Below are 57,671 nucleotides of genomic sequence, written 5' to 3' on the forward strand. Positions count from 1 at the left end.
TCCCTATCTGCTTCTTCCGCCCCCCCCCCCCACTCCCCACACCACACCGGCGGGGCCCCCCCCCCCCCGTCCGGGGGGTGCGGGCCACCGGCCTTTGCGCTGCGTGCTACTTGCTGCCGTACTTCTTGCTCATCATCGTGTAGATCTGCTCCGCGCCCTTGCCGAGCCGCGGCCCTGCCAGCCAGCCGTGCGTGACCGGGCCGATGGAGGTGTTGGACACCAGCGCCAGCTGCCCGCCCGGCTGCTTGGCGAACCAGCCACCGCCCGAGGAACCGCCGGTCATGGTGCAGCCGATCCGGTGCATCGTCGGCGTGGTCGGGCTGATGGACAGCCGGTTCGGGCGGTCGACGCACTTGTGCATGATGAAGCCGTCGTACGGCGGGCCCGCCGGGTAGCCCCAGGCGCCCATCGCACTGATCCGCCGGGTGTCCGGGGCGTTGAAGTTCACCGCGATCGAGGTGCCGACGGTCTCCTCCAGGGACTTGCCGCCGTTCTCCGGCTTCACGTGCAGGACCGCGTAGTCGTACGGTGCGCCGGTGCCGCCCGTCGGGCCTCCGTCGCGGATCCACTCGCCGGAGGTCGACGCCCAGTCCGCCCAGTAGGCGCCGTACGGGGCCTCCTCCTGCGGCGGAGCAGCCCTCAGGGCGGCAGGCGACTTCGCGTGGTTGTTGTACGCGGGGACGAAGACGATGTTGCGGTACCAGCCGCCCGCACCGCCCGCGTGCACACAATGCCCGGCCGTCCAGACGAGGTTGGACTTCCCGGGGTTGTTCACGTCCTTGATCACGGTGCCGGAGCAGACCATGTGGCCCTTGGGCGAGTCGAAGAAGAGCTTGCCGACCGGGGCACCGTGCTTGGTGTACGGGGTCTGCTCGCGCACCGCCTGGACCGGGCGGGGATCCGGGTCGGAGACTCCCTGGCCGCTGGAGAGGTCACCGGCCGTCATCGTCTTCGCGGGGTCCTTGGCGGTCTGCATCCGCTCCGGCTTCCACAGTCCGGCGATGACCGGGTTGACGAAGTCCTTCGCCTCCCGCAGCCACTTGTCCTTGTCCCAGTTCTTCCACTCGCCGTTCTTCCACTTGTCCGGGTCGACGCCGTGCTCCTTGAGCTTGTCGGCGAGGTCCTTGGGAAGCGCGACGTCGCCGCTGTCCTGGCCGTCGGCGGGAGTGGAGGCGGTCGCGGGCTTGTCGGCGGCGTTGCCGCCGGCCTTGTCCTCGGTGGGGCCACAGGCTGTGGCCGTCAGCGCGAGGGCCGCGGCGAGGCCGGTGGCGGCCAGCAGCGGACGTATGGATCGCATGGAAACGTTCCCCCTGTGTACTTCAGTCGATCTTTCAGCTGTGTCATGCGCGTGTCATAAAGAAGTGCAGTGCGGAACGTAGCAGAGGGCCCCCGGGGCGTGCTCCGGAGACCCTCTGCTCTCGTCGCTACTTCTTGCCGGCCTTGTCGTAGATGGCCTTCGCCTCGGGGCCGAGCCGCGGACCGGCCAGCCAGCCGGCCGTCACCGGGCCGATCGAGGTGTTGGACACCAGCGCGGGCTTGCCGTCCTGGCCCTGCGCGACCCAGCCGCCGCCGGACGAACCGCCGGTCATGGTGCAGCCGATGCGGTACATGGTCGGCTGCGCGGGCTTCACGGAGAGCCGGCCGGGCTTGTCGGTGCACTGGAACATGCGCTCGCCGTCGAACGGCGGAGCCGCCGGGTAGCCGGTCGCCTGCATGTTCGCGATCTTCGGCACGGCCGGTGCGTCGAACTCGACCGGGAGCGCGGAACCGACCGTCTCCTCCAGGGACTTGCCGGCGCCTCCCTCGGGCGTCACGCTCAGCACCGCGAAGTCGTACGGGGCGCCGTCGCCGCCGGTCGGGCCGCCCTGCGAGATCCACTGGTCGGAGGTGAGCGCGCTCTTGGCCCACCACACGCCGTAGGGCGCGACCTGCTCGCGCGGCGTGGACTTGCTCACCGGCTTCGCCTGGTCGTTGTACGACGGGACGAAGGCGATGTTGCGGTACCAGCCGCCCTTGGCCCCCGCGTGCACGCAGTGACCCGCGGTCCACACCAGGTTGGACTTGCCCGGGTGCGCCGGGTCCTTCACGACCGTGGCGGAACAGGCCATCGAGCCCTCGGGGCCGTCGAAGAGGAGCCGGCCGGACTCCGCGGCGCTGGAGTGGTACGGAGCCTTGACGGCCTTCGCCGGAAGCCGCGCGGGAGTCGGGTCCGTGACACCCTTGTCGCCCGAAATGTCATTGTCGACGGGCTGCTTGGGGGGCTTGTCCGCGTCCTTCATGCGGTCCGGGTCCCACAGGCCCGCGATGATCGGGTTGATGAAGTCCCCGGCCTCGCGCAGCCAGTCGTCCTTGTTCCAGTTCTTCCACTCGCCGTTCTTCCACTTGTCCAGGTCGACCCCGTGCTCCTTGAGCCGGTCCTTGAGGTCGTCCGGAATCGTGATCTTGCCGTCGGCGGAACCGCCGGACGTGCCGGCCGAGTTGGTGGTCCGGGCACCGGGCGTTCCGGAAGCGCCGTCCTCGGTGGGGCCGCAGGCGGTCGCGGTCAGGGCGAGTGCGGCGGTGAGCCCGACGACGGAGAGCAGGGGTGCGCTTCTGCGACGTGCGCTCCTCCTACGGGTTGCGGTGCAGGCTGGGCGGATGGGTCGCATGTCTTGTTCCCCCTGGGACTTCGAACGTGGCGGGCAGGGCGGGTGGAGCCGGTGCGGCAGATGGATCTGGTTCGGCCCCACTATGCCGGTGACGATGGGGACGGCGAACGGCAGGGGCGTGGTTCCGTCGCCGGAAGGATCTTCCGATTGCCCGTGATCCTGCGGGTTCACGGTCGTTGGTACGTACGAGGGACATCGGGTCGCCGTTCAGCCCTGCGGGGCAGTGCGTGCGCATCCGTATGTACGTACACCTGGGGGAGGACCATCAGTCGTGGCCGTGACCGAACCTGCTCCGGCGGTGGTGCCCGCCGCCCGGCCGACCGTCGCCCATGAAGGCATCCTGCGGCGGCAGTCGCTGCGCGAGTCCGCGGCCCGCACCTATGCGCGGTCGCTGCCCATCGTTCCCGTACGCGCGCGTGGGCTGACGATCGAGGGGGCTGACGGGCGGCGCTATCTGGACTGCCTCTCCGGGGCGGGCACGCTCGCACTCGGGCACAACCACCCGGTGGTCCTCGAAGCGATCAAGAAGGTCATCGACTCGGGGGCCCCGCTGCACGTCCTGGACCTGGCCACACCGGTCAAGGACGCCTTCACCACCGAACTGTTCGAGACGCTGCCGGGTCCGCTGGCCGACAACGCGCGGGTGCAGTTCTGCGGTCCGGCGGGGACGGACGCGGTCGAGGCCGCGCTGAAACTGGTCCGCACCGCCACCGGCCGCAGCGGACTGCTGGCCTTCACCGGGGCGTACCACGGGATGACCGCGGGAGCGCTCGACGTTTCGGGCGGGGCGCCGGACGTACGAGTGACCCGACTGCCCTATCCGTACGACTTCCGCTGCCCGTTCGGGACCGGCGGGGAGCGTGGCGCCGACCTGTCCGCCCGCTTGACCGCGAACCTGCTGGACGACCCCAAGAGCGGAGTGCCGCGGCCCGCCGGGATGATCCTCGAAGCGGTGCAGGGGGAGGGCGGCGTGATTCCCGCACCCGACAACTGGTTGCGGCGGATGCGGGAGATCACCGCGGCCCGGTCGATCCCGCTGATCGTCGACGAGGTGCAGACCGGAGTCGGCAGAACCGGGACCTTCTGGGCGGTCGAGCACAGCGGGACGGTGCCCGACGTCATGGTCATGTCCAAGGCCATCGGCGGCAGCCTGCCGCTGGCCGTGATCGTCTACCGGGCGGACCTGGACGCCTGGGAACCCGGGGCGCACGCCGGCACGTTCCGCGGCAACCAGCTCGCCATGGCGGCGGGCGCGGCCACCATGGCGTACGTACGGAAGAACGGGCTGGCGGAGCGCGCCGGGGAGCTCGGGGCACGCATGCTCGGGCAGCTGCGGCAACTGGCCGCCGAACACCCGGTCATCGGCGACGTCCGGGGCCGGGGCCTGATGATCGGCGTCGAACTGGTGGACCCGGAGGGGCCGGTGGGCACGGGGGGCGGCCTCGGCCCGGACGGCGGATCCGGCGCTGGTGGGTTTGGTGACGGCGGATCCGGTAGCAGTCCGGCACCCGCGTCGCCCGCGCTCGCCGCAGCCGTGCAGCGGGAGTGCCTGCGGCGCGGGCTCATCGTCGAAGTCGGCGGGCGGCACTCCGCGGTCGTGCGCCTGCTTCCTCCGCTCACCCTCACCGACGAGCAGGCCGTCGCGGTCCTGGACCGATTCGCCGACGCGCTCGCCGCCGCAGAACGGTCGCCGTACGGACAGGAGCAGCGCGGCCAGGAGCAGAACCGCCGGGAACCGATCAAGACGTCGTACTGACAGATCAAGACGTCGTACTGACACCGGCCGATCCGACACCGGCCGATGCCGGAACAACCTCACAAGGAAGCCCTCCGTGAACCCCACACCCGCACCCGACACGTACAAGGACACCGCAGCCGAGGCGACCACCGCATCGACGGCAGGGACAGCCGGCGTGACGAGCGATGTGACCGACGTGACGACTGACGTGACGACCGAGGTGACCGATCCGGCGGCGGTGCCCCGGCAGAAGTCCAAGGCACACGGCGCGCAGCACGTCCCGCCGCCGGGTGCGCTGCGTGCCCAGCCGGACCTCCTCAACCACCCCGACCCGCAGACTGCGGCGGACGCGGCGGCCGTCGAGAACCTGCTGCGCTGCTGGGTACGGGAGAACGGCCTGCCCCGGCCCCAGGGGCGCACCCTGCGGATCCCGCTCGACGGCAGCGGCACCTCCTTCCTCGTCCCCGTCCGCTACTGGTCCGCGGCCGGCTGGCACCGCTTCGGCAGGCCGGTGCTGGCCTGCGGGCCGCGGCACGCCCCGCCGGTGGACGCGGTCACCGTCGCGGCCCTGCTCGGCCGGGAATCCGGCGGAGGAACCACCCTCCCGGGCGGAGCGACCACCGCCGCAGGAACGGACGCTGCCGAAGCCGGTGGATCCGCTTTTGCAGCCGGCCCGGACGCCCCCGAAGCCGGTACGGGCACGGACCTGGTCGCCCGTGTCGCCGACTCGGTGCGCCGCACCGCCGAGTTCATCGCCGCGCGCCGCAGCAACCCCGAACCGGCCGACGGCGCCGATCTCTTCCTCACCGCCGAGCAGTCCCTCCTGCTCGGCCACCCCATGCACCCCACCCCCAAGAGCAGGGAAGGACTCTCCGAGGCCGAGGCCCGCCGGTACTCGCCCGAACTGCGAGGCTCCTTCCCCCTGCACTGGATGGCAGTCGACCGGTGCGTGCTGGCCGGGGACTCCGCCTGGACCGAGCGTGGACGCACGCTCCAGGCGGAGCAGGTCGTCTCCCGTCTGGCCGGTGGTCTGCGGCTTCCCGAGGGCACGGAGGCACTGCCCCTCCACCCCTGGCAGGCACGCGAGCTGACCCTCAGGCCCGCCGTCGCCGCCCTCATCGACGACGGACTCCTGCACGACCTCGGCCCGTACGGCGACCCGTGGTTCCCCACCTCGTCCGTGCGCACCGTCCACCGGCCGGGCGCCGCGGCGATGCTGAAGCTCTCCCTCGGCGTACGCATCACCAACTCCCGCCGCGAGAACCTCCGCAAGGAACTCCACCGGGGGGTCGAGGTCCAGCGCCTGCTGCGCGGCGGCCTCGCAGAGGAATGGCGCGCCGCCCACCCCGGCTTCGACATCGTCCGCGACCCGGCCTGGCTCGGCGTCGACGCCCCGGACGGAACACCGGTCCCCGGCCTCGACATCGTGCTGCGGCACAACCCCTTCGGTCCCGACGACGACGCCGTCTGCATCGCGGGCCTCACCGCGCCCCGCCCCTGGCCGGGACGGACCGGCATGTACTCCCGCCTCGCGGAGTGCGTGGCCCGGCTTGCCGCCCGCACGGGCCGGCCCGCCGGGGCCGTCGCCGCGGAGTGGTTCCTGCGCTACCTCGACCAGGTCGTACGGCCGGTGCTCTGGCTCGACGGGCAGGCAGGGATCGCGCTGGAGGCCCACCAGCAGAACACCCTGGTCCTCCTCGACCGCGACGGCTGGCCCGTCGGCGGCCGCTACCGCGACAACCAGGGCTACTACTTCCGCGAGTCGCACCGCGAAGCCCTCGAAGCCCGCCTCCCCGGCATCGGCGCCCGCAGCGACACCTTCGTCACCGACGCCGTCACCGACGAACGGTTCGCCTACTACCTCGGCATCAACAACATCCTCGGTCTCATCGGGGCGTTCGGCGCCCAGCGTCTCGCCGACGAACGTGTCCTGATCGCCGCCCTGCGCCAATTCCTCGGCAAGACCGCCGACCTGGGGTCCACGCTCCCCACCCAGCTCCTGGAAACCCCCACCCTCCGCTGCAAGGCCAATCTGCTGACCAGGCTGCACGGCCTGGACGAGCTGGTGGGCCCGGTCGACACCCAGTCCGTCTACGTCTCCATCGCCAACCCCCTCCTTCCCTGAACGCTCCGCTCCCGCCCGAAAGTTCCGCCCCCTGCACCCACCCCGTCCGACCTGCTGACAGGAGAGCACCGCGATGCCTCCCACCGACACGAGCCCCGACACCGGAGCCGGCCCGGCGCCCCGTACGAGTCAGGGCAACGAGGACACCCTGGACCTCCGGCTGCCCGACGAGTTCATCGCACTGTTCGCATCGCAGGAGGCCGCCCACGCGCCTCCCGCGCCGGGCACACCGCCGTTTCCGGCCGAACCGGACCTCCTCGACTCGGTCGCCCACTGGGGGCCTGCCGACACCCCGGCCGGCGAGTTCCGGCTCCTGCCGGTACGTCCCGCCCGCGACCTGGCCCTGCTCACCCGGTGGATGAACGACCCCGTCGTCGCCGAGTTCTGGGAGCTGGCCGGTGGCGACGACGTCACCGCCGGCCATCTGCGCACCCAACTCGACGGCGACGGACGCAGCGTCCCCTGCCTGGGCGTCCTCGACGGCACCCCCATGAGCTACTGGGAGATCTACCGCGCCGATCTCGACCCGCTGGCCCGTCACTACCCGGCCCGCCCCCACGACACCGGCATCCACCTCCTCATCGGCGGTGTCGCCGACCGGGGCTGCGGCCTCGGTACCACTCTTCTGAGGGCCGTCTCCGACCTCGTCCTCGACCACCGCCCCACCTGCTCCCGGGTCGTCGCCGAACCGGACCTGCGCAACACCCCCTCCGTCTCCGCCTTCCTCGGAGCGGGCTTCCGGCTCTCCGAGGAAATCGACCTGCCCCGCAAGCGGGCCGCGCTGATGATGCGCGACCGCGCCCATCGCCACCAGCTGTAACGGTGATCTGTCGCACCAGCTGCACACGACGGCCTGCTGCTTCACGTACACCGCTCGTCCCGCATTGGTTCCCTCCCGAGGAGTCACCGTGTCGAAGCCAGCCTCCACCCACACGCCCGTCCCCGCTCCCGCCCAGCCGCGGCCCGCGGCCCGGGACGAATGGCAGCCGCCGTCCGCAGACCTCGCCCCGCCGGTCCTGTTCGCTCCCCCCGAGCTGACCGCCGCCGGATGGGACCGGGTCTCCCGCCGGCTGCTCGCCAAGACGCTCGCCGAGTTCGCCTACGAAGAGATCATCGAACCGGTCCCGGCGACCGCCCCGGCGCCGACTGCCGACGAGGCGACGAGCGGGACCAGGAGCGGGGCGACGAGCGGGACCGGGAGCGGGGCCACGAGCGGGACGGGGAGCGGGGTCACGAGCGGCCGCAGGGGCACGCCCTGCGCCCCGTACACACTCCGCCTCGACAACGGCGAAATACTGTCCTTCCGCGCGCGCCGCAGCTCCTACGGCAGCTGGCAGGTCGACCCGGACACCATCGGAATGCGGCACCCCGACGACCACAGCGGCTTCCGTCCCTTCCACGACCCGGTGCAGTTCCTCGCCCTCGCCAGGCGCCTCCTCGCCCTGGACGGTGCGACCCTCGGCCATCTCGTCCGCGAGCTCACCGCCACCCTCGCCGCCGACGCCCGGCTCGACCACACCGCGCTGCCCGCCGCCCGCCTCGCCGACCTCGGGTACGCCGAGCTCGAAGGCCATCAGACAGGCCACCCCTGGCTCGTCCTCAACAAGGGCCGCGTCGGCTTCTCCGCCCAGGACGCCGCCACCTGGGCGCCCGAGGCCCGCAGGGCCACCCGACTCCCGTGGATCGCGGTCAGCACCGCCCTCGCCCGCTACCAGGGAGTCCCCTCGCTGGCCGACCCCGAGCAGCTGTACGCGCGCGAGCTCGACGCCACCGCGCGCGCGAGCTTCGACGCGATCCTGCAGGGGCGCGGGCTGAACCCGGCCTCGTACCTCTACCTGCCCGTGCACCCCTGGCAGTGGGACGAGTCGATCCTGCCGCTCTTCGCGCCCGTGATCGCCCGCGGCGACATCGTCCCGCTGCCCGCCGACGGCGACCTGCGGCTGCCCCAGCAGTCCATCCGTACGTTCCTCAATGTCAGCCGCCCCGACCGGCACACGGTCAAGCTCCCGCTGTCCGTGCTGAACACCCTCGTCTGGCGCGGCCTGCCCACCGAGCGCACCGTGGCAGCCCCCGCCGTCACCGCCTGGGTCCAGGGACTGCAGGCGGCAGACCCCTTCCTCAAAGAGGAGTGCCGCGTCGTGCTGCTCGGCGAGGTCGCCTCGGTGGCCGTCGAACACCCCGTCTACGACCACCTCCCCGAGGCCCCGTACCAGTACAAGGAACTCCTCGGCGCGATCTGGCGCGAACCTCTCGCCGATCGCCTGGACCCCGGCGAGCGCGCCCGTACCCTTGCCGCCCTGCTGCACACCGACCCGCAGGGGCGCGCCTTCGTGGCGGAGCTGGTCGACCGCTCCGGCACGGACCCGGCAGGCTGGCTGCGCCACCTCTTCGGTGCGTTACTGCCGCCGCTGCTGCACTTCCTGTACCGGTACGGAACGGTGTTCTCCCCGCACGGCGAGAACGCCATCGTCGTCTTCGACGAGCACGACGTACCCGCCCGCCTTGCGATCAAGGACTTCGTCGACGACGTCAACGTCAGTGCGGAGCCGCTGCCTGAGCATGCCGACATGCCCGAAGACGTGCGCAGGACTCTGCTCACCGAACCCTCCTCCTTCCTGCCCCAGTTCATCCAGTCCGGGCTGTTCATCGGGGTGTTCCGCTACCTCGCGCCGCTGTGCGAGGAGCAACTGGGCGTTGCGGAGGAAGAGTTCTGGTCACTCGTACGGGCAGAAATCCTCAGATACCACGCGCGCTTCCCGGAACTGAAGGACCGCTTCGAGACGTTCGACCTGTTGACGCCGCGTCTGGAACGCCTCTGCCTCAACCGCAACCGCCTGCACACCGACGGCTACCGCGACCGCCCGCACCGCCCGCACGCCGCGGTGCACGGCACCGTGCCCAACCCGCTGCACCGGTCATGACGCCGGCTCCGGCACCGGCAGCGAAACCGGCCGTGACCGTCGTTGTCAGTGGTGCACCGTAGGGTGGTCGGGCTATGACGAAGCCCTCACTCCCCGAGCTCCTCCACGCCGCCGTCGCCTCCGTCGGCGGCGTGGAACGGCCTGGCCAGGTCACCATGGCCCAGGCCGTCGCCGACGCGGTCGACGACAATTCCCACCTGCTCGTCCAGGCGGGCACCGGCACCGGAAAGTCCCTCGGCTATCTGGTCCCGGCTCTCGCGCACGGCGAGCGCGTCGTGGTCGCGACGGCGACGCTGGCCCTCCAGCGCCAGCTCGTCGAGCGCGACCTGCCGCGCACGGTGGAGGCACTGAAGCCGCTGCTGCGCCGCACCCCGCAGTTCGCCATGCTCAAGGGCCGGTCGAACTACCTCTGCCTGCACCGCCTCCACGAGGGCGCCCCGCAGGACGAGGAAGACGGCCTCTTCAACCCGATCGAGCAGTACGAGTCCAGCGGGCCCTCCAGCAAGCTCGGCAAGGACCTGCTGCGGATGCGCGACTGGGCCGACGAGACCGAGACCGGCGACCGCGACGACCTCACCCCCGGCGTCTCCGACAAGGCGTGGGGCCAGGTCTCCGTCTCCTCCCGCGAGTGCCTGGGCGCCAGCAAGTGTGCGTACGGCGCGGAGTGCTTCGCGGAGGCGGCGCGCGAGCGGGCCAAGCTCGCCGACGTCGTCGTCACCAACCACGCCCTCCTGGCCATCGACGCCATCGAGGGCGCCCCGGTGCTCCCGCAGCACGAGGTGCTGATCGTCGACGAGGCCCACGAGCTGGTCTCCCGGGTCACCGGCGTCGCCACCGGCGAACTCACCCCCGGCCAGGTCAACCGGGCCGTCCGCAGAGCCGCGAAGATCGTCAATGAGAAGGCGGCGGACGCCTTCCTGACCGCCTCGGACAGCTTCGAGCGGGTGATGGAGCTGTCCCTGCCCGGCCGCCTGGAGGAGATCCCCGAGGTCCTGGGGTACGCGCTGATGGCACTGCGCGACGCCTCGCGCACGGTGATCTCCGCGCTGGGTTCCACCCGCGACAAGTCGGTCACCGACGAGGACGCCGTCCGCAAGCAGGCCCTCGCCATGATCGAGAACATCCACGGTGTCGCCGAGCGCATCGCCAACGGCTCCGAGTACGACGTCGTCTGGTTCGAACGTAACGACCGCTACGGGACCGCCTCGCTGCGGGTCGCCCCGCTCTCCGTCTCCGGACTGCTGCGCGAGAAACTCTTCACGGAGCGCTCCGTCGTCCTCACCTCCGCCACCCTCAAGCTGGGCGGTGACTTCAACGGCGTCGGCGCCTCGCTCGGCCTCGCCCCGGAGGGCACGCACGGCGAGGACCTGCCGGAGTGGAAGGGCCTCGACGTCGGCTCGCCCTTCGACTACCCCAGGCAGGGGATTCTGTACGTCGCCAAGCACCTGGCCCGCCCCACCCGGGAGGCCGGACGCGAGGACATGCTCGACGAGCTCGCCGAGCTGATCGAGGCCGCAGGCGGGCGCACGCTGGGTCTCTTCTCGTCGATGAAGGCAGCCCAGACGGCAGCGGAATCGATGCGCGGCAGGCTCGACATGCCGGTCCTGCTGCAGGGCGAGGACACCCTCGGCGAACTGATCAAGAACTTCGCCGCCGACCCGCAGACCTGCCTCTTCGGCACGCTCTCGCTGTGGCAGGGCGTCGACGTGCCCGGCCCGAGCTGTCAGCTCGTCGTGATGGACAAGATTCCGTTCCCCCGCCCCGACGACCCGCTGATGAGCGCCCGCCAGAAGGCGGTCGAGGAGAACGGCGGCAACGGCTTCATGGCCGTCGCCGCGACACACGCCGCCCTGCTGATGGCGCAGGGCTCCGGCCGTCTCGTCCGCGCGACGGGCGACAAGGGCGTCGTGGCGGTCCTGGACCAGAGACTGGCCACCGCCCGCTACGGCAGCTATCTCAAGGCCTCGATGCCCGACTTCTGGTACACCACGGACCGCAATCAGGTGCGCCGCTCGCTCGCCGCGATCGACGCCGCGGCCAAGGCTGCGGAGGCCGCCGAGGCCGCCGAGCCCGCCGAGAAGTAGGGCTGCAGCCGACCGGCAGTGGCTCCGCAGTGGTCTCGTACCAGAAGAGCCGCTGCCCAGTGGTCTCGTACGTGTAGGGCCCTGGAACCCACCGCGGGTTCCAGGGCCCTACACGTACGGACGCCGGACGTCAGACACGCCGGAGCACCGCGACGACCTTGCCGAGAATGGTCGCGTCGTCACCGGGGATCGGCTGGTAGGCGGCGTTGTGCGGGAGCAGCCAGATGTGGTTGTCCTCGCGCTTGAAGCGCTTCACGGTGGCCTCGCCGTCCAGCATCGCGGCCACGATGTCGCCGTTCTCCGCGACCGGCTGACGGCGGACCGTCACCCAGTCGCCGTCACAGATCGCGGCCTCGATCATCGAGTCCCCGACGACCTTCAGGACGAACAGCTCGCCGTCGCCCACCAGCTGCCGGGGGAGCGGAAAGACGTCCTCGACGGACTCCTCGGCGAGGATCGGGCCGCCGGCCGCGATCCGGCCGACCAGCGGGACGTACGAAGCCGCCGGCTTGCCTGCCGTGTCCGTGGTCTGCGTGCTCGGCTGGTCGGAGCCGCGCACCTCGTACGCCCTGGGGCGGTGCGGGTCCCGGCGGAGGAAGCCCTTTCGTTCGAGCGCCATCAGCTGGTGGGCGACGGAGGAGGTGCTGGAGAGCCCCACCGCCTGCCCGATCTCGCGCATGGACGGCGGGTATCCCCGTCGCTGCACGGAGTCCCTGATGACCTCGATGACCCGCCGCTGCCGGTCCGTGAGGCCGGAGCTGTCCGCCCTGATCCCGGGAGGTCGGCCGGGCAGCGAGCGTGCGGGCTTGGCGCCCTCGGGGTTCGTGGCTGCGTCATTCATGGCATGCACCGGCTCAAGTCGGCCCTGGGAGCGGTCCTGGGCGGCGATCGTTGCGCTGTCCGCGGTGGTGGTCATGGTCGGCCCCTCTCGAATGGTCTCCCTGACCGGACAACGGTAGTAGCTTTCGAAAGGTTGCGCCAAACACACGTTCGAGTGAAAAACTGCAGATTGGCTGCCTCATTCGTACGGATGGGTGTATGGCTCGGTCCTGCGGGGGGAGCCGGGGGCCGATCTCCCGAACGGCAATTCGTCTTATTGCGGTAGCCTTCTCCGTCGGGTCGAACATCGCCCCGGAGCCGTCGCCCGAGTCGTCGGGAAGCCGCCCGGGATCTCATGATGCGCCGTCCGGGGGACCGGAATCCCGGTTCCCCTCCGGGGTCCCGTACTCTCGTGGGCGGTCACCGCAGCCCCTTTCCGTCGCGACACGCGCGTAGGGGCGATAGCCCGGCCAACCCCCAGATCTAGTGGTTGAATCTCTACAGCTGCCCACAAGTTGTGGTTCGCGGTCCATCGGACCTCGGGCATCGACTATGCTGGGAGCTGCTTCGAGGGCCCGTTCCGCGGCCTGCCGAAGCTCTTCAGCCGTGCCGCGAAGGAGGCCTTGGAACCATGCACTGCCCCTTCTGCAGGCACCCCGACAGCCGAGTGGTCGACAGTCGCACCACGGACGACGGGACGTCGATCCGCAGGCGCCGTCAGTGCCCCGACTGCTCCCGCCGTTTCACGACGGTGGAGACGGCCTCGCTGATGGTGATCAAGCGCAGCGGGGTGACCGAGCCGTTCAGTCGTACAAAGGTCATCTCCGGCGTGCGCAAGGCCTGTCAGGGCCGTCCGGTCACCGAGGACGCCCTCGCCAAGCTCGGCCAGCGGGTCGAGGAAGCGGTGCGCGCCACCGGCAGCGCCGAGCTGACCACCCACGACGTGGGTCTGGCCATCCTCGGTCCGCTGCAGGAGCTCGACGTCGTGGCGTACCTGCGTTTCGCGTCTGTGTACCGGGCGTTCGACTCGCTGGAGGACTTCGAGACCGCGATCACGGAACTCCGTGACCCGCGGCCCTCGGCCCAGGAGCGCGGGCCCGGCGGGAACCCTGTGGTTCCCGTGCCCGCTGCCGCCGCCGAATAGACCGACCCTCCTGTCGGCCGGCCGCACAGCGGCACATTCGGCAGCACATCAGGACCTGTCACGGACTCGACGCGTACGCGCGGCGACCGGGACTTCAGATACACATCGTGCTCAAGGAAGAACTGGGCACTTCTGGGCGTTTTAGCCCGATATGGGAGGCGGCATGACCGAGACGACGAGCGGCCCGGCACGAGGTTCCCGCAACAAGGGAGCCAAGGCCAGCAAGGGTCTGCGTATCGAGCGCATCCACACCACTCCTGGCGTGCACCCGTACGACGAGGTGGTCTGGGAGCATCGTGACGTCGTCATGACCAACTGGCGCGACGGCTCGATCAACTTCGAGCAGCGTGGCGTCGAGTTCCCCGACTTCTGGTCGGTGAACGCGGTCAACATCGTCACCAGCAAGTACTTCCGCGGCGCTGTCGGCACCCCGCAGCGCGAGACGGGTCTGCGCCAGCTGATCGACCGGATCGTCAAGACGTACCGGAAGGCCGGCGAGGACTACAACTACTTCGCCTCCCCGGCGGACGCCGAGATCTTCGAGCACGAGCTGGCCCACGCCCTCCTGCACCAGATCTTCAGCTTCAACTCCCCGGTCTGGTTCAACGTCGGCACGCCCCAGCCGCAGCAGGTCTCCGCCTGCTTCATCCTGGCCGTCGACGACTCCATGGAGTCGATCCTCGACTGGTACAAGGAAGAGGGAATGATCTTCAAGGGCGGCTCCGGCGCCGGCCTGAACCTCTCCCGCATCCGCTCCTCCAAGGAGCTCCTGTCCTCCGGCGGCAACGCCTCGGGCCCGGTCTCCTTCATGCGCGGTGCCGACGCCTCCGCCGGAACCATCAAGTCCGGCGGCGCCACCCGCCGCGCGGCCAAGATGGTCATCCTCGATGTCGACCACCCCGACATCGAGAACTTCATCGAGACCAAGGTGAAGGAAGAAGAGAAGATCCGCGCCCTGCGCGACGCGGGCTTCGACATGGACCTGGGCGGCGACGACATCACGTCCGTCCAGTACCAGAACGCCAACAACTCGGTCCGGGTGAACGACGAGTTCATGAAGGCCGTCGAGTCCGGCGGCAAGTTCGGCCTGCGCGCCCGCATGACCGGCGACGTCATCGAAGAGGTCGAGGCCAAGTCCCTCTTCCGCAAGATGGCCGAGGCCGCCTGGGCCTGCGCCGACCCGGGCATCCAGTACGACGACACCATCAACAAGTGGCACACCTGCCCGGAGTCCGGCCGCATCAACGGCTCGAACCCGTGCAGCGAGTACATGCACCTGGACAACACCTCGTGCAACCTCGCCTCGCTGAACCTGATGAAGTTCCTCAAGGACGACGGCCTGGGCAACCAGTCCTTCGAGGCGGAGCGTTTCGCCAAGGTCGTCGAGCTGGTCATCACCGCGATGGACATCTCCATCTGCTTCGCGGACTTCCCCACCGAGAAGATCGGTGAGAACACCCGCGCCTTCCGTCAGCTGGGCATCGGTTACGCCAACCTGGGCGCGCTCCTCATGGCGACCGGCCACGCGTACGACTCCGACGGCGGCCGTGCCCTCGCCGGCGCGATCACCTCTTTGATGACGGGTACCTCGTACAAGCGCAGCGCCGAGCTGGCCGCTGTCGTCGGTCCGTACGACGGCTACGCCCGCAACGCCGAGCCGCACCAGCGCGTCATGAAGCAGCACGCCGACGCCAACGCCGTCGCCGTGCACGTCGACGACCTTGACAACCCCATCTGGGCCGCCGCCACGGAGGCCTGGCAGGACGTCGTCCGCCTCGGCGCGAAGAACGGCTTCCGCAACGCGCAGGCCTCGGTCATCGCCCCCACCGGCACCATCGGTCTCGCGATGTCCTGCGACACCACCGGTCTTGAGCCCGACCTCGCCCTGGTCAAGTTCAAGAAGCTCGTCGGCGGCGGCTCGATGCAGATCGTCAACGGCACCGTCCCGCAGGCCCTGCGCCGCCTGGGCTACCAGGAGGAGCAGATCGAGGCGATCGTCGCCCACATCGCCGAGAACGGCAATGTGATCGACGCCCCGAGCCTGAAGACCGAGCACTACAGCGTCTTCGACTGCGCGATGGGCGAGCGTTCCATCTCCGCGATGGGCCACGTCCGCATGATGGCGGCCATCCAGCCGTGGATCTCCGGCGCCCTGTCCAAGACGGTCAACCTGCCGGAGACGGCGACCGTCGAGGACGTCGAAGAGGTCTACTTCGAGGCGTGGAAGATGGGCGTCAAGGCGCTCGCCATCTACCGCGACAACTGCAAGGTCGGCCAGCCCCTCTCCGCCAAGACCAAGGACAAGGAGAAGGCGGCGGTCACCGCCAAGGCCGAGGACACCCTTCGCACGGCCGTCGAGAAGGTCATCGAGTACCGTCCGGTCCGCAAGCGCCTCCCCAAGGGCCGTCCGGGCATCACCACCTCCTTCACCGTGGGTGGCGCCGAGGGCTACATGACCGCCAACTCCTACCCGGACGACGGTCTCGGCGAGGTCTTCCTCAAGATGTCCAAGCAGGGCTCGACCCTCGCGGGCATGATGGACGCCTTCTCCATCGCGGTCTCCGTGGGCCTGCAGTACGGCGTCCCGCTGGAGACGTACGTCTCGAAGTTCACCAACATGCGCTTCGAGCCGGCCGGCATGACGGACGACCCGGACGTGCGGATGGCACAGTCGATCGTCGACTACATCTTCCGCCGCCTGGCGCTGGACTTCCTGCCCTTCGAGACGCGGTCCGCGCTCGGCATCCACTCCGCCGAGGAGCGTCAGCGCCACCTCGACACCGGTTCGTACGAGCCGTCGCTGGAGGAGGTCGAGCTGGACGTGGCAGGCCTTTCGCAGTCCGCGCCGCTGGCCACGGTCGCCGCCCCCAAGGCGGAGGCCGCCACTTCGGCCGTGCAGCAGAACGCCCCGCACACCTCGGCCGAGCTGGTCGAGATGCAGCTGGGCATCAGCGCGGACGCACCGCTGTGCTTCTCCTGCGGCACGAAGATGCAGCGCGCCGGCAGCTGCTACATCTGCGAGGGCTGCGGCTCGACCAGTGGCTGCAGCTGACGCACGGCTGACGCCCTGAACGGGTAGAGGCTCAAACAGGAAGGGCGGCACTCCTCCGGGAGTGCCGCCCTTCCTGCCGTACGGGGGGCTCAGCGCTGCCGCACCCCCATCAGCCGGGTGAACTCCTCCGGTTCCGCATCGAAGCCGCGCACCGTCTCGTGCAGGTCCCAACTGCCGTCCGTGTCGCGCACGAACTCGGCGACAGTGGCGGCCGTGGCCCGCTCGACCGTGGTGAAGTCGTTGGTCAGGAGCTCGGTGTAGCCCTCGGCCAGCCGCAGGTGGGTGCTCTGTATGTCGCCGAACTCCATGCGCCCGTCCCGCTGTTGGATCGCCACCCCGAGGACCACCCGCCCGTACTCCTGCGACAGGCGGTCGAGTTCGAGGGTCATCTGTTCGTCCGCGCCGAAGCCCTGGCCCGTCTTGCTGTCCCTGTGGAGGGTGATGGTGCCGTCCGGGGAACGGCTGCCGAAGTGCACCAGGTACACGGGGTCGCCGTACGGGTCGTCCGCGCGGTAGACACCGGCGACGATGTCGAGGTCGGCGGCCGGTGCGCCGAGTGGGTGGGGATCCCACTTGAGGGCGACCTCGGCCTTCCGGATGCCCTTGCTGAAGCTGCTCACCGTGTGTTCCTCCGCTTCCAGTCGTGATCCGATCCTCACAGGGCCCACCGGGTGCGACAAGTGCCTTGGTCAGCGGCCCGGTTGTGGCGATCATTGTGGCCATGACGACTTGGGGCGGGGAACAAATCGATCTGGACGCGTACTTGGCACGGATCGGGTACGAGGGGGAGCGCGCGGCGACGCGGGAGGTGCTGCACGCGGTGCACCGGGCGCACGTGACGGCGATTCCGTTCGAGAACGTGGACGTCGCCCTGGAGCGGCCCGTGCCCCTCGACCTCAAGAGGTTGCAGCAGAAGCTGGTCGGGCAGCCGCGCGGGGGCTACTGCTACGAGCACAATTCGCTGCTGGCCGCGGCGCTCGAGCGGCTGGGATTCGAGGTGGCGGGGCGTGGGGCGCGCAACCGTACGCGGGGCGATGCGCTGCTTCCGGTGACGCACGCCGTCCTGGCCGTAGCGGTCGAGGACGAACAGTGGCTGGTGGACTGTGGGTTCGGCTGGCAGGGGCTGCTGGAGCCGATGCCGTTGCGGGCCGGTGCGGAAGTACGGCAGAGCGACGGGTGGACCTTCGGGATCGGTGCGGAGGACGAAGGGATCCTGGTGCTGCGCTCGCTGCGCGCCGAGGGATGGGTGGATCTGTACGCCTTCGCGCCGCAGACGCTGTACCCGGGCGACTTCACCGTCATGAACCACTACAGCTCCACCCACCCCCGCTCCAGCTTCGTCGGCAAGGTCGTCGCGCACCGCATCGCCCTCGACGCCCGTTACGGCTTCGTCGCGGACACCTTGCGCAGGGGCAGGGCGGACGGCAGCTTCACCGAACGATCCGTGGCACCCGACGAGATGGCCGGCGTCCTCAAAGAGGTGTTCGGCATCGGACTCGGGGACGGGGACGGGGCGGCCGTGCGCCGGGTGCACCCCGCCGCGGGGTGACTCGGGTCACCCTGATGGCCGTACGATGGCGCGGTGCTGGTCAAGTGGATTCGCTGCACTGTGGTCGACCGTCGAGGTTTTGAACGGGGGCAGCGGAAATGGGCGGGGCTGCTCGGTGAACCCGGATTCCGGGGCCAGAGCGGTGGCTGGAGCAGAGGGCAGGACGGGGTGGCCCATGTCTTCGCCTTCTGGGAGAGCCGTGCCTTCTACGACTCCTTCATGGCACGCTCGCACGACCGCCTCGCCGCCGCGCAGTCCGGGACGTACAAGGACATCCAGGTCAAGCTCTTCGACTACCGCTTCGACGTCAAGACGGGCTTCGAACCGAAGTTCACCGACGCCGACGTGGTGCGGGTCGCGCACTGCAAGGTGCACGAGGACCGGGTCGAGCACTTCGCGCTGATGCAGGAGAAGGTCTGGAACCCGGCGATGGCGGGGTCGCCGGGGATGCTGCGCGGGGTGTTCGGGGAGGCGCCGGGCAACGAGTTCCTGGTGCTCTCGATGTGGCGGTCGGCCGCCGAGCACGGCAAGTACCGGGCGGACCGGGTGGAGCGGCTGTCGCTGCGGGCCCAGACCGAGGTGGACGTGGCGGCGCTGGCGGGGGACGTGGTGGAGCTGGAGCCGTCCTGGACGGTGTAGGCCCTGGTGGGCGGTCGGTCGGTACGCCGGACGGAGCGCCGGCAGCAGGCCGGTCGAGCCCGCCTTGACCATTCGAACTAGGGTTTCGGCATGGCACGACCGCGACGCATCGTCCTCGTCCGGCACGGCGAATCCGAGGGCAACGCCGATGACACCGTCTACGAGCGCGAGCCCGACCATGCCCTGAGACTCACCGACAACGGCTGGCAGCAGGCCAGAGCGGCGGGGGAGCGGCTGCGGGCGCTCTTCGGCGACGAGGGCATCAGCGCGTACGTCTCGCCCTACCGGCGCACCCACGAGACCTTCCGCGCCTTCGACCTCGACCCCGGGCGCGTACGGGTCAGGGAGGAGCCGAGGCTGCGCGAGCAGGACTGGGGGAACTGGCAGGACCGGGACGACGTACGACTGCAGAAGGCGTACCGGGACGCGTACGGGCACTTCTTCTACCGGTTCGCGCAGGGGGAGTCGGGGGCCGACGTCTACGACCGGGTCGGCGCCTTCCTGGAGAGCCTCTACCGCAGCTTCGAGGCGGCCGACCACCCGGAGAACGTCCTGATCGTCACGCACGGGCTGACGATGCGGCTGTTCTGCATGCGCTGGTTCCACTGGTCGGTCGCGGAGTTCGAGTCGCTGTCCAATCCCGGCAACGCCGAGATGCGGGTCCTGGAGCTCGGCGCGGACGGGCGGTACACGCTGGACCGGCCGTTCGTGCACTGGTGTGCCCCCGAGTCGTACGGAATCACCGGTTAGAGTGCTGAGCGATGACCGCTGACTCCGATTCCGACCCGCGCTTCGTGCGCGCGCTGGACAGCCTGCGCGGGCTGTCCGTGGGAGACGCACTGGGCTCCCAGTTCTTCGTACCCGCCAACTATCCGCTCCTCAAGAGGGGCGAACTGCCGCCCGGCCCCTGGCAGTGGACCGACGACACCGAGATGGCCGCCTCCGTGCTGGCCGTACTCGCCGGACACGACCGGATCGACCAGGACGTGCTCGCGCGCTCCTTCGCCGACCACCACGACTTCGACCGCGGCTACGGGCCCGCCGTCAACCGGATGCTCCGGCTGGTCCGCGAGGGCGGCGACTGGCGCGAGCTGGCCTCCGCACTGTTCGACGGCCGCGGTTCCTGGGGCAACGGCGCCGCGATGCGGATCGCGCCGCTCGGTGCCTGGTATGCCGACGACCCCGAGCAGGCCACCCATCAGGCCGAGATCTCCGCGTACGTCACCCACCAGCACCGGGAAGCCGTCATGGGCGCGATGGCTGTCGCGGCCGCGGCGGCCATCGCGGCGGCCCCCGAGGGACCGCCCACCCCCGAGGGGCTCCTCGACGGCGTGATCGCGCTCGTCCCGCGCAGCGCGGTCGCGGCCGGGCTGCGCAGGGCCCGCAACATGCTGGACTACGACGACGCGAGCACCGTCGCCGCCGTGCTCGGCTGCGGCCGGCGCACCAGCGCGCACGACACCGTTCCGTTCGCGCTGTGGTCGGCGGCCCGCGGGCTCGGCGACTTCGAGCGGGCCTTCTGGGCCACCGCCCGGGTGGGCGGCGACGTCGACACGAACTGCGCCATCGTCGGCGGTGTGCTCGCCGGGGCGACGGCGGGGCGTCCGCCGGCGGGCTGGCTGGAACAGACGGAGGCGCTGCCGGAGTGGATGCCTGCGCGGGTGCAGTGACCTTCCTTCGCACGAGGGCAGCGTCACGGTTCTGTCCGCATCTTTGATGCGGTGGGGAACGCGCGGTGTCGCCGGGCTAGTCTGACGGCCACGCCGCCGCGTCGATGATCACCGGCGTGCGCCGAACAAGACACCGGGCCCACCCCGCCACGTAACTGCGCGAGGCGCAAAGTGCCTGGTCGGGAGGGGGTCCCGTGCCTGAACCAGAAGATGCGCCACCAGCGATACCGGCTGCTGCACCTGCACCGTCCGTGGCTGCTGAGTCCGCTGCGCCCAGTGAGTTCGCTGCGCCCACCGAGTCCGCGGGTGTCGGTGTGGGCGCTGTTGCTGCCGCCGCTGCTGCTGCTCCCGCTGCTGCTCCCGCGTCCCCGCAGGACGCCGCTCAGCAGCCGCCTGCCGTACCCGGGTACATGCAGGGCGCCGGTCAGCGGCCGCCCGCCGTGCCCGCGTACATGCAGCCGCAATCGGCGCTCCAGCGGCGGCAGCAGGAGCAGTGGCAGCAGTGGCAGGCCCACCAGCACTGGCAGCAGCAGCGCCGGCAGAAAATCGCTCAGCCGCCCGCCTGGCGCGCCGGGGTCCGCCCCGGGCCGCCGGCCAAGGTGCGGGCCGCGTCCCTCTGGGCGGTGCTGGCCACCGCACTGCTGAGCGCCCTGTTCCTCGGCGAGGGGCTCGGCCTGAACCTGCTGATCGTGGCTGTGCCGGCATCCCTCGCCGCGTACTTCGCCGCGCAGGCCGCCGGGCGGCGGATCCGTCCCTGGACGCTCGTCTGGGGGCTCGGCGGGCTCGCCCTGCTCGTCGTACCCGCCCTGCGCGACGCGGGCTGGCCGACGTTCCTCGCGGTCGTCTCCGCGCTGGCGCTGGGCTCGCTCGCCCTGCACGGCAGCCGGACCTGGTTCGGCGTCCTCGTCGGGTCGCTGGGAATCTGGGGCTCGGCGATTGGGGGGATCGGCTGGGGCTGGAAGGGGCTGCGCGAGCGGGCGGGCGGGTCGCGCGACCGCTGGGGGCCGGTGCTGCGCACCGTCGCCGTCGCCGTCGTCCTGCTCGTGGTGTTCGGGACGCTGTTCGTGAGCGCGGACGCCGCGTTCGCCGAACTGCTCGGCAACCTCGTGCCCGAGGTGTCGGTCTCCGACGGCCCGTGGCGGATCCTGCTCTTCGCGCTGGGGCTCGTCGGGGCGCTGGCGGCGGCCCGAACCGCTGCCGCACCGCACCAGTGGGACAAGGCCAGGATCGCGCCGGGACGTGCGCGCGGCCGGTTGGAATGGGCGCTTCCGCTCGTCGTGCTCAACCTGCTGTTCGCGGCCTTCATCGCCGTACAGCTCGCGGTCCTCGTAGGCGGGTACGAGAAGGTCCTCCAAGAGACCCGGCTGTCCTACTCCGAATACGCCAGGCAGGGCTTCTGGCAGCTCCTCTGGGCCACGGTGCTGACCCTTGTCGTCATTGCCTTCGCGAAGCGCTGGGCGCCGAGGGGCGGCACCAGCGACCGGACGCTCGTGCGGTCCGTGCTGGGGGTCCTGTGCCTGCTCACCCTGGTGGTCGTCACGTCGGCCTTGAGCAGGATGTACCTGTACGTCGACGAGTACGGGCTGACGCGGCTGCGGCTCTCGGTGGCGGCGATGGAACTGTGGCTCGGCCTGGTGATCGTCCTGATCATGGCCGCCGGGGTGTTCGGCGCCCGCTGGCTTCCGCGTGCGATCGCGGGCAGTGCGGGGGCGGCGGTGCTGGCCTTCGGGCTCGCGTCGCCGGACGCACTGGTCGCGGAGCGCAACGTTCAGCGCTTCACCGAGCACCGGACGATCGACGTCGAGTACCTCCGGGACCTGTCGGCGGACGCGGTGCCCGCGCTGAACGGCCTCCCGGAGCCGCAGCGGACCTGTGCGCTGCTCGGCATCAAGGACGGTTTGGAGGACGGGCCCTGGTACGCCACCAGCATCGGCGAGCGGCGTGCACTCGACCTGCTCGCGGAGCACCCGCTCGACGAGCGGATCGCGGACTGCCGCAACACCGGACCGGCGAACAGCGGCGAGTACGGGCGCTGACGGGTCCGTCCGCTGCTGCCCGTGTGACGTGCGTAGAGGTGCGGCTGCCTGTGTGGCGTGGGTAGATGTGCAGCTGCCCGTGTGTCGTGCGTAGATGTGCGGGAGCGAACAAGGGGATTCACGGGCTGAGCCCCGGGGCGGGGCCCTCCGCGGCTCCGTCCCGGGACCGGGGTGTTGCGGTCGGGCCCCGGCGGCGTACGCTGGCTGGCGCCATGCCGTACGAACCACCCACACACACCGTCGAGCGCTCACTGCGCGCCACCACCGGTGCCAAGATCGTCGCCGGTGTAGACGAGGTCGGGCGCGGAGCGTGGGCCGGCCCCGTCACCGTGTGCGCCGCCGTCACGGGACTGCGCCGCCCGCCCGCCGGACTCACCGACTCCAAGCTCCTCACACCCAAGCGCCGCGACGCGCTCGTGCTGCTTCTCGAGGAGTGGGTGACGGCGTACGCGCTCGGCCACTCCACGCCCGAGGAGATCGACGCGCTCGGAATGACGGCAGCCCTGCGGCTCGCCGCCGAACGTGCGCTAAATGCCTTGCCGGTACGGCCCGATGCGGTCATCCTCGACGGGAAGCACGACTACCTCGGGACACCCTGGAAGGTCCGTACGGTGATCAAGGGGGACCAGACCTGCATCGCGGTCGCGGCCGCCTCGGTGATCGCCAAGGTGCGCAGGGACGCGATGATGGCGGAGCTGGACTCGGAGTCCGGGGGCTGCGCGCCCTACGGGTTCTCGGCCAACGCCGGCTATCCGTCTCCCGTGCACCAGGCGGCCCTCGCGGAACTCGGGCCGACCGCGCACCACCGCCTCTCCTGGTCCTATCTCGACGGGCTCCCGCAGTGGCGGCACCTCAAGAAGCACCGGATGTCGGCCGAGGCCGCAGCACTGGAAAGCGGGGGCCAGCTCGGCTTCGACTTCTGACTGTTCACGTACGGCGTACGGCGCGTGATGCGCGCGACGTACGACGCGACGTACGACACGTGATGCGCACGTACGGCTCCCGTACGCGCCCCCGACGCACCACCCGCCGATGCCTGGCGCAGCGGCGTCCGACAGATTTCCACTCATGCCTCTCCACTCATCCACCAGGAGTCTCAGATTCACGAGAGCGCCCAGGGTCCCCGCGTCACCCCGGCTGCCAGCCGCACCGCGCCGACCCCTCGCCCCGTACCCGGCCCGCGCCCCGCGGCGGTGCCGCGCCCCGGTCCCGTCCGTCCGGCCCCGCCGGCCCCGCCGGCCCAGCGGACGCACACGCCGGGCAACCGGCCCCAGGTCTCCCATGAGGAGAATCGTTCCGCTAAGCCTGCTGCAGCTCCGGTTGCTCCGGCTGCTCCTGCCGCTGCTCCGGCCGCGACTCCGGCTGCCGCTCCGGCACAGGCACAGATCCAGCTGATCCCGGCTCCCTCGGCCGGCGCGCTCGACGCCGCGGGGGAAGCGGTGGACCTGCTCCTCGACTCCGGCCGTGCGCCGGGCGAGGTGCTGGTGCTCACCACCGGCGAACAACATCCGTGGGCCGCCCACGAGTTGTCGTTCGGCGAGGCGTCCTACTGGGCGCAGCACGACGCCCGGGACGACGTGTTCTACGCCGGTATCGATGCCGTGGGACGCGCCGCCGCACGGCCGGTGGTCGTCGTCGCGGTCAACGACGAGGCCGGAGCCGCCGACGCCCTGGCCCGGAAGCTGCCTGCGGCGCGGGAACGCGCCGGTGTGCTGCTGATCGTCTGCGGCGACCCGGAGCGGATCAACTCCCTTCTGGGCGCGGGCGTCTGACACGGCGTCCGACATGCGGTTGCACGGCGTCCGACACTCGGACGCACGGCGACTGATACTCGGACGCACGGCGTCTGACACATGGACGCACGGCGTCTGACACATGGACGGTTCCCGCGGGTCCGGCAGTTCTGCTGCCGGATCAGCGGGCCGCCGCGCGGCGCAGCGCGTCCGCTGCCCCGCCACCCGTGCGCTGCGGCGCCGGATCGGGCCCGGCCAGCGCCTCCGCGAGGCCGGAGGGCTGCGAGCCCGCACTGGGCCGGCGGCCGCCACGGCCCTCGCCCAGCACCTGCCAGCCGCCGCGGGTCAGCGTGATGTACGCCCCGCAGCGCAGCCCGTGCAGGGTGCACGCGTCGCGCAGCCCCCACATCCAGGCGCCGTCCTCCTCCGTCCACCGCTCGTCGCCGTCCCGGCAGTAGAGCAGCACGGCGGTACGTACGGGGGTACGTCGGCGGAGGTCGTGCGGGATGACCCTGCGCAGGTGTGCGAGCAGTGCGTTGCGCAGTTCCCAGCCGTCCGCCGGGGCGGACCGGCGGACGAACGAGGCGCTGGCGGACAGCCGCTCCTCCGTGTCCAGCACCGCCACGACCGCGGTCGCGGGAGTGGGCAGATGGCGGGCGTGCAGGCCGCTGACGACTTCACGAGGGTTGCGCAGCAGGGGAATTCCCGCCGAGGCCCATTCGGCCGGTTCCAGCATGCGACCCAGACGGCTGGCGGCATCGGCGGACGACGGGCTCAGCGAACTTGGCGACGGCGCGAATCCGAAGGTCACGGTCCTCCCTTCGCATACACGCCCACGGCTGCGGGCAAGGTCGGGTGGGGGCACGCCGCGGCACAGCCCTTCCGGACCACATGAGAACCGTGCGGGGAGCGCTTCCAATTCTTCCTGGCGCGACGGCATGCGGCAACGAACAATTGGGGCAGCCGACCGGATTCTGTGGATATGACACCGATATCCCTGCCCAGTCGGACCACTCCCGATGCCTCTCCTACCCCTGGACGGCGAGGACCAGCGGGAACACCCCCTCCGCTCCGGCCCGGCGCAGCAGCCGCGCCGACACCGCGAGCGTCCACCCGGTGTCGGACAGGTCGTCCACCAGCAGCACGGGGCCGCCGGCCGACTCGAGCGCCTGCGCCAGCTCCGGCGGCACGGTCAGCGCCTGGTGCAGCGAACGGACCCGCTGTGCGCTGTTGGCCTTCGGCAGGGGAGCCCCCGCGGACTCCGGGGCGTACTCCAGCGAGCCGAGGAATGGCATCCGGCCCACCTCCGCGATGCGCATCCCCAGCGACCGTACGAGACCGGGCCTGCGGTGCGACGGGACCACGATCACGCCCACTGGCCGTGGCGGCGCCTTCTCCTCGCCGGACGCCCAGCCGCCGGGCCCCTTCGCCCAGTCGGCCAGTACGGTCACCACCGCCGTGGCCACATCGTCCGGAACCGGGCCGTCCGGGGTCTGGTCGGCGAGCATCGGGCGGAGCCGATTGCCCCAGCCGATGTCCGAGAGGCGGCCGAGTGCCCGTCCGGGGAAGGCGACTTCGCCCTGCGGGATCCGCCCCTTGAGGTCGACGCCCACCGCGGGCAGACCGGTCGGCCACATCTTGCGCGGCTCCACCTCCACACCGGGGCGGCCGAGCTCGCCGCGCGCCGCGTCCAGGGCGCCGGCCGAGACCAGGCTGTCGAACCTGGTGCCCGCGCAGTTGTCGCAGCGTCCGCAGGGCGCCGCCTGCTCGTCGTCCAGCTGGCGGCGCAGGAACTCCATCCGGCAGCCGGTCGTCGCCGCGTAGTCCCGCATCGCCTGCTGCTCGGCCCGGCGCTGCCCGGCGACCCACTCGTACCGCTCCGCGTCGTACACCCACGGCTGCCCCGTGGACGTCCAGCCGCCCTTGGTGCGGTGCACGGCACCGTCCACGTCGAGGACCTTGAGCATCGCTTCCAACCGGGTGCGCCGCAGGTCCACCATCGGCTCCAGCGCGGGCAGGGAGAGCGGCTTCGGCGAATGCGCGAGGGCGTCGAGCGTGCGCCGTACGAGCTGCTCGGGAGGGAAGGAGACCGAGGCGAAGTACTTCCAAATCGCCTCGTCCTCCTTGCCCGGCAGCAGCAGCACCTCGGCGTGCTCCACGCCGCGGCCCGCACGGCCCACCTGCTGGTAGTAGGCGATCGGGGACGACGGCGAGCCCAGGTGCACCACGAAACCGAGGTCGGGCTTGTCGAAGCCCATGCCCAGCGCGGACGTCGCGACCAGTGCCTTGACCCGGTTGGCCAGCAAGTCGTCCTCGGCCTGCATCCGGTCGGCGTTCTCCGTGCGTCCGGTGTACGAGGTGACGGTGTGCCCGCAGTGCCGCAGGTACGTGGTGACCTCCTCGGCGGCGGCCACGGTCAGCGTGTAGATGATTCCGGAGCCGGGCAGTTCGTGGAGATGGTCCGCGAGCCAGCCCAACCGGCTCGCGGCGTCGGGGAGTTGCAGCACGTTCAGACTGAGGCTCTCCCGGTCCAGCGGGCCGCGCAGCACCAGTGCGTCCGTGCCCGCTCCCGTGCCCAGCTGTTCGGCGACGTCGGCGGTCACCCGGGAGTTGGCGGTCGCGGTGGTGGCCAGGACCGGGACGCCGGGCGGCAGTTCGGCCAGCATGGTGCGCAGCCGCCGGTAGTCGGGGCGGAAATCGTGCCCCCAGTCGGAGATGCAGTGTGCCTCGTCGACCACCAGGAGGCCGGTGGTGGCGGAGAGTTTGGGCAGTACGTTGTCGCGGAAATCCGGGTTGTTGAGGCGTTCCGGCGACACCAGGAGGACGTCGACCTCGCCCGCTGCCACCTCGGCCTGAACGGTGTCCCACTCCTCCTGGTTGGAGGAGTTGATGGTGCGCGCCCGGATGCCGGCCCGCGCGGCGGCCTCCACCTGGTTGCGCATGAGCGCGAGAAGCGGGGAGACGATCACGGTCGGACCGCTGCCCCGCGCCCGCAGCAGCGAAGTCGCCACGAAGTACACGGCGGACTTGCCCCAGCCGGTCCGCTGCACGACCAGCGCCCGGCGGCCGTCCGCGACGAGCGCCTCGATGGCCGTCCACTGGTCCTCGCGCAGCCGGGCGCTGCCGCCGGGGTCCCCGACGAGGCGGGTGAGTACGGAATCGGCCGCGGCCCGGAGCTCTGCGCGATCCGGGGTGTCTGCGGCATGTGCGGGGACCGGGGGGAAGGCGGGGTCTGGGGCGTCTGGGTGGGTCATGCCTCCATGCAACCTGATGGCACCGACATTGGGCGAACCCGACCGCCGTCCTGTGGACAAAGTTATCCACAGGGGTGGCGGGCCTGGCGGGATTCATTGGAACGTAGCGGCATGAACACGAACAGTGACGCCCATGGGGCCCGTGACACCGCCGAAGCATCCGAGAACGCCGGGGGCCACACCGCCGATTCCGCCGAGGAGCAGCAGATCACGCTCCGCGGCCCCGCCCAACTCGCCGATTCCCTCCCGTACTTGCTGGGCTTCTATCCCACCGACTCCGTGGTCATGGTGGCGCTGCACGGACCCAGCGGCAGGTTCGGCGGGCGGCTCCGGGTGGGCATTCCGAAATCCCCGCAGGAATGGGCGCCGGTCGCCGGACACCTCGCCGAGTGCCTGATGACCAACAGCGAGCGACGGGGCAGCCGCCCGGACGGCGTTCTCGTCTTCCTCTGCCAGGATCCGGCGGAGGGCCAGACCGGGAGGCAGGTGATGGAACGGCTGCGCACCTTCGCCCAGCGGTTGCGTACGGCCTGCGGAGCCCTCGATGTCCCCGTGCTCGAAGCGCTCTGCCTCTCGGACGGCCGCTTCTGGTCCTACTGCTGCCCCGACGGGCGCTGCTGCCCACCCGAAGGGACAGGCCTCGCCCTTCCCGGTACGTCGGTGATGGCGGCAGCCGCCGCGTACGCCGGCATCCAAGTCCGGGGCACACTGCGCGAGATGGAAGCCCGGCTCGAACCCCGGCCGCAGGACCCGGCCACGCTCAGCGCCCGGGTACGGGCGCTGGACAGTGCGGGCAGTGCCGTGGTCCCCAGGATTCTGAGCGACACCGGCCGCACACAGGTGGGAAGGGAGACGATCGACCTGGTCCGGGCCCTCGTCCGGCGCCTGGGGCAGGCGCCACCGGCGAGGGGGTCGTGGGCGGCGGCGGACAGCACCGATGACGATCTCATCAGCGACGAGGAGGCCGCCACTGTCATCGTCGGCATCCAGGACAGGGACACCAGGGACCACGCGGCGAAGTGGATGGAAGGACCGGAAGCGGTCCATGCGCTGCGGCTCTGGCGCGTCCTCGCCAGGCGCTGCGTCGGACCGTACGGCACCTATGCGGCGCCACCGCTCAGCCTCGCGGGCTGGGTCGCCTGGTCCACAGGCGACGAACCGGAGGCTCGTGTCGCGCTGGGGCTCGCCCTGCAGGTCGACGAGGAGTACACCTTCGCGCAACTGCTCCACCAGGCGTGCAACGAAGGCCTCGATCCGGAGGAGTTGCGCGCCTGCCTGCGCCGGGAGCGGGCCGCCCGGACAGTCGGCACGAGCGTACGTCCCGGCCCGGGGAGGGCTGGGCCGAAGCGGCCGTCTGCCCGCCCGCGAGCGGCGGTCCGTCCGCGATCGGCCGTCCGTCCGCGATCGGCCGTCCGGGCGCGGTCCGCAGTGCGCGGACGGAAGGCTGCCGGTAGCCGGGCCGCTGGTTCGTCGGCACAGGACGGACAGCGGGAGAAGCGGACCCGCGTCCGGCCCGCCGCCGGGGCGACCGGCACACGGCAGGGGCCTGCCGGGGGGCGGGGCGGGGTGCGCCGCCGCGAGACGCCGTACCGGGGGCGGCGCGGGGCGAGGAGCGGTCGGTGACGGGAACCCGGGCGATCCAGGGACGTTCAGCGCCGCCCTGGTCCGCCGTCACCGGACCAGCGGTATTCACCGGTCCCGCGGCCGTCGCCAAGCTCGCCGCCGTCACCGGGCCATCCACCGTTGCCGGGCCATCCACCTTCGCCGGGCCTGCCGCGTTCGTCATGCTCTTTGGCCGTGACCCCGTCGCCCGCGCCGCCGTTCACCTGTGTGGCGGCAGTGCACGCACCGCTTCGCCACATCCGCCGCCACCCTCCGGAGTGCAGAGAAGGCATCGCATGGCCCTCATCGTCCCGCCGTCCTCCGCAGGGCGCGGTACACCTGCGCAACCCCGCCGACCCGCACCGGCGTCCGCCTCCGCCAAAGGCGGCGCCCCGGGAGGAGGAGGCCCCGCCGAACTGCCCGCGGTCCACACGCTGATCGTCTGCGCGGACCTGCCCTCCCTGGCCATCTCCGCCGAGCACGGCCAGCTCACCGGACGCGGCCTGGAAGGCTTCTACCAGGCAGGGCGCAGGCTGCTGTCCCGTTGCGTGCTACGAGTGGCCGGCCGCGAACCGGTCCCGGTCCAGGGCCGGCTGGCCGCGGCGGACCGGGCCAGGTTCATGGCCGTGGTCCGCACACCGGGCGACGGCGGCCCAGATCCCGGCGTCGCGGTGGAGCGGATCAGGACGGCCGACGGCACCGAGCGCATCACCCTGCGCAGCTCGCTGCCCCGACCGCTGCGGATCCCGGTGGAGATCACCCTGGGCACGGATCTCGCGGACCTGGGAGCGATCGGTGCGGGCCGCCCGGGGCCCGACCTGCCCGCCAGCGTCCACGACTCCGGCATGCGCTGGACGGCGGGCGGTGCGCACGCGATGGTGACCGCGGACCCGCCGCCCGGCGACGCCCTGGCCTCGGCGGGTCTGCTGCGCTGGGAGATGGAGCTGCCTCCCGGCGGATCCCGCACCATCGAACTGCGGGTCAGGACCGAGCGCGCCGTGCGGTCCGCCGGGAAGACGGGTGGCTGCCCGCTGCCCGAGGTGAGCGCCGAGGGCGACGACCCCCGGGTGCGGGAACTGCTCCGCACGAGCGTCGACGACCTGCGGTCCCTGCTGATGCGCGACCCCGCGCATCCCTCGGACGTCTATCCGGCGGCCGGCATTCCGTGGCGCTGCGGACTCGCCCCGGCCGAGGCGCTCTGGGCGGTCCGGGCGGCGCTCCCGCTCGGCACCCGGCTGGCGGCGAACACGATGCGTACGCTGGCCCGCACCCAGGCGGGCGGCGGCGGACGCATCCCCGGCCCGTTCCGCGACGCGGGACCGCACCTGCCCGCCGGCTGTACGGGGGTGGAGGCCACCCTCGCCTTCCCCGTGGTGCTCGCCGAGGCCCGGCGCTGGGGCCTGCCCGAGCAGGACCTGGCGGAGCTGCTGCCCGCCGCCGAGCGCTGCCTGGAGTGGCTTCGTACTGCCGTGGGCGACGACGTGTACCTGCGCGACCCCGGCCCCGGCGGACTGCGGCGGGCCGAGACCCAGGCCCATGCGCACCGTGCGGCCCTGCTGGGAGCCGATCTGCTGGAGTCCTGCGGCCGTCCGGGAGCCGACGGCTGGCGCCAGTGGGCCGCCGCACTGCGCCGGGGCTTCCGCGAGGAGTTCTGGATCGACGACCGCGCGGGCGGCCGTCCGGCGGCCGCCCGCACCGCCGACGGACGCCATGTGCCCCACCTCGGCGGCACTGCCGTGCATCTGCTGGACACCGGCCTGCTGGGGGCCGGGCAACTGGCGCCCGGCCTGCTGGACAAGGTGCAGACCGAGCAGCTGGCCCGGCTGCTGGGCAGCCCGTCCATGGACTCGGGCTGGGGGCTGCGCGGTCTCGGCGCCAAGGAGGCCGCGCACAATCCGTTCGGCCACCGCAGCGGCGCCGTACGGGTGCATGAGACGGCGGTCGCGATCTCCGGACTGGCCGCCGCAGGGTACGAGAAGGAGGCCGGCTCGCTCCTGCGCGGCCTGCTGGACGCCGCAACGGCCTTCGGCCACCGCCTGCCGGAGATGTACGCGGGGGAGCAGCGCACCGCCGACAGTTCGCCGCTGCCGCACCCGGCGGCGTGCCGCCCGGCGGCGGTGTCGGCGACCGCCGGGATCCACCTGCTCGCCACGCTCGTGGGCATCCGTCCCGACGCCCCCGCGGGCACGGTCAGGCTGGCTCCGCTCAGCAGCGCCCCCCTGGGCGCGCTGCAGCTCTCCGGGCTGCGGGTCGCGGGTGAGCCCTTCGCCGCGAGGGTCAGCCGGCTCGGCCTCGGCATGGTGGAGGAGGCCGCGGACGGACTCCAGCTGGGTGTGTGACGGCACGGGACGCAACAACGAGGAGGGATCCGTGGGGACTGTTTATCGTCAGGAAGACGACTATGATCGCGGCATGTCGCCCTACGATCCGTCGGCCTTCCCGCCCTTCGCCGTCACCGTGGATCTGGCCGTGCTCACCGTGCGCCGTCACGCGCTCTGCGCCCTGGTCGTACGCCGCGGGGAGCAGCCGTTCCAAGGGCGGTGGGCGCTGCCCGGCGGTTTCGTCCGGGCCGATGAGGATCTTGCGACGGCCGCGGCCCGGGAGCTCGCCGAGGAGACCGGGCTGAACGCACTGTCCGCACCGACCGGGCACGAGCCCCTGGCCGCAGCTCCCGGCAACGGCGCCCACCTGGAACAGCTCGCCACCTACGGCGATCCCGGACGCGACCCCCGTATGAGGGTGGTCAGCGTCGCCCACCTGGCGCTCGCCCCCGACCTCCCCGCCCCCCGCGCGGGGGGCGACGCGAACAGCGCCCGCTGGGCCCCGGTGGAGGCGCTGCTCGGCCACGAGGGCGGGTTCGGCAGGGAATTCGGCAGAGAATTCGGCAGGGAATTCGGCAGGGAGGAGGAGCGGGCGGCCCCGCTCGCCTTCGACCACGGGCAGATCCTCGCGGACGGCGTCGAAAGGGCACGCTCGAAGATCGAGTACTCCTCGCTCGCCACCGCTTTCTGCCCGCCGGAGTTCACCGTCGGGGAACTGCGCCGGGTGTACGAGGCGGTGTGGGGCGTCGTCCTCGATCCCCGCAACTTCCACCGCAAGGTGACGGGCACCCCGGGGTTCCTCGTCCCCTCCGGCGGTACGACGACCCGTCAGGGCGGGCGGCCCGCACAGTTGTTCAGGGCGGGCGGGGCGACCGTACTCAACCCACCGATGCTGCGCCCCGAGGTCTGACGGCGACGGTCAGCCGGTTCTGCCCTCCTGACACCCGCAGTTCTCCTCGCTGCGCGAAAAGTCCAAAATGTCGCGTTATGTTGCTGCGGTACCCGCCTCTTCTGCATGACCCTCCCCACCTTCCGGGGAGGCGCTGCGGAAAACGCCGGAGACGCAACAGATGCGAGGGAAGCGATGCTCCAGGCCATCGGACTCACCAGTACGCCCCGCCGGGCCCGCCCGCCCGCCGTGGACGACCTGACCTTCGAGGCCCGGCCCGGCCACGTCACCGCCCTCCTCGGAGCACCCGGCTCCGGCCGGACCACCGCTCTGCGCCTCATGCTCGCGCTCGAACAGGGCCGCGGAGTCACGTACTTCAGAGGCCGCCCCCTGCACCGCATCGCCCACCCCGCACGCGAAGTGGGCGCCCTCCTCGGAGACGTGCCGGGCCACCCCGCCCGCACGGCCCGCGGCCAGCTCCGGATGCTGTGCGCCGCAGCCGGTGTACCGGCCTCGCGCGCCGACGAACTCCTCGAAGTGGTCGGCCTCGCCGGGCTCGGCAAACAGCGCCTCGGCAACCTCTCCCTCGGCATGGACCGCAGGCTGGGCCTCGCCTCCGCCCTCCTCGCCGACCCGCACACCCTGCTCCTCGACGAGCCCGCCGCCGGCCTCTCGCCCCGTGACAGCAGCTGGCTGTACGGACTCCTGCGCACCCACGCCGCACGCGGCGGCACCGTTCTGTACACCACCGGCGACCCCAAGGAGGCCGCTCGTACCGCGGACCGTGTCGTGACTCTCGAAGAGGGCCGCCTCGTCGCCGACCAGGCGGCGGCCGACTTCGCCCGCACCCGGCTGCGCCCCCGCGTCGCCGTCCGCACCCCCCAGGCTGTACGTCTGGGCGCTCTCCTGGGCAAGGAGGCGAGGGCGGGCCGCCGTTCCGTGGAGGTGGTTCCGGAGGGCGGCAATCGCCTCTCCGTCTACGGCAGCAACTGTGCGGAGATCGGCGAGACCGCCTTCCGGCACGGCGTACTCCTGCACCAACTGGCCGACGAAATCGGCGATATGGGGCCCGCTGCGTCCCTGGCGGAGCAGCCCGCGAGCCCCGGCCCCGAACGGCTGCCCGCAACCGCAACCGCAACCGCAACCGCAACCGCAACCGCATCCGAATCCGTACCGGAGCCCACCCTCGCCCCCACTCCCACTCCCACTCCCATCCCCGCCCCCTCGTCCTCGCCCTCCCACCCCGCCCGCAGTCCCCTCCGCCCCCTCCGGTACGAACTGCGCCGTGCCTTCGGCACCAGAAGCACCCTCCTGATCCTCGTCGCGGTCCTCGGTACGTCCGCCGCCCTCGCCGCCCTGCTCACGCACACGGGAGCCGCATCCCTGACCGCCCTCGCGGCCTGGCCCGGCCTCCTGCCGCTGCCCCCCGCCGCCTTCGGGGCGGGCCTGCTCGGCGCGCTCTCCTTCGGCGACGAGTTCCGCTACCCGGCGCTCGCGGCCTCGCGCGGCACCTCTCCCCGGCGCCTCGGACTGCTCCTCGCCAAGCTCACCGTTTCCGCCGGCACCGCACTGGCCCTGGCGGCCCTGACGGTCTGCGCCAACTTCCTTCTCCTGCGCCTTTTGTACGGAGGCGAGTTGACGCAGCTTCCCCCCGGTCTGACCGGCGCCGCAGCGAGTTGGGCCGCGCTGAGCGTCGGCTGCGCCTGGGCCGGACTGCTCGGTGCCGGAGTCTTCCGGGTCACCACCGCCGGGGTGGCCGCCGTCCTCGCCGTTCCCGTCGCCGTCGCACCGGCCGTGCAGCACCTGCTCACGGGCCCGGCCGCACGTTCGATGGTCGGACTCCCGAGCAGGATGCGGGAGCTGATGTGGCTCCGGCTCCCCGGTGAGGCGGACCAGTGGCTGCTCGCCGCGATGCGACTCGTGGCCCAACCGGTGGGCGTGGCCATGACGTTGTCGCTCCCTGCGCTCCTGTGTGCATATCTGCTCACGGGGCTTCGCCGCAAGGCCCGTTGGTGACCGCAACCTGACGAAGAGTCGCCGAATCGTTCACAACTCCCCTGGGAACGCCCGTTTCTTTCCGATAAGGCGTCAATTGAGGGGAGGGCGGTGATCACCCTTTCGTGTGCTTTTCACCAAAGACCTCAAGGGGCAGGGGCGTCACGCCGACAACTCATCCGTGAGTACCCTTGCGCACACCATGATGACCGCCGCCCGCACCGTCGACTCAGGTCTCGCCGGGCCTGGTGAACTCGACCGCTACCCCTACGGGGACACCCCCGGCGCCGACCGCGTCGGCCCCCTCGGCTGGGACAGTCCGGAGTCCGATCTGGGCCGGGTCGGCCGCCGCTCGGCCGGCAACCGCGGTCGCGGCCTGCACGGCCAACTCGTCCAGCAGCTCGGCCAGATGATTGTCTCGGGCGACCTCGGCGCCGACCGCCCGCTCGTGCCCGAGGAGATCGGCCAGCGCTTCGAGGTCTCCCGCACGGTCGTCCGTGAGTCGCTGCGCGTGCTTGAGGCCAAGGGCCTGGTCAGCGCCCGTCCCAATGTGGGTACCCGCGTCCGCCCGGTCAGTGACTGGAATCTGCTCGACCCCGACATCATCGAGTGGCGCGCCTTCGGACCCCAGCGCGACGACCAGCGGCGCGAACTCGCCGAGCTGCGCTGGACGATCGAGCCGCTTGCGGCCCGCCTCGCCGCCGGGCACGGCCGCGAGGACGTACAGCAGCGCCTCTGCGACATGGTCGAGATCATGGGACACGCGCTCGCCCAGGGCGACTCCCTCACCTTCTCCAGGGCCGATGCCGAGTTCCACTCGCTGCTCATCCAGCTCGCGGGAAACCGGATGCTGGAGCACCTGTCGGGCATCGTCTCCGCGGCCCTTCACGTGTCCGGTGGCCCGATCGTCGGCTGTGACCGCCCCACCGACGCCTCTCTTTCCCACCACGCCCGGATCGCCGACGCCCTCGCCGCCGGAGACCGTTCGGGTGCGGAGTCCGCTATGCGTCAACTCCTCACCGTGCACCCGGAAGTGGACCGCGTCGTCCCCGCGCCCCGCGAGCACTGACGGCACGTCACCCCCTGAAATGCCACCGCCCCGAAGGGCGTACGGAACCCGTGTCGCCGGACCCCTCCCTCGGGTTCGGCGACACGATTGTGGGCACCCGTCCCTTGTGTGGGAGTTCGTTGTGAATCGGTTGTGACTCGGGCCACGAAGTCGGGGCGTAACACTCCTGGGGATCCCGCGATGACCTAAGAGGTGAGAGCCGGAGAGGGAAAGCGGATGTCGCTCGCGGCTCCGTGGACGGTCCCAGGCTTTTTGCCCGGTCCGCCGGTACATCCCCAGCCGGTGGTCGTCGGCTCAGGCCCTCACGGGCGGGGCCGGGCGCCATTTCCATCGTTCCGAGAGGTTCTTCGTGTCGGCCAGCACATCCCGTACGCTCCCGCCGGAGATCGCCGATTCCGAGTCCGTGTTGGCGCTCATCGAGCGGGGAAAGGCTGAGGGGCAGATCGCCGGTGACGACGTGCGTCGGGCGTTCGATGCCGACCGGATTCCGCCGACCCAGTGGAAGAACGTCCTGCGCAGCCTCAATCAGATCCTTGAGGAAGAGGGTGTGACGCTGATGGTTACTGCTGCGGAGCCGCCCCCGCGGGCCCGCAAGAGCGCCCCGTCGAACAGCCCGGCCAAGCGGACCGTACCCCGGACCTTCGCGGCAAGTACCGCCGCCCCCAGGACGGTTGCGGCCGCAGCGGCTCCGGTCGCCGACTCCCTGGACGTCACCGACTCTGTGGACGTCACGGACTCTGTGGGCGTCGCCGACTCCATGGACGTCGTCGCCGACGAGAGCGGCGCCGTGCCCGCCAAGAAGGCCGCCGTGAAGAAGGCGTCGGCCAAGAAGGCCACGGCGAAGACCGCCGCCAGGAAGACGGCGGCGAAGAAGGCCGTGGCGAAGAGGGGCGAGGCGGCCGACGGCGACGAGCAGGCCGAGGGGACGCGGGCCGGGGCGGGTGAGGAGGAAGAGGCCGGTGAGGCTGGTGAAGCCGGTGAGTCAAAGGGCTTCGTCCTCTCCGACGACGACGAGGACGACGCGCCCGCGCAGCAGGTAGTGGTCGCGGGTGCCACCGCCGACCCGGTCAAGGACTACCTCAAGCAGATCGGCAAGGTCCCCCTCCTCAACGCGGAGCAGGAGGTCGAGCTCGCCAAGCGCATCGAGGCCGGCCTGTTCGCCGAGGACAAACTGGCGAACTCCGACAAGCTCGCCCCCAAGCTCAAGCGCGAGCTGGAGATGATCGTCCAGGACGGCGGCCGCGCCAAGAACCACCTCCTGGAGGCCAACCTCCGTCTCGTCGTCTCCCTCGCCAAGCGCTACACCGGCCGCGGCATGCTGTTCCTGGACCTGATCCAGGAGGGCAACCTCGGACTGATCCGTGCCGTCGAGAAGTTCGACTACACCAAGGGCTACAAGTTCTCGACGTACGCGACGTGGTGGATCCGGCAGGCGATCACCCGTGCCATGGCCGACCAGGCCCGCACCATCCGTATCCCGGTGCACATGGTCGAGGTCATCAACAAGCTGGCCCGTGTGCAACGCCAGATGCTCCAGGACCTGGGCCGCGAGCCCACCCCGGAGGAGCTGGCCAAGGAACTCGACATGACCCCCGAGAAGGTCGTCGAGGTCCAGAAGTACGGCCGCGAGCCGATCTCCCTGCACACCCCGCTGGGCGAGGACGGCGACAGCGAGTTCGGTGACCTCATCGAGGACTCGGAAGCAGTCGTTCCGGCCGACGCGGTCAGCTTCACGCTCCTCCAGGAGCAACTGCACTCGGTCCTCGACACCCTCTCCGAGCGCGAGGCGGGCGTCGTCTCCATGCGCTTCGGCCTCACGGACGGCCAGCCCAAGACGCTCGACGAGATCGGCAAAGTCTACGGCGTGACGCGTGAGCGCATCCGCCAGATCGAGTCCAAGACAATGTCGAAGCTGCGCCACCCGTCGCGCTCGCAGGTGCTGCGCGACTACCTGGACTGATCCCGGCCGGTTGTTCTTCCCCGGGCCCGGATTCCTCCCGTACGAGCTGTGCGCGTCGTACGGCAGGAACCCGGGCCCGTCGCATGCGCGGGTGCGGGGTGGTGGGGGCTGCGTGACTCTGGGTGTGCGGAGTTCACCCCTGAGTCAGGAGGACGCATGCGTCGACCCATCACCCGATCACTGACGGGGGCCCTCGCCCTGACCGCTGCAGTAGTGGTGGCGCCCCTGGCGGCGCCAGGACCGGCCGTCGCCGACAGCGTGGTCATAGGCGGCCAGACCGTCCGGGTGGCAGACAGCCCGTGGGCGGTGGCCCTGTCCAGCCGTGACCGGTTCGGGGGTATGCGGGCGGGACAGTTCTGCGGGGGAGTGGTGGTGGCGCCGACCAAGGTGGTGACGGCTGCGCACTGCCTGGGCCGGGACGTGCTCGGGGTGCCGCTGAACGACATGCGCGACTTGAAGGTCATCGCCGGCCGCGGAGAGCTGCGGGGACCGGGCGGGCGGGAGATCGCCGTGCGCAGGACCTGGGTCAACCCGTCGTACGACCCGCTGTCGAACGCCGGGGACGTGGCCGTGCTGACCCTGGCCGTCCCGCTTCCCGAGCACTACGTGATCAGGATCGCGGCCGAGGGCAGCCGCCTGGAGAGGCCGGGGACGGCCGCCACCGTCTACGGCTGGGGCGACACCACCGGCGGCGGGGAGTACGCGACCGCTCTGAAGTCCGCACCGGTGCGGGTGCTGCCCGACGCCGCGTGCGCGAAGGCGTACCCCGGGAATCTGGACGGAAAGTATCTGCCGGCCACGATGCTCTGCGCAGGGGACCCGGAGGGCGGCCACGACGCCTGCCAGGGGGACAGTGGCGGGCCGCTGGTGGCCAGGGGGCGGCTGATCGGGCTGGTGTCCTGGGGGAGCGGCTGCGGGCAGGCGGAGAGCCCCGGGGTGTACACCCGGATCTCGGTGCTGGCGCAGACGCTGGAGGAGGAGGACTGAGCAGCCCCCGGCGGGGCTGAGCGGCGGCTGTGTCGCCCGGCGCGGCGTTCCCGGCATCCATGGCTGTGGTGGGGCCGTCGCGCTGTCTGAGGGGCGATGAGGGGCATCGTCCTGTTCGCGGGCGTACGAGGAGGTGCGTATGGGTTCAGGCGTACGGATGCGTGCGTACGGGGCCAGTGCCCGCATGCGTACGCCGGGAGGTCCGCGCGCATGGCCTGAGGGGCCCAGCTCTGTGTGTGCGGACCCAGCTCTGTGTGTGCGGGCCCAGGAAGCCGTAGGAGGTCCGGGGGAAGCGCACGAGAACGGGCGGCTTCCCCCGCACACCCGGGGGAAGCCGCCCGTCGACCGGCCTGGCGCCGGTCCTTGGCTCGTCGTGGACGCTCTTAGGGCGTCAGTGTTCGTCGTCCTCCGAGGACGAGGGTGAGACCGTCAGCCGGTCCGTCTCGTCCTGTATTTCCGCGGCGATCTTCTTGAGCTCAGGCTCGAACTTGCGACCGTGGTGGGCGCAGAAGAGCAGTTCGCCGCCGCTGGCCAGGAGAACGCGCAGGTAGGCCTGGGCGCCGCAGCGGTCGCATCGGTCAGCGGCCGTCAGGGGGCTCGCGGGGGTCAGAACAGTAGTCACGTCGCCTCTTCTCTAGCTCGACGAGCTGTCGTACCAGGGTCAACATCCAACCAGGCCGAAAACGTTCCCGCTCGTGGCTTTTCCTTGAAACTTCTTCCGAAGGTCTTCCGGAGTGGTTGTCTGTTGCCGGTTGGCGGCGAATGAGCCGTATTGCGTCGCTTTACGGTTTCGCGTTGCTGGATTGTCTTGGTCGGAGTCCGACCGGCTGGATTGCCGGCTTGTTCATGAGGACGTGCCCGGAGCCTAAATGGTTCATGCCCGGAAGGGAACGTGACATGTGCTTCACTCCAACGAGGGATCGAACACCTGTACGTAACTGGACTAGCATGAGTTTTCCCGAGGGTGGCGTGACAACCGCTCTACCAGGCCCCGTTACCCTCTGAGCGGCGACTGACGCCGACCCCGTACCCCATCGGGGCCCATTTGAAATTCAGCGAGGAGCGAACCGCGTGACCGCCGATACGACCGTCCCGTCCACCGCACTGCTGAGCGGCGCGGACCGTGACGGTTCCAACTACACCGCGCGGCACCTGCTCGTCCTCGAAGGTCTTGAGGCGGTCCGCAAGCGCCCCGGCATGTACATCGGGTCCACCGACAGCCGCGGTCTGATGCACTGCCTCTGGGAGATCATCGACAACTCCGTCGACGAGGCCCTCGGCGGCTACTGCGACCGCATCGAAGTGATCCTGCACGAGGACGGCTCGGTCGAGGTCCAGGACAACGGCCGCGGCATCCCGGTCGACGTCGAGCCCAAGACGGGGCTCTCAGGCGTCGAGGTCGTCATGACCAAGCTGCACGCCGGCGGCAAGTTCGGCGGCGGCTCCTACGCCGCCTCCGGCGGCCTGCACGGCGTGGGCGCCTCCGTGGTGAACGCGCTCTCCGCCCGCCTGGACATCGAGGTCGACCGCAGCGTCACGCACTCGATCAGCTTCCGCCGCGGTGTCCCCGGCATCTTCACCGAGCCGGGACCCGACGCTCCCTTCGACCCGGGCAACGGACTCAGGAAGGGCAAGCGGGTCCCCAAGGGCCGCACCGGCACCCGCGTGCGCTACTGGGCGGACCGGCAGATCTTCCTCAAGGACGCCAAGCTCAACCTGGACACGCTCTACCAGCGCGCCCGCCAGACCGCCTTCCTGGTCCCCGGCCTCACCATCGTCGTCCGCGACGAGCGGGACCTGGAGGGCGTCGGCAAGAGCGAGGAGACGTTCCGCTTCGACGGCGGCATCAGCGAGTTCTGCGAGTACCTCGCGCAGGACAAGGCGATCTGCGACGTCATGCGGCTCAGCGGGACCGGCACCTTCAAGGAGACCGTCCCGGTCCTCGACGACCGCGGCCACATGACGCCCACCGAGGTCACCCGCGAACTGGCCGTGGACATCGCGCTGCGCTGGGGCACCGGGTACGACACCACGGTCAAGTCCTTCGTCAACATCATCGCCACCCCCAAGGGCGGCACCCACATCTCCGGCTTCGAGCGCTCCCTCACCAAGACGGTGAACGAGTCGCTCCGCTCGGCCAAGCTGCTGCGCGTCGCCGAGGACGACGTCGTCAAGGACGACGCCATGGAGGGCCTCACGGCGGTGGTCACGGTGCGGCTCGCGGAGCCGCAGTTCGAGGGCCAGACCAAGGAGGTCCTCGGTACCTCCGCCGCCACCCGCATCGTCGCCAACGTGGTCGCCAAGGAGCTCAAGGGCTTCCTGACGTCCACCAAGCGCGACGGCAAGGCGCAGTCGCGCTCGGTGATGGAGAAGATCGTCGCCGCCGCGCGGACCCGCATCGCGGCCCGCCAGCACAAGGACGCGCAGCGCCGGAAGACGGCCCTGGAGTCGTCCTCGCTGCCGGCCAAGCTGGCCGACTGCCGCAGCGACGACGTGGAGCGCAGCGAGCTCTTCATCGTCGAGGGGGACTCCGCGCTGGGCACGGCCAAGCTCGCCCGGAACTCCGAGTTCCAGGCGCTGCTGCCGATCCGGGGCAAGATCCTCAACGTTCAGAAGGCGTCCGTCTCGGACATGCTGAAGAACGCCGAGTGCGGCGCGATCATCCAGGTCATAGGAGCGGGGTCCGGCCGGACCTTCGACATCGACGCGGCGCGGTACGGCAAGATCGTGCTCCTCGTCGACGCCGACGTCGACGGCGCGCACATCCGCATCCTGCTGCTCACGCTCTTCCAGCGGTACATGCGTCCGATGGTGGAGGCGGGACGGGTGTTCGCCGCGGTTCCGCCCCTGCACCGGATCGAACTGGTCCAGCCCAAGAAGGGCCAGGACAAGTACGTCTACACGTACTCGGACAACGAACTGCGCCAGACCCTGCTGGAGTTCCAGCGCAAGAACGTCCGGTACAAGGACGACATCCAGCGCTACAAGGGCCTCGGCGAGATGGACGCGGACCAGCTGGCGGAGACCACGCTGGACCCCCGCTTCCGTACGCTGCGGCGGATCAACATCGGCGATCTGGAAGCCGCGGAGCAGGTCTTCGACCTTCTGATGGGCAACGAGGTCGCGCCTCGCAAGGAGTTCATCACCAGCGCCGCGGCCACGCTGGACAGGTCCCGCATCGACGCCTGACCTGCACGATGTCCAGGTAGCGGCACCGGAGTCAACCCGTGGGTGGAGCGAAAAGCTCCACCCACACTCCGATCCGGGACACCCGGCCGATCCGTAATGTCGATGGCATGGGATCGCAGACGACGCAGTCGAGCGGCGGATTGACCGCCTGGCCCTCCGAGGAGGACCTGTCGCGACTCGGGGTGCCCCGGGTGCGGATGGTGATCGACATCGTCCTGTGGCTCGGGGTGGGCGTCTGGATCCTCTGGGGGGCGTACGCGTCCCGGGTGTTCGGCGGGGCGGCCGCAGCGGTGCCGCCGCTCGCACTGGTGGCCGTCACGGGGGCGGCCGAGCTGTACGACCGGCAGACCCAGAGGCACCGCCTGCTGCCCTCGCTCGGGGTGCTCGGCGCGGTGACGCTGCTGGCCACCGGGGCGTACGTGGTGGGGGCGCCCCACCCGGGGGCCATCCTGCTGATCATCTGCGGGGTGCAGGCCACGGTGCGACTGCCGCTGGCGGTCGGTCTGCCGACGGGCGCGGTGATCGTCAGCCTGCACGCGGTGTTGGGCGAAGTGAGCGTCAGGGAGCAGGCGGTGGTGAGCTGCGGGGTCCTGGCCATCGGGTACATGCTGCGGCTGGACGCCCAGGCGCGTGGCTCGGGCTTCCGGCTCCTTGCCCAGGAGCGGGCCGCCCGCGCGGCCGAGGCCGAGTCGGCGGCCCTCGCCGAACGGGCCCGAATAGCCAGGGAGATACACGACGTCCTGGCACACAGCCTCTCCGCGCAGATGGTGCACCTGGAGGCGGCCCGGCTGCTGATCGAGCGGGAGCCGCAGGGCGCATTCCGTGACGGAGTGCTGGAACGGGTCGTCGCGGCGCGCGGGATGGCCCGCGAGGGGCTCGCAGAGACCCGTCAGGCGCTCTCCGCGCTCCGCGGGGACATGGCGCCCGTCGAGGACTATCTGCGGGAGCTGGGGGCCGTGGAGCGGGCCGAGGTCCAAGTGTCGGGGGAGCGGCGGAAATTGACCGTGGACGCCTCGCAGGCGGTGCGACGGGTGGCGCAGGAGGCCCTCACCAACGTCCGCAAACACGCCCCGGGGGCCGAGGTCCGGATCCTGCTCGCGTACGCACCGGGCGAAGTCGCCCTGGAGGTACGGGACTCGGGTCGGCCCGACGCGCGCGGCGAGCTGGCCGCCACGGGGGCCGGGTACGGTCTGCTGGGAATGCGGGAGCGGGCGGAACTGCTCGGGGGCACGCTGGAGGCGGGCCAGGAGGGGAAGGGGTTCGTGGTGAGGCTGCGGATGCCGGTGTGAACGGGAACGAGGGCGTGACGGGCAGAGCGGTGCGGGTGCTGGTCGTCGACGACCAGGCGATGGTGCGCGAGGGCATCGTGCTGCTGCTTGGGCTGCTGCCGGGTATCGAGGTCGTCGGCTCGGCGGGGGACGGCGAGGAGGCCGTCGCACTGGTCGCCGTACACACGCCCGACGTGGTCCTGATGGACCTGCGGATGCCCCGCTGCGACGGGGTGGAGGCGACCCGGCGGATCCGCGACCGGCACCCCTCGACGCAGATCGTGGTGCTCACGACGTACGCCGACGACGACTGGCTCTTCCCCGCTCTGCGGGCCGGTGCCCGCGGCTACCTCACCAAGGACGCCGGCGGCGAGGAGATCGTACGGGCGGTGCAGGACGTGATGTCGGGGCAGGCCGGGCTGTCGCCGGGCGTGCAGCGGCGTCTCCTCGACAGGGTCACCGCGCCCGAGCCGCAGGCACCCGGCCCCGACGAGCTTCCCGACGGGCTCACCCCGAGGGAGGCCGAGGTGCTGGTGCTGATCGCGGAGGGGCTGCCGAACGGGGAGATCGCGCGGGCCCTGTGCATCGGTCCGGCCACGGTGAAGACGCACATCAACAACCTCTTTGCGAAGACCGGCGTGCGCGACCGCGCGCAGGCCGTGCGGTACGCCTACCGGCAGGGCCTCGCCAGGCCGCCCACGGCGGGCGCACCAAGTACGGGCGTCACCTAATGGGGTGAAGAGAGGGGATTGCCGATCCGGGGATCTCTCCGGTCTGCCCATCCTTGGGCGCGCGGACCAATCCGGCCGCGGACAAGGAGAGTTGTTCCGTGGAGAAGCACGAAGGGCGCGACGCCGCAGCAATTCGGTTCGACGACCCGTGGTACAACGCGCTCGCCTCCGGCTGGGGTGAACTGGACGGGACGGGCGCCCCGGCGCACACGGCGCCGCCCGCGCCCGCCGTGCCGGAGCACGAACAGCCGGAGCGCGAACAGAGCGCGGCCGAGATCTACCTGGAGGTGCAGCGCAGTGCCGCCTTCCAGGAAGTGCGCCGTCGTTACCGGCGGTTCGTCGTCCCCGCGACCCTCGCCTTCCTCGCCTGGTATGTCGCCTACGTCGTCGCCGCGACCACCGCACCCGAGCTGATGGCCCGTCCGGTCGCAGGGGCGGTCAATGTCGCCATGGTCGCCGGGCTCGGGCAGTTCCTCTCCACCTTCGTGCTGACCTGGGCGTACGCCCGGCACGCCAGACTCCGCCGGGACCGGGCCGCGCTCGAACTACGCTGGGACACCCAGGAGTTGACCAGACTGACCATGCCGTCCGGACAGGCCGGATCGTCTGGACAGTTCGGACCTACCGGGCAGTTCGGACCGACCGGGGGGTCCGGAAGGTGAACGAAGGCCACCAGACACTGGCGCTGCTGCTGTTCAGCGCGTTCGTCGCGACGACCCTGGCGATCACCACCTGGGTCAGCCGCAACCGGCACGGCTCGGCCGAGGAGTTCTATGTCGGCGGACGGCTGTTCTCGCCCATGGAGAACGGTTTCGCCATCGCCGGCGACTACATGTCCGCCGCGTCCTTCCTCGGCATCTCCGGCCTTATCGCCCTCTACGGGTATGACGGCATGCTCTACTCCGTCGGCTTCCTGGTGGCCTGGCTCGTCGTGCTGTTCCTCGTCGCCGAACTGGTCCGCAACTGCGGCCGGTTCACCCTCGCCGACGTGGTCGTCGCCCGGATGCGGGAGCGCCCCGTGCGGATCGCGGCGGGAACTTCCTCGGTGACCGTGTCCGTTCTCTATCTGGTGGCCCAGATGGTCGGCGCGGGCTCTCTCGTCGGCCTGCTGCTCGGCGGCAGCAGCGGGGCCGCCCAGACCTGGACGGTCATCGGCGTCGGCGCGCTGATGGTGATCTATGTGACGCTGGGAGGGATGCGGGCCACCACCTGGATCCAGATCGTGAAGGCCGTGCTGCTGATGGCCGGTGCGCTCACCCTCACCGTGCTCGTCCTGGTGCGCTTCCACGGCGACTTCAACCAGCTGCTGACCGCCGCCGCCGACCGCAGCGGCCACGGCAAGGACTTCCTCGCCCCCGGTCTCAGGTACGGCGGGGACTGGACCGCGCGCTTCGACTTCATCAGCCTCGGTCTCGCCCTGGTCCTGGGCACGGCGGGCCTGCCGCACATCCTGTCGCGCTTCTACACCGTGCCCACCGCGCGGGCCGCCCGCCGCTCGGTGGTCTGGTCGATCGGGCTCATCGGCAGCTTCTACCTGATGACCATCGTGCTCGGCTTCGGCGCGGCGGCCGTCCTCGGCTCCGACCGGGTACGGGCGTCGAACGCCGCGGGGAATACGGCGGTTCCGCTGCTCGCCCACGACCTGGGCGGCGGCGCGGGTTCCACTGGCGGAACGGTTCTCTTCGCCGTGGTCGCGGCTGTCGCCTTCGCCACCATCCTTGCCGTCGTCGCGGGCATCACCCTGGCCTCGTCCGCCTCCGTCGCCCACGACCTCTACGCGTCGCTGCGAAGCAAGAGCAAGCGCGCCAAGCAGTACAGCGAGGTCGCGGTCGCCCGGGTCGCCGCGGGCGGCATCGGAGTGGTGGCCATCGCCCTGGGCCTGCTCGCCCGCGACCTGAACGTGGCGTTCCTGGTGGGCCTGGCCTTCGCCGTAGCGGCCTCCGCGAATCTGCCTGTGCTGCTCTACTCGCTGTTCTGGCGCGGCTTCACGACCCGTGGGGCGGTCTGGTCGGTGTACGGGGGGCTGATTCCGGCTGTGCTGCTCGTGGTGCTCTCGCCGGTCGTGTCCGGGAGTGCGGAATCGCTCTTCCCGGGCGCCGACTTCCAGTTCTTCCCGCTGCAGAACCCGGGCCTCGTCTCGATTCCGCTGGGCTTCCTGGCGGGCTGGCTGGGGACCGTCACCTCGTCCGAGCCGGCGGACGAGGCCAAGCACGCCGAGACGGAGGTGCGGTCCCTGACGGGGGCGGGGGCGGTGTGAGACACTCCGCTCCCGTGCCAGGCCTTCGGCCGCGCGTCCTCACACGCCGGAGGGGCTGGAGGTGCCCGGCTCCGCCAGGCCCTCCGGCAGTACGACCGTGAACTCGGCGCCTCCGCCCGGCGCTTCCCCCACCCGCGCGCTCCCGCCCTGCCGCTCGGCCAGCCTCCGTACCATCGCCAGGCCCAGCCCGCGCTTGCCGTGCGCGGGCAGCGCCTTCGTCGACCAGCCCTCCGTGAAGATCAGCTCCCGCTGCGCGGGCTCCACCCCGGGACCGCTGTCCGTCACCCGCAGTACGACCTCCCGCCCCCGCGCGTGCAGCGCGACCTCGACGAACGCACCCGGCGAACCGGCCGCGGCGTCCAGCGCGTTGTCCACCAGATTGCCGACCACCGTCACCAGCCCGCGCGGATCCACCAGCCGGTCCGGCAGCAGCGTGCCTTCCGCCGGCCGCAGCACCACCGCACGCTCCGCCGCGACCGTCGCCTTCCCGACCAGCAGCGCGGCCAGCAGCGGGTCGTGAATGCGCTCCGTGAACTGCTCGGACGTGGCCCGGTGCACTCCGGCCACCTCCGTCACGAAGTCGACAGCCTCCTCGTACATCTCCAGTTCGAGCAGTCCCAGGAGGGTGTGCAGACGGTTGGCGTGCTCGTGGTCCTGGGCGCGCAGGGCGTCGATCAGCCCGTGGGTGGAGTCGAGCTCCCGGCCCAGCTGCTCCAGCTCGGTGCGGTCGCGCAGGGTGGCCACCGCACCGCCGTCGTCCGTCGGCATCCGGTTGGCGACCAGCACCCGCGGCCCCCGTACGGTCAGCAGGTCCTCGCCCGACACCCGGCCCGCCAGCACGTCGGCGGTGCGTCCTGCGCCCAGCACCTCGTCCAGCGGGCGCCCGGTCGCCTCGCCGCCCACTCCGAGCAGCCGCTGTGCCTCGTCGTTGATCAGCCGCACCCTGCCCGCGGAGTCGAGCGCCACGACGCCCTCCCGGATGCCGTGCAGCATCGCCTCGCGCTCCGTGAGCAGCGCCGCGATGTCGGAGAAGGCCAGGTCGTGGACCTGCCTCTGGAGCCTGCGGGAGATGAGGTACGCGGCGAGGGCGCCCACCGCGAGTGCTCCGCCCGCGTACGCGAGGAGCCCGGGGATCGCCGCGAGGAGCCGTCCACGCACCGTGTCGTACTCGATGCCGACCGAGACGGCCCCGACGATCCGGCCGCGCAGATCGCGCAGCGGGACCTTGCCGCGGGCGGAGCGGCCGAGCGTACCGCTGTCGATCTCCATCACCTCGCGCCCCGCGAGGGCGTCGCTCGGGTCGGTCGAGACGACCCGGCCGATCTGCGAGGTCGCGGTGTGCGACCAGCGGACTCCGCGCCGGTCCATGATCACTACGTACTCGGCGCCGGTAGCCCGCCGGATCCGTTCGGCCTCGCTCTGCACGGGGCCGCCGGGTTCGGCGGGGGAACCGAGCAGCGCGTCGGCGATGCGGGGCGACGCGGTGGTCTGGGCGATGGCCAGTGCCCTCCGCATCGCCTGGTCGTCGAGCTGCGCGCCGAGCGGGGCGAGGAAGAGCCCGGTGGCGAGGACGGTGACGCCGGTGGCGATGGCCAGCTGCATCAGGAGGAACTGGGAGACCACACGCTGGGGCCAGGTGATGCGCATGGGGGAACGTTAGGTCACGGTGGGTGCCGGCCCCGTGCCGGATGCTGTGGGCCTTGCGGGGCCGGGTCTCGACGCGGGTTACGCGGCCGGGATGTCCGCCTTGGCCCTGATGAGCGTCTCCCTGGTGATGACAACGATCCGCTCGTAGTCGGCTCGGCGCGCATCGGCGGGCAGAAGATGTTCGAGCGTGTCGGTCGAGTCCGTTCCGATGACGGCGAAGTCGCCGTCGCTCAGCTCGAAGATGTCTGGGCAGGTCTGGCCGGACATGCTGCCCCGGGCTCTGGGGGAGACGCCAATTCGGCGAACGATTTCCACATTGTTCAACGTAGATCCATTTGTTCCTGGGCACTCGCTGGAGTGCAGGTGAATCTGGCGTCGGACACGTTACCTCCCCATACTCGCGCGGGGGGGTCGCAGCAGTTAACAGACGGCCCAGCAGCGCCAGTTGACGACGGCATCGTCGGTGCGTCGGCGGTCTGCGGGCGTTGCGTCCTTCTTCTCGGTCAGGCGTGGGGGCGATCAGTCCGGGTGGCGGCGAGGCGAGGCCCCGCCTGTTTCGCGGTCCGTTCTGGTCATGGCCAGATTGAACAAGTTGAACAAGTGGTATTCGTCCGTTCCGCGGGGAAGTTTCTCCTTCGCGGCACTGGATGCGTCCCAGTAGGCGCGGAATGTGGGGCTCTGCAGTAAGCGGTCCGCATGCGCGATGATTTCTGCGTCCGAGATGCTCCCCCATTTCAACATCAGGAGGTAATGGCTAAAAGTCAGGTTGGCGAAAAGGTGTTGTCGCGCCTGGGTTTCCGGTACTCCCGGATAGTCGTTCCACACTGCCATGAGCTCGGGATTTTCCAGCTGCAGCTGAGTCAGTTGCACGTGGTGGCCGCGCAGGTCGGAGTCGGCGCTTCTGCGGAGCTCATTGCGTGAGGCCACCAACTCGGCGCGCTGAAGGGTAAGTTCCTGACGTTGCAGTCTCAGTTCCCGCTGCTGGTAGACCAGGGTGATCACCAGCATGAGGAGGGCGGTTCCGGAGAATAGGGCGCTGACGCCACCGAAGTAGTCCCCGAGGGAGCTGCGGTCGGTTGCTGTCTGCTGATTGCCATTGGCAGCTTCCACTCCGTCTATCAGCCATCCGCTGATGAATACGGAGCCCGCTGCCACCAGAGCGAGGCCGCCCATGGACAGAGTAAGCAGCTTCAACGTCTTGAAGTATCTCTGAGAAGTGAGGTGCTGCTGGAGGGCTTCCTTCCAGACTCCCAGACGGCCCATCTGTGTTTCCTCTCCTACGAAGTGCAGCGACGGTTTCACCGTTCGAATACGTGCCCGGCGAGCGTGACGGACAACCGCTGGCCGTTCGGCTCTGCGCAGCCGGCCTCCTCTACGATCGGATCCATGTCCAGGCAACAGATTCCCGTCGTCGTCCTCGCAGGATTCCTGGGGTCGGGCAAGACGACCCTCCTCAATCATCTGCTCAAGCGGAGTCGTGGCACCCGCATCGGGGCGATCGTCAATGACTTCGGGGCGATCGAAATCGACGCCATGGCGGTGGCCGGGCAACTCGGGGATTCGACCGTTTCGCTCGGCAACGGGTGCCTGTGCTGCGCCGTGGACGCGAGTGAACTGGATGTATACCTGGAGAAGCTCGCGGAGCCCGGGGCGGGCATGGACGTGATCGTCATCGAGGCGAGCGGGCTGGCCGAGCCGCAGGAGCTGGTGAAGATGCTGCTCGCCAGTGAGAACCCGCACGTGGTGTACGGGGGACTGGTCGAGGTCGTCGACGCGGCCGAGTTCGGGGCGACGCGGCAGCGGCACCCGGAGATCGCCCGGCACCTGGCCATCGCCGACCTGGTCGTGCTCAACAAGGCCGACCGGGTGGGGGAGAGCGATCTCGCAGGACTGCGGGACGAGCTGAGCGGGCTCGGCAGCGGGGCCGTGATCACCGCGGAGTACGGGCGGATCGACCCGGAGGTGCTCTTCGATCGTCGCACCGAGGCGCAACACCGTGCGGACGGCTGGCAGTTGAGCTTCGAGGATCTGCGGGCGGAGGCCGAGGGCGGGGAAGAGGCGGACTGCGCGCACCTGCACGCGTCGTACGCGAGTGTGGAATTCGTGTCTGCCGCACCGATGGATCCGCAGCGGCTGATGTGGTTCCTCGACGGACGGCCCGAGGGGCTGTACCGGATCAAGGGGTACGTCGACTTCGGCGCTGCCGACGCGCGGAACCGGTACGCGGTGCACGCGGTGGGCAGGTTCCTGCGGTTCTACCCGGAGCCGTGGGGGAGCGACGAGGAGCGGCTGACGCAGCTCGTGCTCATCGGGTCGGGTACGGACGGCGCGGCGCTGCACGCGGAGTTGACGGCGTGCGTGACGGCGGATGCGGAACCGGGCGCGGAGCCGGGCGGAGGTCGGGACACCGGTCCCGGTGGGGGGCAGCCCGCCCCGGGCGAGCGTGCCATGTGGGGTGTCCTGCGTTACGTGCAGCAGCCGGACGCAGAGGATCCGGATGCGGCGGATCCGGAGGGGGCCGAGGGTGCCGAGGGAGCTGAGGAGGCAGAAGACGCGGAGGGGGCGGAGAAGCCCGGGGAGGACTGAGCCGCGACCGGACGGTCCGGGGTACGGATGGCCGGCGGAGGTTCCGGGTCCGGAAGCCCCCGGGGATGGACAGCCGGGCCAGGTATGCCCGGGTCCAGATGCCCCGGAGCCGTACGCGCCTGGGCGGATGCTCCCAGGCGCGGACGCCCCGGGTTCAGGCCGTCTCTACCGGAGCCGTCCGCTCCGGCGCTGACCGGCACGGATGTCTCGGAGCCGGATGCCCCTGGGCGCGGAGATCCCGAGCGCGGACGCCCCGGGTTCGGGCCGTCCGGGTCGCAGCCAATCCGCGCCGGGCCGTCCGGGTGGGAGTCAACCGGGCCGGGGTCGTCTGTACTGGAGCCGTCTGCTCCGGCGCTGACCGGCACGGATGTTTCGGAGCCGGATGCCCCTGGGCGCGGAGATCCCGAGCGTGGACGCCCCGGGTTCGGGCTGTCCTCGCCGCAGCCAATCCGCGCCGGGCCGTCCGGGTCGCAGCCAAACTGCGCCGGGCCGTCCGGGTGGGAGTCAACCGGGCCGGAGTCGTCCGGACTGGAGTCGGCCGCCCCGGCGCTGATCGCGCCGGGGTGGCCGGGTCGCTCCTGGTCCTGCCTACACCGGCCCCGCCAGCGACGCCACCGGCTTCGTCAGCGGGGTGCCCGAGCCGTCGCGGCGGGGGTCCGGGGTCGGGAGGTCCGCCGGGGTGCCGTTCTGCTGGGCCGCCCTGGCGGGGGCCGTGCCCGCCCACGCCAGCATCAGGACGTCCTCGCCGCGCAGGAACCGCTGGCAGCGGACGCCGCCGGTGGCCCGGCCCTTGCGCGGGTACTGGTCGAACGGGGTGAGCTTCGCCGACGATTCGGCGTCGCCGATCAGCGTGCCCTTCGAGCCCGCCACCGTGAAGACCACCGCGTCCGCCGCCGGGTCCACCGCGCTGAAGGCGATCACCTTGGCGCCTGCGGCCAGCTTGATGCCGGCCATGCCGCCCGCCGGCCGGCCCTGCGGACGTACCTGCGCGGCCTGGTAGCGCAGGAGCTGGGCGTCGTCGGTGATGAAGACGAGGTCCTCCTCACCGGTACGCAGTTCCTGCGCGCCGACGATGCGGTCACCGTCCTTGAGGGAGATGACCTCCAACTCGTCCTTGTTGGAGGGGTAGTCGGGGACGACACGCTTGACGACGCCCTGCTCGGTGCCGATCGCCAGGCCGGGCGACGACTCGTCGAGCGTGGTCAGACAGATGAGCGTCTCGTCGCCTTCGAGGGACAGGAACTCCGAGACCGGGGCCCCGCCGGAGAGGTTGGGCGCGGACGCCGTGTCCGGGAGCTGCGGCAGGTCGATGACCGCCATCCGCAGCAGCCGTCCGGAGGACGTCACCGCGCCGATGTCGCCGCGGGCCGTCGCGGGGACCGCGGAGACGATCACGTCGTGCTTGGTGCGCCGCGCGTCGTCGAGGGCGAGGGGCTCGCCGTTGGGCGTACGGGCCAGCAGACCGGTGGAGGAGAGCAGCACGCGGCACGGGTCGTCCGGCACTTCGAGCGGGACGGCGGCGACGGCCGACGCCCCCGACTCCAGCAGTACCGTACGGCGCTCGGTGCCGAACTTCTTCGCCACCGCGGCCAGTTCGGCCGAGACGAGCTTGCGCAGCTCCGTGTCGGAGTCCAGGATTCCGGTCAGCTCGTCGATCTCGCCGTTGAGCCGGTCGCGCTCCGACTCCAGCTCGATACGGTCGAACTTGGTCAGGCGGCGCAGCGGGGTGTCCAGAATGTACATCGTCTGGATCTCGCTCAGCCCGAAGCGCTCGATCAGCCGCTCCTTGGCCTGCGCCGAGTTCTCGCTGGAGCGGATGAGGCGGATGACCTCGTCGATGTCGATGAGCGCGACGAGCAGGCCCTCGACCAGGTGCAGCCGGTCCCGGCGCTTGGTGCGGCGGAACTCGCTCCGCCGCCGTACGACCTCGAAGCGGTGGTCGAGGTAGACCTCGAGGAGCTCCTTGAGACCCAGGGTGAGGGGCTGACCGTCCACCAGCGCCACGTTGTTGATGCCGAAGGACTCCTCCATCGGCGTCAGCTTGTAGAGCTGCTCCAGGACGGCCTCCGGCACGAAGCCGTTCTTGATCTCGATGACCAGGCGCAGGCCGTGCGAGCGGTCGGTGAGGTCCTTGACGTCCGCGATGCCCTGGATCTTCTTCGCGCCGACCAGGTCCTTGATCTTCGCGATCACCTTCTCCGGGCCGACCGTGAAGGGCAGTTCGGTGACGACCAGGCCCTTGCGGCGCGCCGTCACGTTCTCCACGGCGACCGTGGCGCGGATCTTGAAGCTGCCGCGGCCCTTCTCGTACGCGTCCTTGATGCCGGTCAGACCGACGATCCGGCCGCCGGTCGGCAGGTCGGGGCCCGGCACGAAACGCATCAGCGTCTCGAGGTCGGCGCCCGGGTGCTTGATCAGGTGGCGGGCGGCGGCCACGACCTCGCCGAGGTTGTGCGGCGGCATGTTGGTCGCCATGCCGACCGCGATGCCGGTGGTGCCGTTGACCAGCAGGTTCGGGTACGCGGCCGGCAGGACGGCGGGCTCGCGCTCCTTGCCGTCGTAGTTGGGGTTGAAGTCGACCGTGTGCTCGTCGATCGACTCCGTCATCAGCGACGCCGCGTCGGCCATCCGGCTCTCGGTGTAACGCATCGCGGCCGGCGGGTCGTCGTTGCCGAGCGAACCGAAGTTGCCGTGCCCGTCGACCAGCGGGAGCCGCATGGAGAACGGCTGCGCCATGCGGACCAGCGCGTCGTAGATCGACGCGTCGCCGTGCGGGTGCAGCTTGCCCATCACCTCGCCGACGACGCGGGCGCACTTGACGTACCCCCGGTCGGGGCGCAGGCCCATCTCGTTCATCTGGTAGACGATGCGGCGGTGCACCGGCTTCAGGCCGTCCCGTGCGTCCGGCAGGGCGCGCGAGTAGATCACCGAGTAGGCGTACTCGAGGAAGGAGCCCTGCATCTCGTCGACGACGTCGACGTCGAGGATCTTCTCCTCGAACGCCTCATCAGGCTGCGGGGACTTCGTGCTGCGGCGGGCCATCGCGCTGCGGCTCCTTCTCACTGTTCAAAGGGTGGTTGCGGGGCAGGTGGTTGCGGGTTCGGTGGTGGGGAACGCGGGGGTGCTGACGCGGACCATTGTGGACCGCCCCACTGACAACGCCGACCTCGACCCGTCCGTAGCGGGTTTCGGGGCGTCCCGAAGGGCCTCCTCGAAGGCGTCCCCGAGAAGAGTGCAGGAAACGGGAACTTCGCGGACTGTCGGTGCGCTTGCATACAGTGGCAGCACTTACTTGCAGGACATGTCTCATACGCGATCGAAGGGACGTACATGCCCATGGGTCACACGGCCACAGCGCAGGCCGGCTCCGGCGGCCTGACAGCGACCGAGCACCGGCTTGCGAACGGTCTGCGGGTGATCCTCTCCGAGGACCACCTGACCCCGGTCGCCGCGGTCTGTCTCTGGTACGACGTCGGCTCGCGCCACGAGGTCAAGGGCCGTACGGGCCTGGCGCACCTCTTCGAGCACCTGATGTTCCAGGGCTCCGCCCAGGTGCACGGCAACGGTCACTTCGAGCTGGTGCAGGGGGCCGGCGGTTCGCTCAACGGCACCACCAGCTTCGAGCGCACCAACTACTTCGAGACGATGCCCGCGCACCAGCTGGAGCTGGCGCTGTGGCTGGAAGCCGACCGGATGGGCTCGCTGCTCACCGCGCTCGACGACGAGTCCATGGAGAACCAGCGCGACGTCGTCAAGAACGAGCGCCGCCAGCGGTACGACAACGTGCCCTACGGCACCGCGTTCGAGAAGCTCACCGCCCTCATGTACCCCGAGGGCCACCCCTACCACCACACCCCGATCGGCTCGATGGCCGACCTGGACGCCGCGACGCTCGAAGACGCCCGCGCCTTCTTCCGTACGTACTACGCGCCCAACAACGCGGTGCTGTCCGTGGTCGGCGACATCGACCCCGAGGCGACCCTCGCCTGGGTCGAGAAGTACTTCGGCTCGATCCCCTCGCACGACGGCAAGCAGCCGCCGCGCGACGGCTCGCTGCCCGACGTCATCGGCGCCGAGCTGCGCGAGATCGTCGAGGAAGAGGTCCCGGCGCGTGCGCTGATGGCCGCCTACCGGCTGCCCCACGACGGCACCCGCGAGGCCGACGCGGCCGACCTGGCACTCACCGTGCTCGGCGGCGGCGAGTCCTCCCGCCTGCACAACCGTCTCGTACGACGCGACCAGACGGCGGTGGCGGCCGGGTTCGGGCTGCTGCGCCTGGCCGGAGCGCCCTCGCTCGGCTGGCTGGACGTCAAGACGTCCGGCGGCATCGAGGTCCCGCAGATCGAGGCGGCCGTCGACGAGGAGCTCGCGCGGCTCGCCGCCGAGGGCCCGACCGCCGAGGAGATGGAGCGCGCCCAGGCTCAGCTGGAGCGCGAGTGGCTCGACCGGCTCGGCACCGTCTCCGGCCGCGCCGACGAACTCTGCAGGTACGCCGTGCTGTTCGGCGACCCGCAGCTCGCCCTGACCGCCGTGCAGCGCGTGCTGGACGTGACGGCCGAAGAGGTCCAGGCCGTCGCCAAGGAGCGCCTGCGCCCGGACAACCGCGCGGTCCTGGTGTACGAACCGCTCGCAGCCGCCGCCGAGTCCGAGGACGTCGAGCCCGTCGACGCCGCGTACGCCGATGTCGTCGAGGAAGTCCAGCAGGACCAGCAGGAAGGGGCGGACCAGTGACGGAGACCGCAGCCACCACCGGCAAGGCCGCAGCCGTGACGAGCCAGATGCAGTTCCACCCGCAGCCGCAGGCGGGCCCCGCCACCCCGTGGGCCTTTCCGGCCCCCGGGCGCGGCGCCCTGCCCAACGGGCTGACCGTGCTGCGCTGCGACCGCCCCGGCCAGAAGCTGGTGGCCGTCGAGATCAACCTCGCGGCACCTCTTGAGGCCGAGCCCAGGGGCCTGGACGGCGTTGCCACGATCATGTCGCGCGCCTTCACCGAGGGCACCGACAAGCACTCCGCCGAGGAGTTCGCGGCCGAGCTGGAGCGCTGCGGCGCCACCCTCGACGCGTACGCCGACCACCCCGGCATCCGGGTCTCCCTCGAAGTGCCGGTCTCCCGGCTGCCGAAGGCGCTCGGTCTGCTCGCCGACGCCCTGCGCGCGCCCGCGTTCGCGGACGGCGAGATCGAGCGTCTCGTGCGCAACCGGCTCGACGAGATCCCGCACGAGTCGGCCAACCCGTCCCGGCGGGCCGCCAAGCAGCTCTCCGCGGAGCTGTTCCCGGCGGACCAGCGCATGTCGCGCCCCCGCCAGGGCACCGAGGAGACGGTCAAGGCCATCGACTCCTCGGCCGTGCGTGCCTTCTACGAGGCGCACGTCCGTCCGGCCACCGCCACCGCCGTAGTCGTCGGCGATCTGACGGACATCGACCTGGACGCCGTCCTGGCCGACACCCTGGGGGAGTGGACGGGAAACACCGCCGCGCCGCGCCCGGTCCCGCCGATCACCGCCGACGACACCGGCCGTGTGGTCATCGTCGACCGCCCGGGTGCCGTCCAGACCCAGCTGCTGATCGGCCGCATCGGCCCGGACCGGCACGACCGCGTCTGGCCCGCCCAGGTCCTCGGCACGTACTGCCTCGGTGGCACCCTCACCTCGCGCCTGGACCGTGTCCTGCGCGAGGAGAAGGGATACACCTACGGCGTACGCGCCTTCGGCCAGGTGATGCGCTCCTCCGCCGACGGCAGTGGCGCCTCCATGCTGGCCATCAGCGGCTCCGTGGACACCGAGTCGACCGGGCCCGCCCTGGACGACCTCTGGAAGGTCCTGCGGACGCTCGCGGCCGAGGGCCTCACCGACGCCGAACGCGACGTCGCCGTGCAGAACCTGGTCGGGGTCGCCCCGCTCAAGTACGAGACGGCGTCCGCCGTGGCGGGCACGCTGGCCGACCAGGTCGAGCAGCACCTGCCCGACGACTTCCAGGCCCAGATGTACGCCAGGCTCGCCGCGACCGGCACCGTGGAGGCCACCGCGGCCGTGGTGAACGCGTTCCCGGTGGACAAGCTGGTCACCGTCCTGGTCGGCGACGCCTCCCAGATCGCGGAGCCGGTACGGGCGCTGAACATCGGTGAGGTCACGGTCGTCACCGGCTGACCGGCTGACCGGCTGACCGGCTCACCGGCTGACCGCCTGACCGGCCGGCGGGCCGGCGGGCCGGCGGGTCGGCGGGCCGTTTCGGCACCGGCTGACCGATCAAAGGTCACCCGCACGACCGGGACAAAGCGTGACAAGAAGGACCCCGACAACTCCCGAGTTGTCGGGGTCCTTCCGTATGTCCGATTTATTGGAGAGGTTGCCTGTCTGCCGTGTGGGCTCCGTTACAAAAGCGGCTGTCTGTTTGGCGATTGAAAGACGTGCCGCTTAGCGTCGGTCCGGCTGTCCGTCAGAGTGCGCCGCAACCGCGGCACCGGGCAGTCATCGCCGAGTCCCCGTCAGGCGCGAGCCTGGGGAGCCGGGGACCCAATCAGTCCCTGGGGTGAATCGGACGCCATCGCCCTTCACGGGCCGGTGGGGCCCGTAGGAGACCTTCCTGCTCCGAACCCGTCAGCTAACCCGGTAGGCGAGAAGGAAGGAAAGGAAACAGCCACTTCATGGCGTTCACCCGTGCCGCCGGGAAGCACCGGCGTCCCTCCGTGCTGTCGCGCAAGAGCGCCAACATCGCCGGAGTCGCCGCCCTCACCACGACCGGTGTCATCGGAACGCTGGCCCCGCAGGCCATCGCCGCCGAGCACGACCTGGCCGCCGAGGACACCGGCACCATCCGCGCCGTCGTCATGGAGAACACCGTGACGGAGACCCTCACCGCGCAGGTCGAGGCCCAGGCCACCGCCCAGAAGAAGGCGTACGACAAGGCCGAGGCCGTGCGGAAGGCCGAAGAGGCCCGCAAGGCCGAGGTCAAGCGCAAGGCGGAGGCCAAGGCCAAGAAGGAGCGCGAGGAGCGCGAGCGCGCCGCCCGCGAGGCCGAGCGCAAGCGCCTCAACGCCTTCCGGCTGCCCGTCGCCGGCTCGTACGTCTCCACCGGCTACCAGTCCGGCGGCGCGATGTGGTCCTCCGGCAGCCACTCCGGTGTCGACTTCCACGCCTCGTCCGGCAGCTCCGTCGTCGCAGTCGGCGCCGGCACGGTCGTCGAGGCCGGCTGGGGCGGGGCGTACGGCAACAACATCGTGATCAGGATGAACGACGGCTCGTACACGCAGTACGGCCACCTCTCCTCGATCGGTGTCTCCGTCGGCCAGTCCGTCGCGGCCGGCGAGCAGATAGCCCTCTCCGGCTCCACGGGCAACTCCACCGGCCCGCACCTGCACTTCGAGGCCCGCACCTCCCCCGAGTACGGCTCGGACATCGACCCGGTCGCGTATCTGCGCGGCCACGGCGTCAGCGTCTGACCGCACCGCACCTGCTGTTCCGGAAATGCCCCGGCTCTCCACGAGCCGGGGCATTTCTGCGTTCGTTTTCCGTCGAGAACCCGGATTTCCTTCGGCAATTCCCCCGCGTTGCAATAGAGTTGAGAGAAGGCTTCGGCGGGAAGACGGAGGTCCGGGCATGCGCATTCCCGCGCATTCGGTGTGTACGGCGATCCGCGACGACATCGTGTCCGGAGTTCTTCCGCGCGGCAGTCGGCTCACGGAAGAGGCACTGGCCCGCAGGTACGGCGTCTCGCGCGTCCCGGTCCGCGAGGCGCTGCGCACCCTGCAGGCCGAGGGCT

42 protein-coding genes and 1 riboswitch (1 of these 43 running past the window's edge) are annotated in these 57,671 nt (G+C 70.9%); of the genes, 31 read left to right on the forward strand and 11 right to left on the reverse strand.

Annotation, left to right across the window (positions count from 1 at the left end; genetic code table 11):
* Nucleotides 1–106: 106 nt before the first annotated feature.
* Both AB0D18_RS34735 and AB0D18_RS34740 read right to left on the reverse strand, forming a co-directional pair.
* Nucleotides 107–1,297, reverse strand: coding sequence for a hypothetical protein (locus AB0D18_RS34735; protein ID WP_362427990.1), 1,191 nt, complete (start codon nucleotides 1,295–1,297; stop codon nucleotides 107–109).
* Nucleotides 1,298–1,424: 127 nt separating this feature from the next.
* Nucleotides 1,425–2,648 carry a hypothetical protein gene (locus AB0D18_RS34740; RefSeq protein ID WP_362427993.1) on the reverse strand — a complete coding sequence of 408 codons (1,224 nt, stop codon included), beginning with the start codon at nucleotides 2,646–2,648 and terminating at the stop codon, nucleotides 1,425–1,427.
* A gap of 271 nt (nucleotides 2,649–2,919) precedes the next feature.
* On the opposite strand from AB0D18_RS34740, the gene AB0D18_RS34745 reads away from it, so the two are divergent.
* The 5 genes from AB0D18_RS34745 to AB0D18_RS34765 all read left to right on the forward strand — a co-directional run bounded on the left by AB0D18_RS34745 (nucleotide 2,920) and on the right by AB0D18_RS34765 (nucleotide 11,516).
* Entirely contained in the window at nucleotides 2,920–4,404 is a 1,485-nt protein-coding gene (locus tag AB0D18_RS34745; protein ID WP_362427996.1) for a diaminobutyrate--2-oxoglutarate transaminase family protein, read from the forward strand.
* A gap of 76 nt (nucleotides 4,405–4,480) precedes the next feature.
* Nucleotides 4,481–6,511, forward strand: coding sequence for an IucA/IucC family protein (locus tag AB0D18_RS34750; RefSeq protein ID WP_362427999.1), 2,031 nt, complete (start codon nucleotides 4,481–4,483; stop codon nucleotides 6,509–6,511).
* A gap of 73 nt (nucleotides 6,512–6,584) precedes the next feature.
* The gene (locus AB0D18_RS34755; protein WP_362428002.1) at nucleotides 6,585–7,331 is read left to right on the forward strand and encodes a GNAT family N-acetyltransferase; all 747 of its coding nucleotides are present in this window, start codon (nucleotides 6,585–6,587) and stop codon (nucleotides 7,329–7,331) included.
* Between the two features lie 88 nt (nucleotides 7,332–7,419).
* Nucleotides 7,420–9,432 carry an IucA/IucC family siderophore biosynthesis protein gene (locus AB0D18_RS34760; RefSeq protein ID WP_362428005.1) on the forward strand — a complete coding sequence of 671 codons (2,013 nt, stop codon included), beginning with the start codon at nucleotides 7,420–7,422 and terminating at the stop codon, nucleotides 9,430–9,432.
* A gap of 74 nt (nucleotides 9,433–9,506) precedes the next feature.
* Nucleotides 9,507–11,516, forward strand: a complete 2,010-nt coding sequence (locus tag AB0D18_RS34765) for an ATP-dependent DNA helicase (RefSeq protein ID WP_362428008.1) — start codon at nucleotides 9,507–9,509, stop codon at nucleotides 11,514–11,516.
* A gap of 130 nt (nucleotides 11,517–11,646) precedes the next feature.
* On the opposite strand, the gene lexA is transcribed toward AB0D18_RS34765, so the two are convergent.
* Nucleotides 11,647–12,432 (reverse strand): transcriptional repressor LexA, encoded by a 786-nt coding sequence (gene lexA, locus AB0D18_RS34770; RefSeq protein ID WP_362428010.1) that lies wholly within the window; start codon nucleotides 12,430–12,432, stop codon nucleotides 11,647–11,649.
* Nucleotides 12,433–12,966: 534 nt separating this feature from the next.
* Here lexA and nrdR point away from each other — a divergent pair.
* A complete protein-coding gene (nrdR, locus tag AB0D18_RS34775; protein ID WP_362428013.1) occupies nucleotides 12,967–13,479 on the forward strand; it encodes a transcriptional regulator NrdR in 513 nt (170 codons plus the stop codon).
* A 163-nt stretch (nucleotides 13,480–13,642) separates the two neighbouring features.
* A complete protein-coding gene (locus tag AB0D18_RS34780; protein WP_362428016.1) occupies nucleotides 13,643–16,531 on the forward strand; it encodes a vitamin B12-dependent ribonucleotide reductase in 2,889 nt (962 codons plus the stop codon).
* 89 nt (nucleotides 16,532–16,620) lie between these two features.
* On the opposite strand, the gene AB0D18_RS34785 is transcribed toward AB0D18_RS34780, so the two are convergent.
* Nucleotides 16,621–17,151, reverse strand: coding sequence for a TerD family protein (locus tag AB0D18_RS34785; protein WP_362428019.1), 531 nt, complete (start codon nucleotides 17,149–17,151; stop codon nucleotides 16,621–16,623).
* Nucleotides 17,152–17,252: 101 nt separating this feature from the next.
* Between AB0D18_RS34785 and AB0D18_RS34790 the strand changes: the two genes are divergently transcribed.
* The 7 genes from AB0D18_RS34790 (at nucleotide 17,253) to AB0D18_RS34820 (ending at nucleotide 24,197) form a co-directional block, all read left to right on the forward strand.
* The gene (locus tag AB0D18_RS34790) at nucleotides 17,253–18,080 is read left to right on the forward strand and encodes an arylamine N-acetyltransferase (RefSeq protein WP_362428022.1); all 828 of its coding nucleotides are present in this window, start codon (nucleotides 17,253–17,255) and stop codon (nucleotides 18,078–18,080) included.
* Nucleotides 18,081–18,113: 33 nt separating this feature from the next.
* The gene (locus AB0D18_RS34795) at nucleotides 18,114–18,719 is read left to right on the forward strand and encodes a YdbC family protein (RefSeq protein ID WP_362428025.1); all 606 of its coding nucleotides are present in this window, start codon (nucleotides 18,114–18,116) and stop codon (nucleotides 18,717–18,719) included.
* Nucleotides 18,720–18,809: 90 nt separating this feature from the next.
* Nucleotides 18,810–19,469, forward strand: coding sequence for a histidine phosphatase family protein (locus tag AB0D18_RS34800; RefSeq protein WP_362428028.1), 660 nt, complete (start codon nucleotides 18,810–18,812; stop codon nucleotides 19,467–19,469).
* Between the two features lie 11 nt (nucleotides 19,470–19,480).
* The gene (locus AB0D18_RS34805; protein WP_362428031.1) at nucleotides 19,481–20,389 is read left to right on the forward strand and encodes an ADP-ribosylglycohydrolase family protein; all 909 of its coding nucleotides are present in this window, start codon (nucleotides 19,481–19,483) and stop codon (nucleotides 20,387–20,389) included.
* A 314-nt stretch (nucleotides 20,390–20,703) separates the two neighbouring features.
* Nucleotides 20,704–22,425, forward strand: coding sequence for a DUF4173 domain-containing protein (locus AB0D18_RS34810; RefSeq protein WP_362428034.1), 1,722 nt, complete (start codon nucleotides 20,704–20,706; stop codon nucleotides 22,423–22,425).
* Between the two features lie 212 nt (nucleotides 22,426–22,637).
* Nucleotides 22,638–23,348 (forward strand): ribonuclease HII, encoded by a 711-nt coding sequence (locus tag AB0D18_RS34815; RefSeq protein ID WP_362428037.1) that lies wholly within the window; start codon nucleotides 22,638–22,640, stop codon nucleotides 23,346–23,348.
* 135 nt (nucleotides 23,349–23,483) lie between these two features.
* Nucleotides 23,484–24,197, forward strand: a complete 714-nt coding sequence (locus AB0D18_RS34820; protein WP_362428185.1) for a hypothetical protein — start codon at nucleotides 23,484–23,486, stop codon at nucleotides 24,195–24,197.
* A 142-nt stretch (nucleotides 24,198–24,339) separates the two neighbouring features.
* On the opposite strand, the gene AB0D18_RS34825 is transcribed toward AB0D18_RS34820, so the two are convergent.
* Entirely contained in the window at nucleotides 24,340–24,969 is a 630-nt protein-coding gene (locus AB0D18_RS34825) for a hypothetical protein (protein ID WP_362428039.1), read from the reverse strand.
* A gap of 217 nt (nucleotides 24,970–25,186) precedes the next feature.
* Nucleotides 25,187–27,412, reverse strand: coding sequence for a RecQ family ATP-dependent DNA helicase (locus tag AB0D18_RS34830; RefSeq protein ID WP_362428042.1), 2,226 nt, complete (start codon nucleotides 27,410–27,412; stop codon nucleotides 25,187–25,189).
* A gap of 111 nt (nucleotides 27,413–27,523) precedes the next feature.
* Between AB0D18_RS34830 and AB0D18_RS34835 the strand changes: the two genes are divergently transcribed.
* From AB0D18_RS34835 to AB0D18_RS34865, 7 genes are all read left to right on the forward strand, one after another.
* Nucleotides 27,524–29,035, forward strand: a complete 1,512-nt coding sequence (locus tag AB0D18_RS34835; protein ID WP_362428045.1) for a DUF4192 domain-containing protein — start codon at nucleotides 27,524–27,526, stop codon at nucleotides 29,033–29,035.
* Between the two features lie 275 nt (nucleotides 29,036–29,310).
* Complete coding sequence (locus tag AB0D18_RS34840; RefSeq protein WP_362428047.1) at nucleotides 29,311–31,353, forward strand: glycogen debranching N-terminal domain-containing protein; 2,043 nt, start codon at nucleotides 29,311–29,313, stop codon at nucleotides 31,351–31,353.
* Nucleotides 31,354–31,426: 73 nt separating this feature from the next.
* Nucleotides 31,427–32,245 (forward strand): NUDIX domain-containing protein, encoded by an 819-nt coding sequence (locus tag AB0D18_RS34845; protein WP_362428050.1) that lies wholly within the window; start codon nucleotides 31,427–31,429, stop codon nucleotides 32,243–32,245.
* 174 nt (nucleotides 32,246–32,419) lie between these two features.
* A complete protein-coding gene (locus tag AB0D18_RS34850; RefSeq protein ID WP_362428053.1) occupies nucleotides 32,420–34,240 on the forward strand; it encodes an ATP-binding cassette domain-containing protein in 1,821 nt (606 codons plus the stop codon).
* A gap of 160 nt (nucleotides 34,241–34,400) precedes the next feature.
* Entirely contained in the window at nucleotides 34,401–35,288 is an 888-nt protein-coding gene (locus AB0D18_RS34855; protein WP_362428056.1) for a FadR/GntR family transcriptional regulator, read from the forward strand.
* A 349-nt stretch (nucleotides 35,289–35,637) separates the two neighbouring features.
* Nucleotides 35,638–37,248 (forward strand): RNA polymerase sigma factor, encoded by a 1,611-nt coding sequence (locus AB0D18_RS34860; RefSeq protein ID WP_362428059.1) that lies wholly within the window; start codon nucleotides 35,638–35,640, stop codon nucleotides 37,246–37,248.
* A 156-nt stretch (nucleotides 37,249–37,404) separates the two neighbouring features.
* Nucleotides 37,405–38,235 (forward strand): serine protease, encoded by an 831-nt coding sequence (locus tag AB0D18_RS34865; RefSeq protein ID WP_362428062.1) that lies wholly within the window; start codon nucleotides 37,405–37,407, stop codon nucleotides 38,233–38,235.
* Nucleotides 38,236–38,626: 391 nt separating this feature from the next.
* Here AB0D18_RS34865 and AB0D18_RS34870 read toward each other — a convergent pair whose 3' ends face one another.
* Nucleotides 38,627–38,857, reverse strand: coding sequence for a hypothetical protein (locus AB0D18_RS34870; protein ID WP_362428065.1), 231 nt, complete (start codon nucleotides 38,855–38,857; stop codon nucleotides 38,627–38,629).
* 449 nt (nucleotides 38,858–39,306) lie between these two features.
* Between AB0D18_RS34870 and AB0D18_RS34875 the strand changes: the two genes are divergently transcribed.
* The 5 genes from AB0D18_RS34875 (at nucleotide 39,307) to AB0D18_RS34895 (ending at nucleotide 45,680) form a co-directional block, all read left to right on the forward strand.
* The gene (locus AB0D18_RS34875; protein ID WP_362428067.1) at nucleotides 39,307–41,424 is read left to right on the forward strand and encodes a DNA topoisomerase IV subunit B; all 2,118 of its coding nucleotides are present in this window, start codon (nucleotides 39,307–39,309) and stop codon (nucleotides 41,422–41,424) included.
* 107 nt (nucleotides 41,425–41,531) lie between these two features.
* Nucleotides 41,532–42,713 (forward strand): histidine kinase, encoded by a 1,182-nt coding sequence (locus AB0D18_RS34880; RefSeq protein WP_362428069.1) that lies wholly within the window; start codon nucleotides 41,532–41,534, stop codon nucleotides 42,711–42,713.
* Nucleotides 42,710–43,423, forward strand: coding sequence for a response regulator transcription factor (locus tag AB0D18_RS34885; protein ID WP_362428071.1), 714 nt, complete (start codon nucleotides 42,710–42,712; stop codon nucleotides 43,421–43,423). The genes AB0D18_RS34880 and AB0D18_RS34885 overlap by 4 nt, the downstream gene beginning before the upstream one ends.
* 98 nt (nucleotides 43,424–43,521) lie before the next feature.
* Nucleotides 43,522–44,085 (forward strand): DUF485 domain-containing protein, encoded by a 564-nt coding sequence (locus AB0D18_RS34890; RefSeq protein ID WP_362428074.1) that lies wholly within the window; start codon nucleotides 43,522–43,524, stop codon nucleotides 44,083–44,085.
* Nucleotides 44,082–45,680 (forward strand): cation acetate symporter, encoded by a 1,599-nt coding sequence (locus AB0D18_RS34895; protein WP_362428077.1) that lies wholly within the window; start codon nucleotides 44,082–44,084, stop codon nucleotides 45,678–45,680. The genes AB0D18_RS34890 and AB0D18_RS34895 overlap by 4 nt, the downstream gene beginning before the upstream one ends.
* A 39-nt stretch (nucleotides 45,681–45,719) precedes the next feature.
* Here AB0D18_RS34895 and AB0D18_RS34900 read toward each other — a convergent pair whose 3' ends face one another.
* The 3 genes from AB0D18_RS34900 to AB0D18_RS34910 all read right to left on the reverse strand — a co-directional run bounded on the left by AB0D18_RS34900 (nucleotide 45,720) and on the right by AB0D18_RS34910 (nucleotide 48,590).
* Nucleotides 45,720–47,327 (reverse strand): sensor histidine kinase, encoded by a 1,608-nt coding sequence (locus AB0D18_RS34900; protein WP_362428080.1) that lies wholly within the window; start codon nucleotides 47,325–47,327, stop codon nucleotides 45,720–45,722.
* 78 nt (nucleotides 47,328–47,405) lie between these two features.
* The gene (locus AB0D18_RS34905) at nucleotides 47,406–47,642 is read right to left on the reverse strand and encodes a hypothetical protein (protein WP_362428083.1); all 237 of its coding nucleotides are present in this window, start codon (nucleotides 47,640–47,642) and stop codon (nucleotides 47,406–47,408) included.
* Nucleotides 47,643–47,846: 204 nt separating this feature from the next.
* Nucleotides 47,847–48,590 (reverse strand): DUF6082 family protein, encoded by a 744-nt coding sequence (locus AB0D18_RS34910; protein ID WP_362428086.1) that lies wholly within the window; start codon nucleotides 48,588–48,590, stop codon nucleotides 47,847–47,849.
* A 123-nt stretch (nucleotides 48,591–48,713) separates the two neighbouring features.
* Here AB0D18_RS34910 and AB0D18_RS34915 point away from each other — a divergent pair, with 123 nt between their 5' ends.
* Nucleotides 48,714–49,913, forward strand: a complete 1,200-nt coding sequence (locus AB0D18_RS34915; protein ID WP_362428089.1) for a GTP-binding protein — start codon at nucleotides 48,714–48,716, stop codon at nucleotides 49,911–49,913.
* A 588-nt stretch (nucleotides 49,914–50,501) separates the two neighbouring features.
* Here AB0D18_RS34915 and AB0D18_RS34920 read toward each other — a convergent pair.
* Complete coding sequence (locus AB0D18_RS34920; RefSeq protein ID WP_362428092.1) at nucleotides 50,502–52,955, reverse strand: DNA topoisomerase IV subunit A; 2,454 nt, start codon at nucleotides 52,953–52,955, stop codon at nucleotides 50,502–50,504.
* 294 nt (nucleotides 52,956–53,249) lie between these two features.
* On the opposite strand from AB0D18_RS34920, the gene AB0D18_RS34925 reads away from it, so the two are divergent.
* The 4 genes from AB0D18_RS34925 to AB0D18_RS34940 form a co-directional block, all read left to right on the forward strand.
* Nucleotides 53,250–54,644, forward strand: a complete 1,395-nt coding sequence (locus tag AB0D18_RS34925) for a pitrilysin family protein (protein ID WP_362428188.1) — start codon at nucleotides 53,250–53,252, stop codon at nucleotides 54,642–54,644.
* Nucleotides 54,645–54,691: 47 nt separating this feature from the next.
* Nucleotides 54,692–56,059: a pitrilysin family protein gene (locus tag AB0D18_RS34930; RefSeq protein ID WP_362428191.1), complete on the forward strand. Its 1,368-nt coding sequence runs from the start codon at nucleotides 54,692–54,694 to the stop codon at nucleotides 56,057–56,059.
* A gap of 315 nt (nucleotides 56,060–56,374) precedes the next feature.
* A riboswitch (cyclic di-AMP (ydaO/yuaA leader) is annotated at nucleotides 56,375–56,543 on the forward strand.
* 13 nt (nucleotides 56,544–56,556) lie between these two features.
* Nucleotides 56,557–57,351, forward strand: coding sequence for a peptidoglycan DD-metalloendopeptidase family protein (locus AB0D18_RS34935; protein ID WP_362428095.1), 795 nt, complete (start codon nucleotides 56,557–56,559; stop codon nucleotides 57,349–57,351).
* A gap of 157 nt (nucleotides 57,352–57,508) precedes the next feature.
* On the forward strand, nucleotides 57,509–57,671 hold the 5' end (the start) of the coding sequence (locus tag AB0D18_RS34940) for a GntR family transcriptional regulator (RefSeq protein WP_362428098.1). It continues 497 nt past the right edge of the window; only the first 163 of its 660 coding nucleotides appear in the window; the start codon lies at nucleotides 57,509–57,511; its stop codon lies beyond the right edge, outside the window.

The sequence above is a fragment of the Streptomyces sp. NPDC048442 genome (assembly GCF_040651475.1).
Taxonomy (GTDB): domain Bacteria; phylum Actinomycetota; class Actinomycetes; order Streptomycetales; family Streptomycetaceae; genus Streptomyces.

Excerpts from the sequence above, each read along its gene's own strand:
- AB0D18_RS34735 (WP_362427990.1), bottom strand. The coding sequence starts at position 1,297 with ATGCGATCCATACGTCCGCTGCTGGCCGCCACCGGCCTCGCCGCGGCC.
- AB0D18_RS34740 (WP_362427993.1), bottom strand. The coding sequence starts at position 2,648 with ATGCGACCCATCCGCCCAGCCTGCACCGCAACCCGTAGGAGGAGCGCA.
- AB0D18_RS34755 (WP_362428002.1), top strand. The coding sequence starts at position 6,585 with ATGCCTCCCACCGACACGAGCCCCGACACCGGAGCCGGCCCGGCGCCC.
- AB0D18_RS34765 (WP_362428008.1), top strand. The coding sequence starts at position 9,507 with ATGACGAAGCCCTCACTCCCCGAGCTCCTCCACGCCGCCGTCGCCTCC.
- lexA (WP_362428010.1), bottom strand. The coding sequence starts at position 12,432 with ATGACCACCACCGCGGACAGCGCAACGATCGCCGCCCAGGACCGCTCC.
- nrdR (WP_362428013.1), top strand. The coding sequence starts at position 12,967 with ATGCACTGCCCCTTCTGCAGGCACCCCGACAGCCGAGTGGTCGACAGT.
- AB0D18_RS34780 (WP_362428016.1), top strand. The coding sequence starts at position 13,643 with ATGACCGAGACGACGAGCGGCCCGGCACGAGGTTCCCGCAACAAGGGA.
- AB0D18_RS34790 (WP_362428022.1), top strand. The coding sequence starts at position 17,253 with ATGACGACTTGGGGCGGGGAACAAATCGATCTGGACGCGTACTTGGCA.
- AB0D18_RS34800 (WP_362428028.1), top strand. The coding sequence starts at position 18,810 with ATGGCACGACCGCGACGCATCGTCCTCGTCCGGCACGGCGAATCCGAG.
- AB0D18_RS34805 (WP_362428031.1), top strand. The coding sequence starts at position 19,481 with ATGACCGCTGACTCCGATTCCGACCCGCGCTTCGTGCGCGCGCTGGAC.
- AB0D18_RS34815 (WP_362428037.1), top strand. The coding sequence starts at position 22,638 with ATGCCGTACGAACCACCCACACACACCGTCGAGCGCTCACTGCGCGCC.
- AB0D18_RS34830 (WP_362428042.1), bottom strand. The coding sequence starts at position 27,412 with ATGACCCACCCAGACGCCCCAGACCCCGCCTTCCCCCCGGTCCCCGCA.
- AB0D18_RS34835 (WP_362428045.1), top strand. The coding sequence starts at position 27,524 with ATGAACACGAACAGTGACGCCCATGGGGCCCGTGACACCGCCGAAGCA.
- AB0D18_RS34840 (WP_362428047.1), top strand. The coding sequence starts at position 29,311 with ATGGCCCTCATCGTCCCGCCGTCCTCCGCAGGGCGCGGTACACCTGCG.
- AB0D18_RS34845 (WP_362428050.1), top strand. The coding sequence starts at position 31,427 with ATGTCGCCCTACGATCCGTCGGCCTTCCCGCCCTTCGCCGTCACCGTG.
- AB0D18_RS34850 (WP_362428053.1), top strand. The coding sequence starts at position 32,420 with ATGCTCCAGGCCATCGGACTCACCAGTACGCCCCGCCGGGCCCGCCCG.
- AB0D18_RS34865 (WP_362428062.1), top strand. The coding sequence starts at position 37,405 with ATGCGTCGACCCATCACCCGATCACTGACGGGGGCCCTCGCCCTGACC.
- AB0D18_RS34880 (WP_362428069.1), top strand. The coding sequence starts at position 41,532 with ATGGGATCGCAGACGACGCAGTCGAGCGGCGGATTGACCGCCTGGCCC.
- AB0D18_RS34900 (WP_362428080.1), bottom strand. The coding sequence starts at position 47,327 with ATGCGCATCACCTGGCCCCAGCGTGTGGTCTCCCAGTTCCTCCTGATG.
- AB0D18_RS34910 (WP_362428086.1), bottom strand. The coding sequence starts at position 48,590 with ATGGGCCGTCTGGGAGTCTGGAAGGAAGCCCTCCAGCAGCACCTCACT.
- AB0D18_RS34915 (WP_362428089.1), top strand. The coding sequence starts at position 48,714 with ATGTCCAGGCAACAGATTCCCGTCGTCGTCCTCGCAGGATTCCTGGGG.
- AB0D18_RS34920 (WP_362428092.1), bottom strand. The coding sequence starts at position 52,955 with ATGGCCCGCCGCAGCACGAAGTCCCCGCAGCCTGATGAGGCGTTCGAG.
- AB0D18_RS34925 (WP_362428188.1), top strand. The coding sequence starts at position 53,250 with ATGGGTCACACGGCCACAGCGCAGGCCGGCTCCGGCGGCCTGACAGCG.
- AB0D18_RS34930 (WP_362428191.1), top strand. The coding sequence starts at position 54,692 with ATGCAGTTCCACCCGCAGCCGCAGGCGGGCCCCGCCACCCCGTGGGCC.
- AB0D18_RS34935 (WP_362428095.1), top strand. The coding sequence starts at position 56,557 with ATGGCGTTCACCCGTGCCGCCGGGAAGCACCGGCGTCCCTCCGTGCTG.